The following is a 57,671-nucleotide window of genomic DNA, read 5'->3' on the forward strand; positions in this document are numbered from 1 at the left end:
GGGTATCCATGATGGTTGACCTCAAGGTGATGGCCTACTTCAAGATTAGCCTTTCAACACGTAATTGGGACAGAGCCATTAAAAAGGCGTGCTCGGTCTTCCAATAGAGCTCGGGGCATCGGGATGATCGTTGTAGGGGTTAGTCGCTTGCGTCGATCTTGGGGTTCTTCAAATCCTCGGTCATAGATCAATCCACCTTTAGCTGTAAATAGCCCTCTTTGATGCAGCAACCCCGAACCTCGATCACCAATCCAATACCAAAACAGTCGGATTGTCTGAGGCAATCCTTGGCAAAATTGATTCAGCAAACGCGCTCTCTCTTGCCGAGGGGGTTTGCCATAATCTTTTGAATAAACATGGAGTTCAACTTCTGCTTTTCCGCAGACTGCCATGATTTCTCGTAACGTACTCAAATCACCTGGTCGTGTTGGACAGATGTAGTTGTCATAGATCGTAACTTTTTCGGCATTCAGTAATAAGGCCTTGGCCGCTCCAGCAAGTGATGTCGCGTCACGATTAAACTGAGTATTGAAATCAAAATCGTCATCATCAAGGTCTTGCCAGTTAGCGATGTAGTGCGGGCGATTATCTGTCGTTCCGTCAACAACACGGTGGAAAGGTTGGGCTTGTGCGTATTCCGGTGAAGTTGAACAGTGATTCCGGAATCTGTGAACACCATTTCCGGAAAGTATGCGGACAGAGATTCTTCGAGCAGAAGCTGAGCTTTGAGGGGAGACATCTTTTCGACTCACCGAACAAGCCAGCAGCCAAGCGCAGCGCGGCAGTTGTGGATCCAAGACGTTGGAACAGGACGGTTCATCTGACATCAGAGTACGTGCTCTGAGGTGTCCGGAATCGGTGTACACGCAAGCCGGAATCAGCGTTCATTTTAAACCGGAATAGGTGTTCATTTTCGACCGGAATATGCAGCTTGATGGCTGTCCACTGCAGCTTCACGCCATGGGGCTCCCGCGAATTCACGGTTAAAGCTAACCAAGCGTGACTCTTTGATCCTGAGGAGTTTCTCTGTTGCTTTATCTATCTGCTGGGCATTTAACGCAGTGGCAAGGTGGTCTGATACCTCTTTAAGCCAGTTTTCAGGGAAGCGCGAGAGAACCGCTCCTTTATCAAATCCCAAACGGGCCTCTAACAGGTTGAGGTCGGCCATATTTCGGATTTGGTTCGGGGAGATAGCAAATTCGAGATGCAGCATTAGAATAGCTCCTCCCGGCGTTCAGCAAAGAAACCATTCGGCCAAGGGGCATCAAATTCCCCTTCATCTGTGGTCTTGATGGGGAGCAGCCGCGTTTTTCCTTTTTCCTGCTCGCAGAAGATAATCTGGATATCCTCTTTCCGGCAGTAACAGCTGTGATTATCCGTGATGTCACCCTCTGCGGATTGGCGGCGTCGCTTAAGCAACCTTAACATCAGATGTTCGCTATGGGTTTCTATCAGAAACATCCGCTCTGGATCCTTGTGGCAGGCAGTCAGCATCATATCGGCTAGGCTGAGCTGCCATCTGGGGTGGATATGCAGTTCGGGCTGTTCGCAAGAGATCATCACACCTGATTGCTCCAGACAGGTGGCGGCAATAAAGGGGAAGACTTGCGAGACACCCACACCAACATCACAGGGGCGCAGCGGTGTATTGGCATTAGCTTCGGTTAATTGCACCTGACGCTGTTGTAGCGGAACCTCTCCTTGAAAGCTGGCTTTGAAGTTATAACTGGAATTGAGCAAATCCACATGGTTGAAGCACTGATTAACCTGCTCGCGGTACCCATCAGAACCAAAAGCAAAGTGATCCCAGCCTGCTGTGCCATCATACCAGCGAGTACGATTAGGTCTGTTTTCAAGCACAGTTCCTTTTCCTGGCACAATTCTCAATGGGCCGATATGGAGCAAGTTGAGCAGCTTCTGGCCCAGGAGTCGAAGTGGTGCCAGTGCGGCTTGCGATAGTGCTGCTTCGACAAACAGACGAGCTGCCAACGGGTGATCAGGATAAATTTCCTCCCATGTGACTTGGGCTCCAGACAAGTCAATTCGTCTGGTAACGGGAGGGAGGGCATCTTGGCCTCGGATATATACGGTTTCCCACTGGCCGGAAGCAAAAACATTTCCTAACTCAAAGGCCTCATCGATGTACCAATGGGGAAGTGGAGCATAGTGAGTAATGGCCACATCGGGTTTGCCCGCTTGCACCTCAAACCGTAGGTAAGTTTGCCCTTGGCTTGAGCACTCGAAGCGGCTGACGAATGCTCTGTGTTTGAAGTCATCCCAGCTGATATCCAGCTCAAATGAGATGATGTCTGCGGTTGCATCCGGCCCGTAGTGTAAGTTGGTTTCAAGCAGCCAATCTTCTGGGGTGGTCAGGAAATCGTGCCAGATATCTGCGGTAGCATCCCGAAAGTCCAGCGTAGCGCCCAAGGTAATGGTGTTGTTGAGATCTTTGCCATGCACCAGGTTGTGAAATCCGCCAAGCCAGAGTTGCTCACCGGTGATAGAGCTGTATTGCGGATCAAAATTGCGCTCAACAATGATTTCATAGAGATAGAGCAGCGCCTGCAGCACGGTGCTTTTGCCGGTACTGTTAGGGAAGGTGCGAATAAGTCACCAAACATAAAAATGCGCCCTTGTAAGCATTTGAATTTAATAAACTAAATTTTTCAGTTTCGTTGTGGAGGGTGCTTATTCGCACCCTCCCTTACTCAAATAACCTGAAATAAGTCTTAGAGATCCCCTCATTTTTCGAGACTCAAATAATTCCAAGAGTGCGGGTATATAAACGATGTTGCTTCAGGTAGTAGACAAACTTTTCCATCAGCAGGGCCGCATTGGCCTCTTTCATCTTTGGCAGCAGCTGGTAATAGATGACACCCTGCCGGAAGAACGAATAAGTCCTTGTCTTGCTGGTGTTGACCTTGATGGTTCTCTCCAGCCCGGCGCTGTCTCCGGCCTTACCCAGCAGGGTCAGCAAGACGATGGCCAGCGCACTGAACAGAAATAGCCGGTCTCGGCGGGCCGGGTTGCTGATATGCACTTCCCCCATGCCCATGCCGAATTTGTAGTCCTTGATGTCGCGAAAACTGGTCTCGATGCCCCAGCGTTGACCATATAGTTGCAGCGCCTTGGCTGCGTTCAAGTCGACCCGGTTACTGGCCAGAAACCAGGGCTCCTTCATGCCGCTCTTGTGGCAGCAATAGACCCGCTCGACGCGCTGGCGCTGCCCGGTGAGCTCCACCTCTTTGAGCGTGCGGGTGCGCCCGGTCGGGGTCAGCCAGTTACTGGCGGGAACCTGCTCTATGCCAGGGTAACCGACCAGGATATTGCCTTTAAAACGAATGACATAGGCAAAGCCTAACTCTTGCTCAAGTCGTTCAAACAGCTCCATATAACCAAAGCCTCGGTCGGCGACCACGGTCACGAAAACACCGTCCGGCAGCGTCTGCTTGAGCTTGGTCAGCAGCTCCCGTTCGTGGGCATTTCGCTGCCCCTTGAGCAGGGATTTGCGGTGCGTCTTCCACAGCAACGGGGTGTTGCGTCCGTGGCTGGTTTGCAGGCTGATAACCAGGGTGCTGTGGTCATCGGCATCGAACTCGGTCCAGTCCATGGAGACCACGATCTCGGTGCGCTCACCGACCACATACGGGGTTCTAGGGATTTTCCGTCCAAAAACGACAAAGTGCTCTGGAGGCCCCGCCGTCTGTGGCCTCCAGAGGGGTATTACTTTTTTCGAGATCCCTATTTGGGCTCTGTTTGAGTAAGATTTAGTCTTTTTGGGCTAAATCCATGGCATTCGAAGAACGTGTCCAAATCTTGTCCGAGGCAGAACAAGATGAGTTATATGGACCCCCCGCTTTCACCTCCGCCGACCAACGCTTCTTTTTCTCGCTGAACGATAAGGAACTGGCGATCGCTAAAAGCCTCCGTCATCGGGGCCAGCGTTACATGCTGGTGGTACTGCTGGGCTATTTCAAAGCCAAGCCGGTGGTGCTGAATCCCGGCTTTCATCAGATCAAGCAGGACCTCAAATACGTTTATCAAACCGTTCTACCAGGCCCAGGCTGTAGACCCTTTAATCTCACGCCAAAAGAGAACGAACGGATTTACCAACGTGTTTTCCAGCTCTGCAACTACCAGCGCTGGAATGTCAAAGACCATGGAGCGGCGTTGAGAGATTACTTATCCCAGCAAGCCAGAGCCTGGACAGCGCCTAGGCACCTCTTCGATGCGGCCATTGAATATTGTTCGGGGCAGAAGATCGCAATCCCTGCCTACAGCACGCTGCAAAAGATCATCAGTCAGGTGGTGGGAGACGAACAGGAACACATGGCCGCGCACCTTGAGCGTGCAATGTCACGCGGTCTTAAGCAAGCACTGGCGGAGCTCGTGAACGGCACAGGTCCACTGCCGTTCCGACAGTTGCGACAATCGGCTCGTAACTTCACCGGAACCGAGTTGGAGAAAGAACTGATTGTCTATCGCCATATCCAGCATTGGATGCCGGAAGTGGATCTGCTGTTGAGCACGCTATCACTGTCGCAGAAAAATCTGCAACACCTGGCAGAGAAAGTCGACTACTACGGTGCCAAACTGAAACGTCAAACCGTAGGCAGCCAATGGCTGTATTTATTGTGCTATCTTCAAACGCGATGGCAGCAAGCGCTGGAACGTATTGCCGATGGCTTTGTGCATCATGTCAGACAGACCAAACAGAAGGCAAAGGATTATGCGCAGGAAGCGGTGTTTAAGGATTGGCAAAAAGCAGCTAAAAATGTCAGCAAGGCAGCTGAAGTACTGCACCTGTTCATTGATGACAGCATTGATCTGCAACTACCGTTTGCAACAGTAAGACAGCAAGCACTGAGCCTGCTGACCAAAAGGGATCTGGAATCTGTATGTCTCTTCCTGAACGAGCAGCGACGATCGGTCGATGAAGCCATGTGGCAGTACTGCGACGAGAAAGAAAGTCTGCGGAAAGGTTTGCTGCGAGAGTTGTTCCTATGTCTGCGCTTCGAAGGCTGCGACGGCACCCAGCACTTAGCGGCCGCCTTGGCGAAAACACAAAACGAACTCAACGGCCAGGACGCTCAGTTGCAAACTGCCGACACCAGACTCCTTTCCAAAAAATCACGTGAATTCCTGCTGGATGGTGAAGGGAATATCCTGATCGATCGTTATGAGTGGTTCCTCTATCAACAGATTCCTGATCGCCTGAATGGCCAGCTGACGCTGCCTGATATCACTAAATACCGGGCACTCGACGCCGACCTGATCGACGGGGAACATTGGCGAAAAAACAAATATACGCTGCTTCAACAGAGCCATTTTACAAAATTAGCGGAGGAGCCTGAAAAGCTGATCAAACAGATGGCCATGGAATTGGATACCCGTTTGTACGAAGTCGGCGAATATCTTGAACAGGAAGACAACCGGAATATCATCTTGCGTAATCCGCAGGGTAAACGCTTCTGGCGCCTGCCTTCGGCCAGCAAACATCATCTGGTCAACAATCCCTTCTTCCAGCAAATTCCCACAACGGGGATTGCGGATGTACTGCGCATGGTTGATCGTGACACCGGTTTCATTGACTGCTTCGCTCATGTGCTGGGTTCCCAATCCAGAAGCCGTTCCCATGAATATGACCTGTTGGCAATTCTGGTCGGCAATGCAACCAATCAAGGCATTTACGGCATGGCACAGATCTCTGATCGTACCTATGATCAGCTCAGCACTATCCAGGCGAACTATCTTCGCCTGGAAACATTGAATGCTGCTAACGACAACATCAATAACGCGACAGCCAAGCTACCCATCTTCCGGTACTACAACATCCAGGAAGATGTGATCCACGCCAGTGCCGATGGTCAAAAGTTCGAAGCCCGGCGCGAGACCTTCAAAACCCGTTATTCGTCGAAGTACTTTGGCACTCAAAAAGGTGTTTCTGCCATGACCTTGATCGCCAATCACGCTGCGATCAACGCCAGAGTGATCGGCGCCAACGAACATGAATCGCACTACATCTTTGATTTGTTGATGAGCAATACGTCAGACATCATTCCGGATGTGCTCTCAACCGATACCCATGGGGTGAACCATGTGAACTTCGCGTTACTGGATCTGTTCGGATACCAGTTTGCCCCACGCTATGCCCAGGTTGGCAAAGTGATCAATGACATGTTTGATGTCAAGGAAGACAAAGAACACCGAATTCAGCTGTGCTTAAAAAAGCCAATCAATACCCATCGTATTGCGCAGCACTGGGATACCATCCAACGGATTGCAGTATCACTTAAGCAGCGGAAAACAACGCAAGCCACCTTGGTGAGAAAGCTCTCGGAGTACAAGCGCAATCACCCGCTGCTGGAAGCCCTGACGGAATACAATCGCCTGGTGAAAGCGAATTATCTACTGTGCTACATCGATGATGCCAGTTTAAGAAACTATGTTCAGCGCGCGCTGAACCGGGGAGAGGCCTATCACCAACTGCGTCGGGCCGTGAGCAGCGTCAATGGGGATCAGTTCCGGGGCAGTTCAGACGAAGAAATCCAGCTATGGAATGAGTGCGCTCGCCTGGTCACCAATGCCATCGTTTACTTCAACTCCAGGATACTCAGCCAGCTGTTGACCAGCTTCGAATACCAAGGAGATACCAAGAGAATAGATATCGTCAAACAGGCATCCCCTGTGGCCTGGCACAACATTAACCTCAAGGGGACTTACCACTTCGAATTGAGCGAAAAATTGCCAGATCTGGAGGAGCTTATGCGCTCAATCGAGGGATATTTACCCGTCAGCGAAAAGTAATACCCCTCTGGAGGCCACGGACGGCGCGGCCTCCAGAGCACTTTGTCGTTTTTGGACGGAAAATCCCTAGAACCCCACATACGGGACCCAATCGTCAAATAGATTCCAGACGTTGAGCTTGGTGTTGGTAAGCAGGCGATCCACCTGTTTCACGGCGTACTTGCGTTCGAGGCCGTTGGCCAGGGAGAGGCCATTGCCGATGGCGTGGATAGCCAATGAGCCCGACTCGATAACCCCGAGGGTGGCATTGGCGAGGGAAAGCACCCGCTTGGCGTGCATGTCCTGGCCAAATATGTCATCGATATGGTTGAGGATCATTTCGTGGTTAAGCATGGGGGGCTGTCGTTCGGTATTGGCTGGTCAAGACTGGCGATCATACCCCATAAGCCGCGCCACGCCTCGCTCTTATGAGGGGATGGCTAAGGAAATAAGTATAACTCTTGCCACCAATACGGCTCTGGAACAGCGCCAGATAGAGGGGGTGTTTGTTCGGTGGCTTATTTCATCTTTCGAACTACAGTCCGCATCTTTCTTAGTGAGATGCTCCATTAAATTTACATATTAGCATATTTTATAATGACCGTTTCGATAGCCCTTAATTGTCCCAGCAATTTGGATCTACGTTCAGTGGATTGGAGATAGTCAGTCTCAAATTTGGAACGCATCCCCGGAAACTCCTCACTCAACCGCTGATACTCTTCACTTTCTCCAATTATAGTCAAAAGTTCAGCTTGATACTGACCAGCTTGGCACTGCAGTTGTTCAACAAAATGTTGCTGCGTTGCAGCAATGGATGCCATGTTTTTTTTAATAACGGCTGGCGGCATTACATCTCGGTGAAATACCTCAACAAATATTGTATCGTAAAATAGTGGCGTTTTGTAATATTTAGCCGGTTCACCGGCAATTTTAAATTGAGCGAGCAGACCACGTTTTTGCAATCGAAGAACCTGCCTGTAAACTTTACGGTATGCACCGAGTTCTGCTGGGGTTGACCGCAGCGCTAAGTAGTCTACATAAGCATCTCGAAGTTCCTTTAGGGTGAATCCGTCCAAACGATCTACAACCAATGTTTTATAGATTTCGGCTTGAATGGACACTTTTCTCTGTGATGACATGTTCAGGTTCCCACGACAGACACTTGTGAATTTGGCTGCTGCCGAAAGCTGCGGATTATAGTCCGTAGTCATGGGTTAGACAACTCTGGATAGTTCTTGTCTCAAAGAGAGACAAGAAATGAAAGACTTAGCGCGAATATTTGGCGAAAAGCTCCGCCAAAAAAGGACCCGTATGGGTGTATCACAAGACAGGCTGGCTTTGTTGGCCGAGATTGACCGAAGTTACGTCGGTCGGATTGAGAGGGGTGAGGTCAACATTACCCTTGAGAAGGCATATCAATTGGCAGAAGTGCTTCAGTGTGACATAAGGGACTTGTTACCCGCAGCGGCGCCTTCATCAACGAAAACTGCGAGTCGAGTAGGCCCAGAGTCACCCGAAGGGAAAAGCTAAAAATCTCTAGATGTTTAACATTTGAGCTAGCCTTCTCGGCAGCCCAACTTTACGCCTATCAGCGGCTTTCCGGTGCCCAACGGCCTCTGCAAGGTGGGCATGGTGACCCAACACAATTATTTCGCTTTGCGCCCTGGTGAGCGCCGTGTAGACAAGGCTGCGCTCAATGAGCGGCGAGCGTGATCCAGCCTTCGTAGGCAGGCAGATCACTATGCGCCGCCATTGCGAACCCTGAGATTTGTGCACCGTCAACGCATATCCCAATTCCAGGCTATCCAACAAGTTTTCGTGGAGAGGACGTTTCTCGCCATCGTCCCACAGAACCCAACCCAGTGTCGGCGACTCATCGGCGACCTCGCTATAGGGCGATAGAGTGTCTTCAATTTCTATCAACTGGCCAATCGAGCCGTTCTGAATCCCAATATCCCAATGGTTCTGGGTGCAGATCAGCAAGTCGCTCTCATAGATCCCTGTGTGTTCCCACATGTCCTGTTCAACATTCCATAGGCACAGTGGCTTGCGTCCCGGCGACAGGGCTCCCTGTACCATCTGATTAATCATACCAGCCACTTTTCGCGTGGCGCAGAGAACCACCGTGTCCTCTGGTTGTTCGAGATACAGTTTTGTCCCAAGGTCCCCCATGTCTGTCTCATCCGCCTCGATGAAGCGAACCTGCTGAGTGAATCGTTCAGGCACAGGGAACGCGCCATTCTTCACGCTGTTGGCGATGTCGGCAATTTCGTTGCCGAAGCGCTTGGCGATCTTCAGTTCGACATGCGGGATCTTCGGTATTTCAGCCAGGCAATGCAGGATTAAGCCGGGACCCACCGGAGGAAGTTGGTGCGGATCCCCGATCAGAACAATCTTCGAGTCCACATTGGCAAAACGGATGGCTCCACTGAAACTGATGAGATCGACCATTGATGCCTCATCGATCACCAACGCCATACGGCCGGTTGCATTAGCCTCATTACGACCTTCGTCTTCCTTCATTCTCTTGATGAAGCTGGCGAGCGTGATGGCCGGACGGTTGGTAGCCTCCATCATCCGCTTCACTGCCTTGCCAGCCAGTGCGAGTTGGGTGATGTGGTAACCCTGTGCCTCAAGTACCTCATTGATGCACTTGAGAACGGTGGTTTTGCCGCATCCTGCACCGCCCGTCACCACTGCAAAGTCGTTGTTGGCAATCAAATGCACGGCCTCACGCTGCTCCTGGTTCAGCCGAAAGCCATTGCCCTCACGTTCCTCGTAAACGTGAATAACATCGTCAACGTCGCACGGGAGACCCTCGCGGCCGATCCGTTCCCTGATACAATCCACGACCTTGCTCTCAAGGATGGATGCGCCAAGGCTGTAGGCATTGCCATCTCGGTCGTAGAGCAACCGTCCTGTTGCCTCGCTCTGCGCGATCGCCTTCTCGATCAGGTCCCGGCTATGCTGCTCGCCCGTCAGGATTGAGCCAAGGCCAGCGACCAGATTAGCGCGCGAAACATAAGTATCACCCAAGCTGAATCGGCGATAGACGGTCTCCTCAATGGCAGCGGCGAGGCGGCGTTCGTCATCTCGATCAACACCAAACTGCTCTATGGCGAGTTTGTCAACCTCCGACCACCCCGCTGAAAAGCTCAACAGGCGGTAGGGGTTCTCGGAAATCTTCTCGCTGGCTTCACTGCCGAAGTAGCCAAGGATGCGTCGGCCAATCGTGAGCCCCATACCGTGACCCTGAAGCCATTGCAGGCTGTTGCTCAGCCCTTCTTCCTGCCATCCTTGGACAAGCCTTGTGGCCCTCTGTGGTTTAATAACATTGGCCAAGGCTGTCGTGTCACCATTATCAAGAATGCCGAACAGGGCGTCACCAAAGGTCTCCCAAAGTCGTTCGGCAGTAATCTTGCCGATCCCTTCGAACCGGGGATTGCGGGCGAGGTATTCAACGATGTGGATCCCCGAGGGCTTGCGTAAGGCCGCATCGCCCGGCTCAACCTCCATCTGCTCCTCGGTTATTTTAAAGCCGCCGCTGTTGATGAAGGTTCGGGACTCGATTTTCCCAGCCACGCTCCACCATTGGCCAGGCAAGACCGTCACCCCAATTCCATGGCTTTGTATTCTGACGATCAGGGCATGGGAAGTATCCAGGATCTCCCCATCGCTCGTGATCCTCTGACCACGGAAGATCACGCCGTTCTTATTCTGGACTCGAACCTGAATTACCCGTACAAACGCCGTCCGACGGGCGCTGGACTGTCTCACCACGGAAGCCTCCCGGTGGTGTGCAGGATCTCATCCATTCCCTTCAGCTTGTCGAGTTGCTTGCGCAACTCACGGTTCTCCGCCTTGACGGCTTCGTTCTCTTCTTGGATCTGCTTGATGCGAGCATCGCTTATTGCGCGTTGTTGATGCTGTCTTGGCACGATCTCTGCGGGCTTGGCGACACGAAGCTTGAGTACGCCTTCGTCCTCAAGCCGTTTGTTCAACGCAGGCCAATGGCGGTCTCGGATCTCGGGATTTGTGTAGAACACGTCACGGTTGAGGCCGCACTCACGGGCGATCCTCGAGATGCTGAGTACGCCCTGGTGAATGTACGGCTTGAAGTCATCAACATGGGTTACCCAGTCAATGAAGGCTTGCTCATTAAGCTGGCCGTCCTTGATGCCGTTGGACCCTTTCGCTGCACTCATTCCCAAACTCCGTCGAAGCACTTGCTGGTTGTGTGGTGTCCATGTGCAATCCTTTTACAGAAGGGGTCTTTTGTAAAAACTCGAATCAACACTTCGGCGAGCAGCCCCCCTGCACTCGCCGTGAGTGCCGCCTGGATTGTTGGGTCGCTATGGTCAGTCACGGATTTTCGCGGCAAATATGGTTTCTCTCCCTCGGCATAAAACCGCCGGGGCCCCTACCATTGATTCCATGTACCCTTGACAGCCCTTCGCTTATTTATTCGCCTCGTAAAACGCATCAAGCAGCTTGCGTAGGTCGATTTCCCTGCTTGTGGTATTCAGGAAGGCATCCAATTTATCGACCTGCTGCGCTCTGACCGTTTCCAGTTCTTCCCGAAGCGCCAGGTTTTTTGCTTCCAATTCACCGATCTTCTTCTGAAGGACGGAACGTGCCGCCGTCTTGTATTTTGGCGCGGTGTCGTTGTGCATCCGGCGTTGAATGTTCTTGGCTTCACTGAACGCCTCAGCAATGAGCTTGCGTCCACACCATTCCTTCTGGCTGAGCATCTGCCGGTTAAACGCATGACCAAATTTTTTCTTCGAGTGGGTCATGACGTTTTCCCAGGTAACCGGTATCTGGGAATCCGGGAACAGTGAGACCATTCTGGCAATCTTCCGCGCCAGTTCCTCTGTCAGGACCTCCTTACGCCCCAGCTTGCCAGCAGGCTCACTCATCAGTGGCTCCTTCGCTATCATCAAGTTCGTCGTTATCGTCATCGGGCGCGAGCAGAGATCGTTCATCCTTCAGGCCCTGTGCCGTCGTGGCAAACTGCGGGTACTTCTCGACCATGGCAAGCCGTTCCTGCTCAATCCGTTCATGACCCCCGTGGGCATCCACCGCCAGTTCTGTACCGGGAGCGGCATGACGTGTCGGGTTGTGGTACTTCATCAAGGCACCATTGGTGACTGTCGGATCGTCCAGCCGCTCTACAAAGCCCGTTGCCACAAAGGCTTCGTGGATCGTGTTCTTGAGCACCGTGTCCTTGATCTCGTGCTTGATCTCGTGGAAGCGCGCGATCAGTTCATCCGTCATTTGCGCTGGGATCAGTCCGCGTTCGACCAAGTGACAAAGGTGCTGGGTCAGGTTTTCCTGATCATCCGCAATCTCGCGGCCATGGATGGTCACCATCTGCTCCACGATGTTCAGAATGGCTGCATGCAACTCATTTGCGCGTGTCCTCGTCCGGTCATTGGTCGGAATATGACCTTTGACCAGATAATTGTTGTTGCAGGGCAGGCAAGAGGTATAGGCACGGCAGGGCTTCTCGTGGTGCTGATGCGAGCAAATGCCATACCACGAAGGGTAAACAATGATGATCTGTTCGCCTGTCCTGGCGATGGGCCGGTCTGTGGTGGCAGCCGATATGGCGTCCATGGTCGTCCCGCCAATCCCGGCGTCGTGGACGGTCACAATATCGATCTTGGGTCCATATTCGTCTTCCAGTTTGCGGCAGGACGTCATCCCTTTCGAGAGTTCGGTCAGCTCCACGGGGTCGGGCATGGCGCTCGCCGCCGCCTTGGTTTCCGCTGAGCGGAAGTCATAGTGCCAGAGCTGTGCAACGCTGAGCCGGTTGGCCCACTTGTTGATTAGCACGTCGGAGAGCTTTTCGCCGTAGGTCAGGGCCATGGTCGTCAGCCAGCGGCGCGGGTCATGGGTGTTAATTTCCGCGATCTGCGTGACCCCGTTGACGGGCATCGTGATTTTTAGTTTTTCGAAGAGGGTGGGCAGCAACCCCAACTGCTGTCGCTCTTCCGTGGGTCGCTTCAATCGATGCCTAATGAAAGAGTATTTGACCGCGCCGGGTAGGTAGGGGGATGCATCATGATCGAAGAGGAACAGCATCTTTGCAAGATCGCCCTTGTAGTTGTTTTCATTTGATACGAAGCGACAATTCGCCAACGCAGTGCCGACGTTGGCCAGCAGGAGCGGCTCAATGTCGTCCCAGCGGGAGGCGTAAACTTCTTTGTTTGTGGTTGATCTGCCATTTTTATTGAAGGGATTCGGATTCGGTATTCTGAAGCGCTTGGCGCTGGGCACTCTCATCAAATTCTTTGCTGTCCGGGATGATGAATTGCCAGCCTGATCCGACAAGTTGATGATGTTTGCAAGCGTGCGAACTGTGAGGTTGGTGCCGCGTAGATGCTCCAGTTCAGGAGGCAGGTAGAGTCGATCTGGGTGCTGCTGGTACCACTGGACGAGCATTCGGGAGCGCTCGCCATGCGCTAGGATGATATTCAGGCAATAGTTGAAAATGTCGATCATGAAGTTGAGCACGGGCTTGGCGCTCCACTGTGCCCCTTTACTACCCTTCATGGTGATGAGCAGCATCTGGTGTGCCGCGTGCACTGCGTCGGTGTCCTTGCTCGGCACACGTCGCACGTAGTCGCTGACGCTCACATGGTCGTCAACGCTCAGACATAGTAGTTCATTGATGCGGGAAGGTGCACACAGTGCCAGCCCCATCGTCGCGAGTGCGACCCGATCCCCAGCGGACAGGCGTGCATCGTTGGCGAGCAGGGCATTGAATGCCTCATTGAGCGCTTCGATCTTTCGATCAAGCACTGCGGTTTTGGCCTGTCGTGATTGCTCTTGGTGAGAAACTCGAAGCTTATTCAGTTCAGAGCGGGTTTCCTGCGCCATGCGGTATCGCAGGTGAGGTACGATGCCTTTGGCCGCGAGCGTGTCCAAGATTCGGCCGATTTGGTCAAGCATTGACAATGTAGCATTGGCAGAACACGGATTGCTGCGGCTGCGCTGGAGTGCGGTTGTTTCGATGGCTTTCAGGTCGACATGACCGAGGTCAAACGGGCTGTCTGCAGGGGCAAATCGAAGCAGGCGCATAGAACTAAGGTATTGTTTAATGTGCTTGACCTTCTCCCCGAGAACGATCTCCGCGACAATGCAACGCAACGCATCGGCAAAGCTTGGGTGTTTGTCGGCAAAGTCGACCAGAGCAGTAGTGAAGTTAACATCGGGTGAGTCCGTGAGGGTGACGCCTTTCAGGGGCCAGCGGTCGGCATCAAATACAATGGTGGGATAACGCTGTTCCATGCGCTGTTGGCAATCGGCCAGCCATTTCTTGAGCGCCAGTTCGCGCTTCGAACGGTCGAGGTCAGCTGGTCGGTTCATGGTCAGGCTCCTGTTGGGCGAGGGCATTTTGATACTGGTTAGCCGCCGCCACGACCAGCATGACGTAGTGTTTGGCCGTCTTGAACTGGTTGGCAAGCTCCCGAAATGGCAGGCCACCGCCTTCGTATTTGATGATCTCGGACTCTGCGAAACGCAGGTTGATGCTGTGATCGGCATCGAAGCAGGGCGTGAAGCAGTGGCAGGGGTAACAGGCAAGTGGGGCGTACTGGCAGGCGTTCGTCTTGCCGCATTCACCGGTGAGCTCACGGCGTCCAGTCGCCAGTTCGATGCTATTGATGGCCTTTTCCGGGGCCATCGGATCGTTCTTAGACCGAAATGCTGGGAAGTGCGCGTCAAAGGCTGGTTCCATCGCCTCGCTCAACGTGTCAATCAGACCCTGAAAGGCAATATCGACGTAAGTCTGGCAGGTGGTGTGGGAGGCGTGCTTGAGTATTGCCGCGATGGTCGGCGCCGAGCAGCCGGCCACGGCGAGTTGTGTGCCAACCGTATGTCGCAGACCGTGGAAGTCGAAGCGAATCGGATCAAGTAGTTTCAGGATTGGGTCAAGGTAACCGCCTCTGAAACTTAAATGATTTGGTTCGCCGAAATGCGCTCGGGCGTGTTTTGATACCCAGCGACCATCTGAGCCAACCCTGCGTGCAGGAAACAGGGCCAGCTTGCCGATATCATCGTAGGCCACCAAGTGTCCCCAAGTCTTGATGACCTTGGTGCGTTGAGCTTCGAGCAGTTCCCCTACGATGCTATCGAGCACGTAAGTGATCTTTTTGAGTGAATTGGCGCTGACGCGGGTTTTTTGAGGAATGACCCACAGGAAGTAGGTTTTTTCCTGCGTTTCTGGGTCAACGTCGATTTGCAGATCGGCCAGCGTAAGACGCTTATAGCTGGACGGCCTGCAATACACATGAAAGGCCAAATGCAGGAAGGCGAAATGCCCGATGTCGATGGCGCCGTTCTCGTAGGCATCTTCGCTTCGCCGCAGGATTTCCACTTGTGCGGCGCGCGAGAGCGCCTTGGCGAGGATGGTGTCGATTCGTTTTCCATGATAGCCCTTGACGGGCTTTTTCATCGGGAAGTCCTCGAGGACGAGGTTATGGGCAAACAGCGGTGATTCGCGGTGTTCGGCGAACAGTTGCCGGAATGTTGTGAGGTAACTTATGGGGACATCCGAAAGTATCGTTCGAAGGGTGAGCAGAAAGTCGTGGTCGATATGTGTGATTCGGGTATCGTCCGTCTGTTGTGACTGGACTGTATACAGCAGGCGTCTGATAGCTTTGAAATCGTTACTTATCGTCAAGAGCTTGATGCGTTTTCGGCGAGCGATCAGTGTGTCCTTTAATGTGAGGAGGAAACCATCTTCGTAGCCCGCGCGCAGTTTGCTCAGGTCGAATGACACAGTCTGTGTTCGCTGATCGTTTTTCGGACCTGAGGTCTCACTCATTTGCCATCTGAGTGGGACCGCATCATCCCATTCCGCAACCGTGTTGCCGATAACGTGGTGCACTACGCCCATGGCTTAGCCCTCTCTTTTTGTTTGCGCATCGGCGATCAATTGACCGTAAAACGCTTTCAGTTCCATGTTGGCTTGCTCACTCAAGGCGCGAGCGGCATAGCGTTGAGGCTGAGTGCTATGCAGCGTCCAGCCAAACCGACTCTTCATCTTGTCCAGCACGTCACCATCGATACCTTTCAGTTCAATAAATAGACTGGCAGCTGAGTGGCGCAAGACGTAAGCGTAAAAGTCGTACTGCTTCTCGTCCTTGAAATAGGGGTCGTTACCGACATCCAGCATTCCTAGCTGGGCGAGCCGCTTTCCGACCCGATTGAACATGGCTGTCAGCGTGGCGCGGTGCTTGATGGGTTCCCCCTTTTCATTCAGAAAGAGAAAAGTGAGGCTCCGGTTCTTCAAATGCTTGGCAAGGACTGGGTCGCGTTCTTTAACGAGGTAGTCTTTGATGACGGTGACGGTAAATGGCCATAGCGTGATCATCGTCTCGGAAGCGTAAGACACCCTCTTGCTGCCAGCCCCTTTCAGAGCCGGTGTGCCTGTTGTCGGCCGGCCAGGTCGTCGCTTTGTGTTGTCCTTGAGGACAAGGTGGCCACTGTCAGGGCGGAAGTCTTCACGCGTGAGGTTGCCAAGGGCGCCGGGGCGCAAGCCCTCGCACGCAAGCAGAAACATGGCCCTGTCCCGGTAGAGGGTGGCCGAGGGTTTGCCCCCCTCCGTCAGAAACAGTGCCTCCGGCTCCAATACGACGGCACGGATAATTTGCAGGAAGCGATGAGACGGAAGACTCTGGATTGTTAGGTAATGGTTCTGCTTGGTACCAGCCACCTCACGCTTTAATTTTTCCTGCGTCTGGTCATAGGCGGTGATCAACTCACCACGTAAGGTGTCGGACTGGATGTGCGGGTCCAAAAACACTTCCCGATAAAATTTCAGGTAGCTGGCGATGTGATTGAGGCGTTTTGCGGCCGTGTTTGCCTCAAGTGCGCCGCGTATGTCTTCAGGTGGTGTGGCTGTTTTGGCGCTGGTGATCAACACGACCTTGGCATCGGATAGCCGCTCTATTTCACTAAGCGGTCGGTAGCAAAGCCCGGCGAGACGCTTGATCTCGTCGTAGGTCAGGCAGCGCTTCTCCAGCATTCTGACTGTCAACTCAATCCCGTGGGCCACAAAAAACCGTTGCAGAATGCGCAGCGATTGGCTCACCAGTTCCCGAGTGTTTGAGTTGTCGTACTCATCGGTGAGAAACTTGCTGAACGGGTAATGAATTGTTCCATCATCGTGCAGCAGAAGGTAGTTCCTCTTGGCACTAAATTGGCGCATATAAATAACGTTTTATATCCAACATGAAATCAAATTTTAGTACAAACAAAAAAAGACAAGCGATTTTACGCTTGTCTTTTTGGAATGTTCTGCGACTAGGATTTCAGCATTTTGTTACACTAGCCATATAATTTATCCATCCAGAAACATTCGAGCCATGGTGTCCTCGCTGTTATTCTGTTGACCCTTGATCAATCAACAGGATGGATTGTGCAATGACGCAACTACAGATTACCGCATTCGGTGACCCCTCGGTACTCAAGCTCAACCCTTCCCTCGATAAGGTGCCAGCCGATGGCGAAGTGCGGGTGCGCATCTGCTTTGCGGGGGTCAATCCCATCGATGCCAAAACTCGCGCCGGTCTTGGCTGGGCGGCGGCCCAGAACAAGGACAAGCTGCCCTGGACACCGGGTTATGACGTCTCCGGCGTGGTGGAGAAGCTGGGCCCCGGCGTGACCTCGCTGGTCGAGGGGGAGCGGGTGTGCGGTATGGTTGGGTTTCCCCTCACCGCCGGTGGCTACGGGGAGTCTGTGGTGGCAAGCGAGAGCGAGCTGGTCAAGCTCGACGGGGTGAGCCTGCAGCAGGGGGCGGCGCTGCCGCTGGCCGGTCTCACCGCCTGGCAGGGGCTGTTTGAGCACGGTGGCCTCCAGAGCGGTCAGCGGGTGTTGATCCTCGCCGGTGCCGGTGGCGTCGGCCATCTGGCGGTGCAGTTTGCCAGCGCCTATGGCGCCGAGGTGGTGGCTACCGCCAGCCCCGACAACCATGGCTTCCTGCACGCTCTGGGGGGGCGCTGGATGGTGGATTACCATGATGCGAACTGGCCGGCACGGGTGGTGGCAGAGGCCGGTCAGGTCGATCTGGTGCTGGATCTGGTGGGCGGCGAGAGCGGCAAGGCGGCGCTCGCCTGCGTCAAGCCGGGTGGCCGTCTGGTGACGGTACCCACCATCACTGCCCAGTTGATCAAGGATGCTGGGGCTGCGGTGGGTATCGAGGTGGTCGGCATGCTGGTTCACCCCGACCAGAAGCAGCTGGGTCAGATGTTGATGCTGCTGCGTCAGGGGGAGGTGAAGGTCACCCTAGCCGGTGAATTCCCCCTGGCCGAGGGGGCACTGGCCCATCAGGCCATCGAAGGGGGCCATGTGCGCGGCAAGCTGCTGCTGCGCATGCCTGCGGCCGATGGCCTGCCCGGATGAATGGCATTACCGAGATGGGGCTGGGGTGGCTCTTTTTAAGCGCATTCACCTCCGCCACCCTGCTGCCCGGCAGCTCGGAAGTGCTGCTGGGGGCCATGGCGGCCAAGGCGGAGTGGAGCATGGCGAGCCTGCTGCTGTGGGCGACGCTGGGCAATACCCTCGGATCCATGACAACCTGGTGGCTCGGCTGGCTCGCCACCTTCAAGAAAAAACCGGAAGATTTTCAAGGCCGTGGGGAACAAAAAGCCTTAGGCTGGCTCAAACAACATGGTCACTGGTGTCTGCTGCTTGCCTGGACGCCGGTGGTCGGTGATGGTCTCTGTCTGTTGGCCGGTTGGCTGCGCCTCTCCTTCTGGCGCTCTCTCATTCTGATCGGGCTCGGCAAATTGTTCCGTTATGCCCTGGTTTTTCTGCTGGCCAGTCATATTTTCTAGCCTGTTTTTGTCACTCACGAGGTTACCGTGAACAAAGTCATACCTTTAACGATTCTGCTGGGCTTCACCCTGCCGGTGCTGGCGGCACCGACCCTGATCGCCGAACAGGGCAAGGAGGAGGGCAAGCTCGCCATCCCCTACCAGATGTACAAGCTGGACAACGGCCTGACCGTGATCCTGGCCCCTGACCGCTCAGATCCGCTGGTGCACCTCGATGTGACCTATCACGTCGGTTCATCCCGCGAGCAGGTGGGCAAGTCCGGTTTCGCCCACTTCTTCGAGCACATGATGTTCCAGGGCTCGAAACACGTCGGTGATCAGGAGCATATGCGGATCATCAACGAGGCCGGTGGCGACATGAACGGCACCACCAACAAGGATCGCACCAACTACTACGAGACTGTGCCTGCCAACCAGCTGGAAAAAGTGCTCTGGCTGGAGGCGGATCGGATGGGTTTCCTGCTCGATGCGGTGAGCCAGAAGAAGTTCGAGATCCAGCGCGCCACCGTCAAGAACGAGCGGGCCCAGCGGGTCGACAACCAGCCGTACGGGCTGGTGAGCGAGAAGGTGGGGGAGGCGCTCTATCCACGTACTCACCCCTACTCCTGGCAGCCTATCGGTTACGTGGAAGATCTCGACCGGGTCGATGTGAACGACCTCAAGCAGTTCTTCCTGCGCTGGTATGGCCCCAACAACGCCACCCTGACTCTGGGCGGCGACTTTGACAGCAAGCAGGCCCTCGCGTGGATCGAGAAGTACTTCGGCTCCATCCCGCGCGGCCCGGACGTGGCCGAGCCGACGCCAAAGCCGGTGACCCTGCCCGAGACCCGCTACGTGACGCTGCAGGACAAGGTACACCTGCCGCTGCTCTATATCAGCTATCCCACCGTCTCTCTTGGCGATCCGCAGGAGCCGGCGCTCGACATGTTTGCCGACGTGCTGGGCGGCTCCGCCAGCTCCATGCTCTACCAGTCGCTGGTGAAAACCGGCAAGGCGATCGATGTGGGGGCGTCCCACTACTGCGAAGAGCTGGCCTGTACCCTGACCGTCTACGCCTATCCCAATCCGTCGCAGGATGGCAGCCTCAAGACCCTCAAGGGGGAGGTGGACAAGGTGATCGGCGAGTTCGCCCAGCGCGGCCTCAAGCCGGAAGATCTGGAGAAGGCGATCGCCAAGTATCGCGCCTCCGCCATCTGGGGTCTGGATAGCGTCTCCGGCAAGGTGAGCCAGCTCGCCATGGGTCAGGTGTTTGCCCAGGATCCCAACTATGTGTTCAAGACGCTGGATGCCATCGGCAAGGTGACACCTGAGCAGGTGAAGGCCGCCTACGACAAGTTCATCGCGGGCAAGCCTGCGGTGGTGCTGAGCGTGGTGCCCAAGGGCAAGACCGAGTGGCAGGTTGCCACCCCGAACTTTACCCCCGCCAAGCGCGAGCTGCCGGATTACAGCAAGCATGACGAGGCGCTGGCCGAACGACCGGTAAAAGACAATTTCGATCGCAGCGTGCAACCCAAGGCGAGCGAGGCGGTGAGCGTCAAGGTGCCCGCCATCTGGCACGGCAAGCTCGACAAGAACATCGAGATCATCGGCACCAAGAGTGACGAGATCCCGGCCGTCTCCATCATGATTGCCCTGCCGGGCGGCATTCGTGCCGAAGATAAGGGGCAACTGGGGCTAGCCAATCTGACCGCCGCCATGATGGGGCAGGGCACGGTGCGCCTGACTGAGGCTCAGCTGAGCGACGAGCTGCAAAAGCTGGGCTCAAGCATTGATGTTTCCAGCGCCCAGTACAACAACCTCATCACCGTCAGCTCGCTGGCGGACAAGCTGCCCCAGACCCTGGCGCTGGTGCGCGAGGTGCTGGAGCGCCCGGGTATGCGGGAGGCTGACTTCGAGCGGGTCAAGGCGCAGCTGCTGCAAGGGATGCAACAGGCCCAGCAGCAGCCCGAGTGGCTGGCCGGGCAGGCGTTCCGCGAGCTGGTCTACGGCAAGCAGAACCGCCTCGGTCAACCTACCGATGGGGTGGCGGCCGATGTGGCCAAGCTGACCCTGGCGGACGTGAAGCACTTCTATCAGGCCTACTACAACCCCACCAACGCCAAAGTGGTTGTGGTCGGTGATGTGGACCAGAAGCAGATCGAGGAGCAACTCGGCTTCCTGACCGAGTGGAAGGGGGCCACGCCGACTCTGGGAGATCTCAAGCTCAAGGGTGAGCAGGCCAAGCCGGGCATCTATCTGGTCGACAAGCCGGGGGCGCCCCAGTCGGTGATCCGCATCGGTCGTCGCGCCATGCCGTTCGATACCACGGGTGACTACTTCACCGCCGGGCTGATGAACTTCAACCTGGGTGGCAACTTCAACAGCCGCATCAACCTCAACCTGCGGGAAGACAAGGGCTACACCTACGGCGCCAGCTCCGGTTTCTCCGCCAACCGCGAGGTGGGCACCTTCGCTACCGGCGCCAATGTGCGGGCCGATGCGACTGTGGATGCCATCCGCCAGTTCCTCAAGGAGATGGACAACTACCGCAAGAGCGGCCCGACACCGGTGGAGCTGGCCTATATGCGCAGCGCTGTCTCCCAGCAGGATGCCCTCTCTTACGAGACCTTGGGCCAGAAGGCGGGCTTCCTGCTGCAGATGGTGATGTATGACCTGAAACCGGACTATGTGCAGGCCCAGAACAACCTGATCAAAACGGTGTCGCCCGAGGCGCTGAAGGCCAGTGCCGCCCGTTGGCTCAATCCGGCCGACATGGTGATCGTGGTGGTGGGAGACAAGCAAAAGCTTGAAAAACCCCTGAAGGAGCTTCATCTTCCCATCTATCCGCTGCAGTTGCCGTAACTGACGCTTTATAAAAATCAAGAGCCGCCCCGGATGGGGCGGCCTCACATGAGCCGTGAATATGACTACAACAAGCTTGTCGCTCACCGAGTTGCTGAATGCGTTGGGATCACCGGAGCGCCTCACCGCGCTCAAGGGGATCCGGCGCGGGATCGAACGTGAATGCCTGCGCATCACGCCGGATGGCCGACTCGCCCAGAGTGACCATCCCCGGGCACTGGGCTCGGCCCTGACCCATCCCAATATCACCACCGACTACTCGGAGAGCCTGCTGGAGTTCATCACCCCGGCCACCGACTCCATCGACAGCCTGATGGAGCAGCTCGGCGACATCCATCACCATGTGATTCAGCATCTGGGTGACGAGCGGATTTGGCCGCTCTCCATGCCCTGCTTCGTCGGCGGGGAAGAGAGCATCCGGCTGGCCCAGTACGGCAGCTCCAACATCGGCAAGATGAAGACTCTCTACCGTCAGGGCTTGAAGAACCGCTACGGCAGCCTGATGCAGGTGATCGCCGGGGTGCACTTCAACTTCTCCATGCCAGACAGCTTCTGGAGCGAGTGGCAGGATCTGGTGTGCGAAGGATGCTGCAGCCAGCGCTTTATCTCCGACAAGTACATGGGGCTTATTCGCAACGTCTACCGCTTCGGCTGGCTGGTGCCCTATCTGTTCGGCGCCTCCCCGGCCATCTGCGAATCCTTCCTCAAAGGGCGCAAGAGCAGCCTGCCGTTCGAGAAGACCGGCAAGGGCACCCTCTATCTGCCTTACGCCACCGCGCTGCGTCTCTCCGATCTCGGTTACACCAACAGCGCCCAGGCTGGGCTCAAGATCAGCCACGACAATCTGCCGGCCTATGTCAGCAGCCTGCGCCGCGCCATCAATACCCACAATCCCGACTTTGCCAAGATCGGGGTCAAGGTGGATGGGGAGTATCGTCAGCTCAACGACAATGTGTTGCAGCTGGAGAACGAGCTATACGCCCCGATCCGCCCCAAGCGCACCCCGCGCAGCGGCGAGAAGCCCTCGGATGCGCTGGATCAGCGCGGCATCGAATACATCGAGCTGCGCACCGTGGACGTCAACCCCTTCACCCCGCTCGGCATCGATGCGGATCAGATCCGCTTCTTCGACCTGTTCCTGGTCTGGTGCCTGCTGCGTCCCTCTCCGGTGCTGAGTGACGAGGAGATTGCCCGCAACCGCCGCAACCAGAACAAGGTAGTGCTGGAAGGGCGTCGTCCCGGCCTGACGCTGGAAGATGAGCAGGGCAATGCCATTGGCCTCAAAGAGTACGGCCTCAAACTGTTTGACGAGCTGGCTCAGGTGGCCGACCTGCTGGATCGCTGCTGTGGCCGCAACCGCTATCGCGAGACGCTGGCGATGCATCGCGAGAAGCTGCTCAACCCCGAGCTCACCTACTCCGCTCGCATGCTCAAGGAGTTGCTGGAGAGTGGCAAGGACAACGGCTGCTACGGCGACAAGCTGGCGACCCGCTATCGCGAGGAGCTGCTGACAGGGGAGCTGCAGTACTGGGATGAGGCCTACTTTGCCGGTGAGGCGAAGGATTCCTTGGCCAAGCAGCGGGAGCGCGAGCGCAGTGATAGCCTGTCGTTCGATGACTTCCTGGCCGACTACTTCGGGACCAGTAAGACCCCGGCCTGAAGGCGGGTTCGTACCAACCAAAGTGCCAACAAAAAGCCGCTCGAGTGAGCGGCTTTTTGATTTCTCTGAACCTGAGCGATATCAGACGTGGTTATACATGGCCTCGATTTCGCTCTGGTACTTGGCCTCGATGATCTTGCGGCGCAGCTTCATGGTGGGGGTCAGCTCACCCAGCTCCATGGAGAAGGCGCTCGGCAGCAGGGTGAACTTCTTCACCTGCTCGAACTTGGCCAGCTCTTTTTGCAAGTCGGCGATGCGGGCTTCGAAGAACTCCATCACCCGGGAGTGGCGCAGCAGCTCGGTCTTGCACTGGTACTGCAGGTTGATGGAGCGGGCGTACTCCTCAAGCGACTCGAAGCAGGGCACGATCAGCGCCGAGACGAAGTGGCGGGCATCGGCGACGATGGCGATCTGCTCGATAAAGCGATCCTTGCCGATGGTCCCTTCCACCAGCTGCGGTGCTACGTATTTGCCGTTGGAGGTCTTCATCAGCTCCTTGAGACGCTCGGTGAAGTAGATATTGCCCTGGCTGTCGAGCTCACCGGCATCGCCAGTACGCAGGAAACCATCCTCGGTCATCACTTCGGCGGTGGCGTCCGGCTTGTTGTAGTAGCCGCGCATCACGGTGGGGGAGCGCACCAGCAGTTCGTTGTTCTCACCCAGCTTCACCTCGATGCCGTTCAGTGCCGTGCCAATGGAGCCGAGCTTGAACTGGCTGTCTTCGTAGCAGCAGACGGTGGCGGTGGTTTCGGTCATGCCGTAGCCGTACTTGAGGTTGAGCCCCATCGCCTGGAAGAAGAGGTTCACATCGTCGGCCAGGCGGGCGCCCGCCACCGGCAGAAAGCGGGTGCGGCCGCCAAAGCGGGCGCGCAGCTTGCGAAACACCAGTCGCTCGGCGAGCCAGAGCTGGCCGTAGAGCAGCGGGGAGGCGGACTTGCCAGCCTGACGGGTGGCAACCATCTGCTTGCCGACCCGGGTTGCCCAGCCAAACAGGGCGCGGCGCAGAGCCGGAGCCTGAGCGACTTTGGCCTGGATCATGGCGTAGGCCTTCTCGTAGAGGCGCGGCACGGCGCACATCACGGTCGGCTGCACCTCGCCAATCACATCCATCACTTTCTGCGGGTCGCGGATATAGACGTTCTCGGCGCCGCAGTAGAGCACGTAATAGCTCCAGGCCCGCTCGAACACGTGGCTGAGCGGCAGCATGCAGAGCGACACATCCTGCTGATTGAGGTCGAGGCGGCTGTTGTGCATCTCGAAACAGGCGGCGATGTTGCTGAAGTCGAGCATGACCCCCTTGGGCTCCCCTGTGGTGCCGGAGGTGTAGATCAGGGTCAGCAGATCATCCATCCGGTACTGGGTTTCCCGTACTCGCAGTTCCTGTTCACTGGGCTGATGGTTGCCGGAGACCAGAAATGTCTGGAAGTGGCTCGCCTGCTCGCAGCCGCGCAGGTTGACGTTGCCATCGAGGGCGATGAGTTGGCGGATCTCGCCGCTTTCAATCAGTTGCAGCGCCTGATCGAACTGGGGTTGCTCGCCAACGAACAGTACCTTGATGCCGGCATCTTTGACGATGTAGCGCAGCTGATCGAGCGTGCTGGTGGGGTAGATAGGGACGCTGACACCGCGGGCGGCAAGGATGCCGAGATCTGCCTGGGTCCACTCCGGCATGTTGCGGGCATAGATGCCGACCATTTCGGTTGGCTGGTGGCCGGCACGGATCAGCGCCTGTGCGCAGTAGTCCATGGCCTGGCCCAGAGTACGCCAGCCGATGGCGCGCCACTGGCCATCTTGCTGAACCCGCAGGGCAGCCTTGTTGCCAAGCTGGGCAATACGTTCACGCATCAGTCGAACCAGATGAAGCTTCGGCATCAGTTAAACATCCTTTAATTACAGTTGTACGCCCGCGAGGGCACTAAAAATCGGGCTAGAGTTTAAACTCCAACATTACGGCTTACAAGTGTTCGCCGTTTGTCTTGGATCACAAAGAGCGCAAATAGCTCTCCCTTTGCGCAGACTGGCCGATACTGCTAGGAGGCAGAGAGAGGGTTAACGATATGAATCTGTGGGTGAAAGGGGCGTTGGCCGCGGTCGGGCTGATGGTGGTGGGGGGCGCTGCGTTTTGGTTCTTTACCGGAACGTCATCACAGGGGCCCGCCAATCCCTGGTATCAGGGGGCCGAGGGGTATCAGCAGGCGCAGCAACAGGCGCTGGCGTTGGGCTATCCGCTGCTCTATGTGCTGGAGACCCCCAAGTGCCGCCGCTGCGGCGATCTGGAGAAGAAATTCTGGCAGAGCAAGGAGATGGCTGGCCCGCTTGCCCGGCTGGTGAAGGTGCGGCTCAACCCGGGCAAGGGGGATGGCAGCGAGCAGATCCTGCGCCGCTTTCCCAAGGTTGCCACGCCGCCCGGCATCTATATCCAGCAGCCGGGCCAGCCTCTCAGGCCCATCAAAATAGTGGTGGATATCGACCAGATCTGGATGCCTGGAAAAACCTGGCAGCGTGGCTTCTATATGCCGCTCTCCGGTGCCGGATTCGAGGCGGTGGTGCATACCACCCTGGCCTTGCAGGATCCGGCGCTGGACAATGCCCCCCTCGATTGAGGGGGACAAAAGGTATGGGCGCGACGAACAGGCTGGATCAGCCGAAATCGAACAGTCGCGACATCAGCACCGCATCTTCCCTGTCGTTACCGGTGCCGTAGTAGTCGGCGCGGCGGCAATACTCGGCAAAACCGGCGCTCTCGTAGAGGTTGATGGCGGTCTGGTTACCGGCCCGCACCTCGAGAAACCAGGCCTCTGCCCCGGCTTGCTTGCTGCGCGCCAGATAGGCTTGCAACAGCGCCCGCCCCAACCCCTTGCCCTGAAACGCCGGATGCACGCAGATGTTCATCAGCGAGCTGTCACCGGCCACCAGATCCGAGATATAGAAGCCCGCCGGGCGACCATCGACCAGCATCAAACCGTTGAGATAGCGAGGACCGAAGCAGGAGAGCAGGTTGGCCTGGCTCCACGGCTCCTTGTGAGCGGCTTGCTCGATGGGGTAGACAAGGTCGAAATCGCTCTCGAGCAGGGGACGAAACTCAGGCATGGGGGCTCCGGATGGCAAGATGTTGGGCACTGGGGTTAGCAGAGGTTGCAGAGGCGGCATTTGTAAAATCAGGTAAAAAGAGCGGCATCACAGTGGGACTTGGCAGCATGATGCAGGATCACGCCGCGCTGGTCGCAAGGTGCTGGCGCAGTTGTTGCCACAGGGCGCGCTTTTGCGCGGCGCTGGGGGCGAGCGGGCAGATCAGCGCATTTGGCCGCTCGGGGTTGGCCTCCGTCAGCCAGAGCAGGGGGGAGGTATCCGCCGTTTGCAGATCGGCAGGCGGCAGCTCGCTGAGCAGTGAGACCTCGTCGGGGGTCATGCCGAGCAACTGGCAGATATCCGCCAGCAGCGTGGTGGCAGGCAGCTGAGGCGCCAGCAGCCAGAGTTTGCCGCTGGGCAGCGGAGCGCTGGTGGCCGGTGCCGTCTGGCCCGGCTGTGTGGCGTTTTGCTCAAGCTCGGGAGCGGGTGCTGCGCCCAGCAATGCCGGACGACGCAGTTGCCAGCTTTGAATGCCCATGCGGGCCAACATGCTCTGACGAACGGGATCTTGCATCTGGGGCGACTCACTCTTGATCTGCATTGGGGAAAATTGTGTTGCGCAGGGTACACTCGAACCGCTTTTGCTGCACCCTTTGCAACGCATCATCTGGCGCATGCGGGCATGGTGCCATCACGACACTGGCTATGCATGAGCGCAGCACGCTGCCGATACGGTATCGCACTGCCGTTGCGTTTTTTCCTGCCAGAGGCGGGTATTGTGCGGCAAGAGATACCAGAATAAACATCATAACAAGACAAAACCCAAGGTCGAGCAAATGGATATCGCGCCTTGGGGCTAACATCATCCCAGCTTCGGAACACTCTCTATGTCGTCTTTAGCTCAAGCCCAGAATCCTGCGCGTCTTATTCCCATCCAGGAGCGCTTGCCCCGGCTGCTGGCCGCCCTCGGTGAGGGACTCTACGAACGGCAGGATGCCTTGCGCCTCGGTCTGCTGGCGGCCCTCAGCGGTGAGAGTGTCTTCTTGCTGGGGCCACCCGGTATTGCCAAGAGCCTGATCGCCCGCCGCCTCAAGCTGGCCTTTCACGACGCCCGCCACTTTGAATACCTGATGACCCGTTTCAGTACGCCGGAGGAGGTGTTTGGCCCCCTCTCCATTCAGGCGCTGAAAGAGGATGGCAAATATCTGCGTCTCACCACAGGTTATCTGCCTGAGGCCGAGGTGGTGTTCCTCGACGAGATCTGGAAGGCAGGTCCCGCCATCCTCAACACCCTGCTCACCGCCATCAACGAGCGGCAGTTTCGCAACGGCGACAGCCAGCACCCCATCCCGATGCGCTTGCTGGTGACTGCCTCCAACGAGCTGCCGGCGCCGGACAGCGGGCTGGAAGCGCTCTACGACCGGATGTTGGTGCGGATCTGGATGGACCGGGTGCAGGAGAAAGCCAACTTTCAATCCATGCTGGCCAGCGATGGTCACGCCCACCAGAATCTGCCGGAATCCCTGCAGATCCGGGGGGATGAGTACGAGCAGTGGCAGAGCCAGATTGAACAGGTGCGCCTGCCGGATGCCTGTTTCGAGCTCATCTATCAGCTGCGCCAGCAGCTCGACAGCCAGCTGGCCCATCGCTGCTATGTGTCGGATCGCCGCTGGAAGAAGGCAGTACGGCTTATCAAGGCGAGCGCCTTCTTCAATGGCCGCGATGAGGTCGCACCGGTAGATCTGCTGCTGTTCAAGGATTGTCTCTGGCATGACGAGGAGTCCCGCACCGCCCTGCTGGAGATGATGACCGAATTCTCCCGTCTCTACGGCTATCAGCAACTGGCGATGACCCGTCAGCTGCTGGCGTTGCGGGATCAGTTCAAACAGCTCAAACAGAGCGTGGCCCAACGCCTTTGCACAAAGGCCCGCCAACGCAAGCAGTGGTTTGGCCGGCGGGCCCGGGGTATCGAGATCCCGCTCGCCAATGCCAGACCCTTTGGCAAGCAGGTGCACTTCCATCTGCTCACCCCGGCGCCGCTGGATGGCGGCGATCCTGAACGGCTCACCCGCACCCTGGTGTTCGATCGCACCTTGCTCTCCCATTGGCATCCCACCGGTGAGGCGCTGGTGGGTTATGAGTTCGGCAACCCGAAAGAGGGGCATTACGAGCTGGTGCTGGACGATGAGCTGCGGCTGCAGGTGCTCGATATCCAGCGCCAGCAGATCCCGTTGGTGCTAATGGAGCGCAACGCCATCCCCGAGGTGGTGCTGGCGCCCTGGTTGCAGTCACTCGACGAGCAGCTGGTTCAGGTCGGCAAGGTGATGCAGATACTCAAGCAGCAGCGCAGCCTGTTCGAGCGTCACCAGCAACACCTCTTTATCGCCCAGCGCTGGCTGCAGCAGGTGGAAGACAGCTTCTTCGTGCTGAACCGGGATCTCGAACTGCTGCGTAGCGAGCTGACCCAGTGGCGCGAGCGGTTGCCAAGGCTGGACGAGTAAGGAGCGCTCATGCTTGAGATCGGCATGCTGGATCTGGGCCTTCTCATGGGAGAGGGTGAGCTGGCGGGAGAGGTGGTGGCGCTGCTGGCGGCCTCACCCAAGATTTCCGAATTTATCAAACGCTCCCCGCTACAGGGCAAGCTGCTGAAAAAGCGCCTGCAGAGTTGGGGCGAGCAGCTTGGTGAGGAGATCCGTCACAAGCCGGTGCCGGTGGCGTTGGAGCAGGAGTACTTGCTCTATCAGGCGCACCGGCAACTGCCGATGACCGAGCTGATTGGTCGCCTGCCCGGCCTACTGGAGTCGCTGGAGCAGTACAGCCCCTTCGCCGGTGAGGCCCGATCCTTGGTGCGTCAGCTGACGGCCCACCCCACCGAGGGGCTGCGCCAGCTCTTTATCGACAAGTGGCGCGCCAGTCTGGTGGGAAGCTTGCTGCAACTGCAGCAGCAGATCGCCGAAGCGGAGCGGGAGAAGCAGCGCCAGGAGATTGAAGATCAGCTGCTGGCGAGCCGCACTCTGGCCGATGCCCTCGATCCCAACAAAATCTCGGCTGGTGGCCTGTGGGATCTGGCACAGGGGCACTGGCACAAGCGCAGTCTGGTGCTGGTCAAGCAGTATGCCCGCATGTTGCAGCGCGAACCCTTGCTGGCGGAGATTGCCGGCCTGCTCGGGCGCAGCGAGCGGGATCGGCGGGCGCAGGAGCAACCTGTGCCGCCGGTGCAGGTGCTGGAGCTGGAGCCAGCACCCAGCGACGATGTGCCGGACGATCTGGTGGGCATCCATCAGGCGAACGATCTGATGCGGCTGCTGCCAAGTGAAGCTGTGATGCTGGGGCTGCCGGAGCTGGAGCTGGAGTTCTATCGCCGCTATCTGGAGCGGCGCCTGCTCAGCTATCAGTCACGTGGCACCTTGCCGCGCCAGCGCATCATGCTGCGCACCCCGGAGCAGGGTGGCCAGCAGTTGCAGCAGCGAGGCCCCTTTATCGTCTGCGTCGATACCTCCGGTTCCATGGGGGGCTATCCCGAGGAGTGTGCCAAGGCACTCTTTCTGGCGTTGCTCAAGGTGGCGATGGATGAGAAGCGCGGCTGCTACCTGATGCTCTTCTCTACCGAGGTGGCGACCCTCGAGATCACCGCAGATACCGGTCTGGACAAGGCGGAGCGCTTCCTCTCCATGAGTTTTCACGGCGGTACCGATCTGGTGCCCTGCCTGGAAAAAGCGCTGGTCAAGCTCGATGATCCCGCCTTTGCCAAGGCGGATGTGCTGGTCATCTCCGACTTTATCGCCCAGAGCCTGCCTCATCCCCTGCTCGATCAGATGAACCGCTATCGCCAGCGCCAGACCCGTTTTCACGCCGTCGCCATGTCCCGCCACGCCAAGCAGGCGCTGCTGCGGGTATTTGACAACAGCTGGCTGCTCGATTGCGGCCTGCGCGGCCGGCTGCTGCGGCGCTGGCAGCATCACTAGTGACCGGGAGGGGGCAACCCCTCTTGGTTGTTATCCCGCCTCCTCTTTTTCGCTGTGCATCCCCGCTTTTATTCCAACGCGATGATATCGCAGTAAAATGTGACTAGCCTGCCATTCGGGCTCTCTGTCCGGGTGATAGCCTTTACAACCATTGTTACAGGGGAAAGATGGTGATTTTCCGGCATCGGCTTGCCCGATGATCTTTCCCATTGATCCGGAGTATGTATGAGCCGACTTGCCTTGCTGCTGTTGCTGGCGGCGTTCGGGCTGGCAGCCAAACCCTTGTCCCCCGAGCAGTTGGAAAATGAACTGGGAGGGATGGAGCGGGTCTACCAGCCGATCGAGTTGTTGCGGGAGCGCCTTGCCCGTTTGCAGCGGGACGGCAACGCCTATCCGCCGTCGCAGCAGATGCGGATCAGTCGTCTGGCTTGCTGGGCCCAATCGGCCGATGACATGCAGGAGTCCCGTACCGCCATCGCCAATGCGGAGCGGATGCTGGCCATTGCGCGCGAGCAGGGTGATGACGCCGCCGTGGCGGAACTGACGATTTGCCGCGGCTGGTTCAATCAGCTGCTCGGCGAGGTAGCGAAGGCTCGTCACGATTACGATGAGGGGCTGCGGCTGGCAAGAGAGGCCGCCTTGCCAAAGCTGGAGGCGCTGGCGCTGGCCCGCCGGGGGGCCATGCTGTCTTTTCAGGGGGTCTCAGGCCAGGGGCTGATGGATCTCACCAAGGCGCACAATATCTATGAGCAGCTGGGGTTGCCCACCTGGTATCACCAGGCGCAGCTCGAGATTGCAGCCACATTTCGTCGTATGGGCCTCTATGCCGAAGCGCTCGCCACCCTCAACCGGTTGAGCGAGCATTTTGCCAGGAGCCACGATGGATTTGGCTCGGCAAGGCTCAGTGATCAACTGGCGATGGTCTATCTGCAGACCGGGCGTTATCAGGATGCGCTGGGCGAGCTTGAACGCAGTGCGGCCTTTTATAAATCAGCCTCAATATCTGATTGAGCATGCCGAACGCATGGTGATGCAGGCCGAGGCTCTGCTCGGGCTGGATCGCCCCGCTGATGCCGGACGCTTGCTGGCACAAGCTGCGAAGGTGCTCTCTCCCGATGTTGACCCCATCCTCCATGCGCATCTCGAGCTGGTGCGGGCGAGGTTGAGAGTCGAACAGCAGGAACCGGCGCCAGCCTTGCGTGCGCTTGAGAAGATTGAGCCGATTTTGAAGGTGGAAGGGCACGTGCGCTTTTTGCTCGAACTCTACTGGGTACGCAGTCGGGCGCTCGAGTTGCAAGGCGACTATCCGGCGGCGCTGGCTGCATTGCGGGAGCATCTGGTGCAGGAGCAGCGGCTCGATCAGCTGTTACGGGAACAGAGCACGGCCTGGGTTCGCGGCGAGTTCGAACTGGCCCGTCAGGAGGGTGAGAACGAGCGACTGCGAGTCGAACAGCAGTTGCAGCAGCAGGAGCTGGAGCAGGTCAAGGAGCGTCGTTTCTGGCTGCTGGTGGTGATGGTGCTCTGCGGGGGACTGGCGCTGCTGACGATGGGGTGGCTGCTTGATCGCAACCGTCGGATGCGTCGTCTGGCCTTTACCGATGAGCTGACCGGCATCAACAACCGCCGTCGGGTGCTGCGGCAGGGCAGCGATATGTTGGCGCTGGCTCGCAGGCAGGGCACGCCATTTTGTCTGCTGGTGTTCGATATCGATCACTTCAAGCGGATCAACGATACCCTGGGACATCATCAAGGAGACAGGGTGCTGCAATGGGTCTCTCGGGCGGCAGATCGTCAGCTGCGGCACCAGGATCAGTTGGGGCGTACCGGCGGAGAGGAGTTCTTGATCCTGCTGCCGGATACCAGCCTTGAAGAAGCGTGCCGGGTGGCTGAGCGGATCCGTCACTCGGTCGCCAACCGGGCGCTGCCCGGCATGTCGTACCCGGTAACCATCAGTATCGGATGTGCCTCTCTGCGAGACGATGATCAGGATCTGGCGGCCCTGATCCAGCGTGCTGACAATGCGCTGTATCGTGCGAAAGAGGCGGGGCGCAACCGGGTGGAAACAGACGAGTGACGGGCTGGGTATTGTCACTCACCAGGGTGTCATCGATATTGGGGAGCACTCTGATACGGCGATGGGACTCGTCCCCTGCGCTCGTTCTTGCCTGCGATGACAGATTGGCAAGCGCGAGCGCAGAAGACCGTCAAAAGGGCGTTATGCCCAGGCGCTGCCGCCATTGAGGTGAAGCACCTCACCATTCATGTTGTTATTGCTCATCAGGAACAGCGCGGCCTGCGCATAATCCTCTCCCTCTCCCAAGCGTTTCAACGGCAGGCTTTGCGCCACGGCAGCCACTTTTTGTGGGTCATTGCCCAGCGCTTTAAGCAGCATGGGAGTGCGCATGGGGCCCGGGTTGATGACGTTGATCCGACGGGGGGTCAGCTCGGTAACCAGACTGTGAGCCAGCGTTTCAACCGCGCCAGCTGCAACGGCAGGGAGTGCCTTACCTAGTTGTGGGCGACGCGTCACCATCCCGGACGTGAGCACGATGGAGCCGCGTTCGGACAGTTTGGGTGCTGCGGCGCGGATCGCATGAACACTTCCCCAGAAGCGGCTGTCCATGTTGATTTTCAAATCCTCGATGGCAGCGGTGAGAAAGCTGCCTGGTCGCATGACTGCGGCGGTAATGACGAGATGATCCAGCGAATCCAGCTGGTTGAAAAAGTGATTGACGGAGTCGACGTCGAGAATATCCAGTTGATGGCCACTGGCACTTGGGCCCAATTCAGCCAGTGCAGTGGCAAGCTGCTCACGGCTGGAACCGCCGATAATGACCTTGGCGCCTTGCTCGATCGCTTGTTGGGCGGTGGCCAGGCCAAGACCCGAGGTACCACCGATAATGACGATCTGTTGATTGTGCAGGGTGGAATGTTTCATGTAATGACCTCTCCATTATGTAGATACGATTTACATATTTGTAGCTGGATAGGGAAAGTCCAAGTATGAAAATTTATCAAGAGTGGTTGTTGCTGGCATGGGGAGGAGGCCAACTCCACGTAGTCCGGATGCTGCCATCCGATTTGGAGTGTTTGATTTTCTGTTCAGTTGGAACCTGTGGAACGGATGAGCGGCCAAATTATCATCTCTTGTCAGGCTGGGTATTTTTCACTCGCGCGGGTATAATGTCGCGCAATTTTGCTTTGACTCAGGCGAGAAGACCCATGTAACGCAACCCTCCTCCCTCTCTCCACCAGGTTGGCAAAACGCCAGCTGGCGTGGCTTTCGTTGCGTATACATGTGCCGTGAGCGGCATTCCGGATTTATTCCCACGGTGGCTGATGCCACCGCTCAATAGAAGAACGTTGAATTATGTCAGCTGAATTTCTGAGTGAAGTCTCCAAGAGACGCACTTTTGCGATCATTTCGCACCCGGATGCGGGTAAAACCACCATCACCGAGAAAGTCCTGCTGTTCGGACAGGCCATTCAGCGCGCCGGTACCGTCAAGGGCCGTGGCTCGGGCCAGCACGCCAAATCCGACTGGATGGAGATGGAGAAGCAGCGTGGTATCTCCATCACTACCTCGGTTATGCAGTTCCCCTATGCCGATTGTCTGGTCAACCTGCTCGACACCCCGGGTCACGAGGACTTCTCTGAAGATACCTACCGTACCCTGACGGCGGTCGACTGCTGCCTGATGGTCATCGATGCCGCCAAGGGTGTTGAAGACCGGACCCGCAAGCTGATGGAAGTGACCCGTCTGCGTGATACCCCCATCCTCACCTTCATGAACAAGCTGGACCGCGAAGTGCGCGATCCGATGGAAGTGATGGACGAGGTGGAGCGCGAGCTGAAGATCATGTGCGCCCCCATCACCTGGCCTATCGGCTGCGGCAAATCCTTCAAGGGTGTCTACCACCTCTACAAGGACGAGACCTATCTCTATCAGAGCGGTCAGGGCCACACCATCCAGGAGAAGCGGGTGGTCAAGGGGCTGAACAACCCGGATCTGGATGCCGCCGTCGGTGAAGATCTGGCCCGGCAGCTGCGTGACGAGCTGGAGCTGGTGCAGGGTGCCTCTCCCGAGTTCGATCACGATGCCTTTATCGCTGGCGAGATGACCCCGGTCTTCTTCGGTACCGCACTGGGTAACTTCGGTGTTGACCACATGCTGGATGGCCTGACCGACTGGGCGCCGTCTCCCATGCCACGCAAGGCCGAGAGCCGCGAAGTGGTGGCGACCGAGGAGAAGTTCTCCGGCTTCGTGTTCAAGATCCAGGCAAACATGGATCCGAAACACCGCGACCGTATCGCTTTTATGCGTATCGTGTCAGGCACTTACAGCAAGGGCATGAAGATGCGCCATGTGCGTATCGGCAAGGATGTGAACATCTCCGACGCCGTGACCTTTATGGCCGGTGACCGTGAGCAGGCGGAAGACGCCTTCGCCGGTGACATTATCGGTCTGCACAACCACGGCACCATCCAGATCGGCGATACCTTCACCCAGGGTGAAGATCTCAAGTTCACCGGTATCCCGAACTTTGCGCCGGAACTGTTCCGCCGCATCCGCCTGCGCGATCCGCTCAAGCAGAAGCAGCTGCTCAAGGGGCTGGTCCAGCTCTCCGAAGAGGGCGCTGTGCAGGTGTTCCGCCCGCTGATCAGCAACGATCTCATCGTTGGTGCGGTCGGTGTGCTGCAGTTTGACGTGGTGGTTTCTCGTCTGAAGAGCGAGTACAACGTCGAGGCCATCTACGAGGCGGTCAACGTCTCCACCGCCCGCTGGGTCGAAGGGACTGACGTCAAGAAGTTCGAAGAGTTCAAACGCAAGAACGAGGTCAACCTGGCTCTCGATGGCGGTGACAACCTCACCTATATCGCGCCGACCATGGTCAACCTGCGCCTAGCCCAGGAGCGTCACCCCGACGTGGAGTTCCGCCAGACTCGCGAGCACTGATACTGCTTACCAAATCCCGCCAGATGGCGGGATTTTTTTATGCATCAAGGAGAGGTGATGGTTGAATCGATGAATCCTGCCTGCTCGGCTCTGGCTGAGAGTTATCTGTTATCCCTGCCGGTGGCAGCACGGGCTCGTCATGTCTCGGCGGACTACTTCTGTGCTGATGCACACAATGCCAACCTCTGTGCTTCGCTGGTGGTGGCAGGACGCAAGCGAGCGACCTGTAGCCTCGCTTACTGGTATCTGGAGAAGGGCGAGCGGATGCCGGAACAGGGGGACCTACTGGTGGTAACCGACTGGAGTGGTCTGCCCAAGGCGCTGGTTGAAATAGTCTCGGTCACCTTGTGCCCATTTGATGAGGTTGATGCTGCGTTTGCCGCCGAGGAGGGGGAGGGCGATGGCTCTCAGGCTTGGTGGCGCGAGGCGCACAAGGCCTTTTTCGAACGCGAGATGAAGGCGGAAGGGAGAGAATTTGATGAGCACGCCACGCTGGTGCTGGAGCGATTCCGGGTAGTGGCGCTGCCGCAGTAAACGAAGCGGCAAGCAGGGGAGACTCCTGCTTGCCGCTATCACTTTAGAGCGCTAGGTCTAACACCATGCAGATCTCGCAATCCCCGTGGCCGGTGCAGCCAAGGGGGCCGGGCAGGTGTTCAAAGCCCAATGATTCATAGAGGCTGGTGGCTTCGCGCAAGACCTCGGTCGTTTCCAGATAGCAGCGCTGATAACCAAGCGCGCGCGCCTCGTCCAGTGCCTGCAACACCAGCCGCTTGCCAAGGCCCAGTCCGCGCAGGGCGGGCATAAAGTACATCTTCTGCAGCTCGCAGACTCCCTCTTCTCCCGCCAATGGCGCGATACCGCCACCGCCGAGGATGGAACCGTCCGGCCCTTCGATGACCCAGTAGCGGCTCTTTTCCCCCTGATAGCTCTGGGAGAGGGTGTCTAGATTGGGATCCGAGACCCCATACCCCTTATCGACGGTGAGGCCATATTCGGCCGAGACGGCGCGAATTACCAAGGCGATCTGGGCATTGTCCGCCGCCGTGATGGGGCGGATCTGGTAACCCCGCTGGCGACGCGCGCGGGAGAGGGCGCTGCGATAGAGCCGCAGCCCTTGCCACAGCTGCTCCCGCTCGGGCAGGCTCAACTGCGCCAGCATCTCTTCCATCGCCCCGTCCATCTCCCGGTGCAACTCCAGCAGCATCCCCTGACCGTTGACGGTGAGGCGGGCCTCCTTGCTGCGGCCGTCGGAGGGGTGCGGGTGCCAGCTGATGAGCTCCCGCTCGGCGAGGCGCGCAAGCGGACGACTGGCGTTGGATTTGTCGATGTGCAGCTTTTCTGCCAGCTGCTGGTTGGTGGCCGGGGCGTTTTCCAGCTCGATCAGCAGGTGAGCCTCGATGGGGGTGAGGGCCAGATTGCCGCATTGCTGGGAGAGCATGCCGAGTTCGCGAACCAGATCGCGCGACAGGGCGCGCAGGGGACGGGGATCCATATCGTGGTTTCCTTTTTAGTTGTGCATGACAACTAAAATAGCGTAAAAGTTGTAATTCGCAACCTTTTGCTGTGATGACTTGCAGAATATGGGGTGAGCGGCAGCCCCGTTGATTGGGCTGCCGCAGGTGGGGCGGTCGTCAGGCGGCGGCTCTGATGGCCAGCTCCGGGCGGCGGGAGAAGCAGCGGGCCAGCAGCAACATGGTGGCGACGCCTATGGTACCGAGCACCAGCCAGGGGAGGGCCGGTTGTCCCTGTTGCAGCGAGAAGTCATAGAGGGAGCCTCCGCCCACATAGCCGGTCATGCCTCCAAGCGCCAGTCCGAGGCGGCTGAAGCCCATGTAGCTGCCGCGGGCTGTGGGGTTGGCCAGCCGGGTCATCAGGGTCTCCCGGGCCGGTTCACAGATGATGATCCCCAGATAGAAGCAGGCCAGCAGTACGAAGATGCCGGAGAGGGTGCTGACGAAAGCGACCAGCCCGATCCCCACCGTCATCAGCAGGATACCTGCCATCAGTCGGCTCTCCAGCCGATAGCGCCGCTCGCTGAAACGGGCGATAGGATAGAGCAGCGCCAGTGACAGCGCCGTCTCCAGGCTGTACATCCAGCCCACTGCAGTGGTGGTGCCGGAGAGCTGCTTGACCAGAATGGGGAAAATCAGCATCACCTGTACCCACAGCATGTAGTAGCCACTCAGGATCAGTACCAGTCGGCAGAAGGCGCGATCCGCCAGCACCTGCCCCAACCCTTCCCGCATCGGAGTCGGTTTGACCGAGAGGCGGTAGGCGGGCAGCAGGGTCCAGTTGCAGAGAGCCGCCAGCGTGAAGAGTCCGGCGCCCAGCAGGCAGACGTAGGTGAAGTCAAAGCGCAGCAGCCAGCTGCCGAGCAGGGCACCGGTGACGGCGCCTGCGCTCTCCAGCATCATCAGCAGGGAGATAAAGCGGCCCCGCTCATGGGGACGGGTAAATTTGATCACCAGTGCGGCCCGTGGCGGGTCGAACAGGCAACCGCCCAGTCCGGAGAGGAAGCAGGAGAAGATCAGCATGGCGCCGCTGTCGGCCCAGGCCAGGGTGGCGAAGCCCACCGCCCGCAGCAGCATGCCGGTGACGATGAGCGGGCGGGCGCCGAAGCGGTCGGCCAGCGAACCGCCGAAGATCCCCAGCCCCTGCTGGGTCAGCTGGCGCAGGCCGAGCGCCAGCCCCACCAGACCGGCCGCCCAGCCGAGTTGATCGACGAAGCGCAGGCTGATCATCGGCATCACCACAAAGAAACCCAGGATCACCAGTGTGGTATCCAGCGCCAGAAACCAGCGTCCCCAAAACCTCGCCCTATCGACCATAACGCCCTCTCATTTACAGATAACTTCATTCTGGAGAGGGTTTAGATATAGTGGTAGACGACAACTACCTATATTTCATATCAGGATTATTTATGTCTATGGATCTGGACGATCTGCAACTGTTGCTGGATGTGGCCGAGCTGGGCAGTTTTAGTCAGGCTGCGGCCATTCGTGGCTGGTCACAGCCGCTGGTGAGCCAGCGGATTGCCCAGCTGGAGGAGAGTCTCGGGGCGCCGCTGTTTCAGCGTCATCGACGCGGGGTGACGCCGACCCGTGCCTGCGAGGAGTTTCTGCCATCGGCCCGCTCTGCGCTGGCGATCCTGAGCGAAGGGCGGCTGGCACTGCAGGGGGCGCCTGCGCTGCCTTGTATCCGTCTCTCCAGCCTGCCCTCCCTCACTTCGGTGGTGTTTGGCTCGCTATTGATGGAGCTGGTGGACGAGCCGTTCGAGATCCGCTGCACCACGGATCACTCCGGCGAGATCATGCAGTCGCTACTGACCGGCGAGGCCGATATCGGATTTGTACTCAAGCGTCCGCCGGTTGCGGGCCTGCAGATGGAGCTGCTCTGTTGCTCCCCCATTATCGCTATCGCCTCGCCATTGCATCCGCTGGCCGGTTGTCACGGCCTCACCCTGGAGGATATTGCCGACCAGCGGCTGGCGCCTCAGGTATGGGGGCCGGGGTGTGACGTCTTTATCCAGCAGTTGCGGCGGCTGCGGCGGGCCGCCAGCCCCCTGCATGCGGTGCAGCCCGCCAGTGCGGCGCGGGATCTGGCGCTGGAACACGGGTTTATCACCCTGATGCCGGAGCTGGCCATCAAGCGGGATCTGGAGGTGGGGCGGCTGGTCAGGCTCGATGTGCGCAATCTGCCGCAAGAGCATTGGGATGTGATGATGGCTTGGCGAGGTGGCAAGCGGCCCAACCCGGCTCGGGAAACCGTGTTGGCCACCGCCCGCACGCTGGCGAAACGGTGGCGTAATGAGTAGAGCGATGCGGGACAAGGCCCGCATCGGGTGGATCAGTAGCTGGCCTTGAGGGTTACGCCACTGAACGCGGAAAACCCTGACAGCTGCACATGCCAGGTGCCCGCCTTGGGATTGGTGAACGAGCAGCTTTCGTTATTGCCCCCCTTGTAGGGGCGGCAGTCATAACTGCTGCTGGTGGGGGCGCTGCCAAAGCGGACGTAGAGGTCAGCATCACCGGTGCCGCCGTTGCTGCTGATCTGCAGCGACCTGGTGCCCGCCGGTACGTTCAGGGTGTAGTTGAGCTTGCCACCCTTGCTGGCGGCGAGGTTGCTCACCGGCACGCCGTTTTGCAGTACGTTGTCGCTCGGTGGCGGCGTGGTGCCGCAACTGGCATCAACCCCGACGGTCTGGAAGGCCCGTGCCACATCCGCCTGACTGTAACCCAGGTCGGCGGTCGCCCGGCTGACGCCGCAGGCCCCTTGCTGGTAGTTGGTGTTGGCTCCCCAGTAGAGGCGGTTGGCCAGCAAGAACACTTCAAATGCCTTGCGGGTGTTCCAGCCGCTGCTGGTGGCGAGCAGGTAGAAGGCGCGGTTATAGACCCCGGAGCTGTGGTGTACATCCATCCCCTCCTGATAATCCGCGGCATGGCCGATGGATCTGCCATCCCGGGTCGGATCCTCGAAGTAACGCAGGGAGCCGTTACCCTTGAAGATCTGGGCACCGACCAGCCAGTCGTTGCTCCCCTTCATGTAGAACTCGGCCGCTTCACCCGCCATATCGGAGAAGGCCTCGTTGATACCGCCGGATTGTCCTGAATAGATCAGCCCGGAGTTCTGCTCGGTAAAACCGTGGCTCACCTCGTGGGCCGCCACATCAAGGCTCACCAGCGGGTGGAAGGTGGTAGCGCCGTCACCGAAGGTCATCTGGCTGCCATCCCAGAAGGCGTTCTCGTAATTCTTGCTGTAGTGAACCCGCATCTTCAGTTTGAAGGTGAGGGGCGCCGTGTTGTACCAGTTGCGGTACATGTCGAACACCACGTTGCCGAAGTAGTGGGCGTCGTTGAGGGGCGAGTAGGCGCCGTTGATCTCCTTGACCTGGTTCTCCGGGCAGGTGAACTGGTGGATGGCGCCGCCAGAGGTGGCGTGGTTGAGGTTGATGGTATCGACGTTGGGGCTGGTCATCCGGCAGTTGTCATCGACGATGAGCGGGCCAAAATCGGTGCCGTAGACGTATTTGCCGGTCTTGATGTTGCCCCCCGGGCCGGTGGCATCCTTGTGGTTGATCCCCTCCCAGCGTTTGAGCTCCTCACCGCTCTGGGCATCAAGTATGACGAAGGGGCGGCTTGGCTTGTCACCTTCGGCGATGAAGGAGACCTGATAAACCAGCCGAGCCAGCCCGTTCTCATCCTGCATCACGTAGAGTTTGACCTGCTCGTTGCTCCCCTTGCTGCCCGCCTTGGCCTTGCTTGTTGCATCCTGTGGCGAGAGGGTGGCGGCCGGGCTTGCCACATTCTGATCGATCTGGCGCAGCATGCGCCCGCTGGCTTGTTGCAGCTGGCCGTTCAGGCTCTTGTCAGCTACCACCACCTGACCCATTACCGGGATGCCGTTCCAGACCTGCTCGTAGCGGATCCGCTGCTGGCCGTTGGGCAGCTTGACCACCCGCACCTGACGAAACTCGCCATCTTCCAGCTGCAAGGTACCACTCGCGGCACTGAGGCCGGTCATGGCCTGGATGCCGTTTGCCGTTACGTTGATCTCTACCTCTTGCGCCGCCAGTGCGGCGCTTCCCCAGCAGGCCAGCGCAACGGCCAGATAAATTTTATTCATCTCTTCTTTCCTTAAATCGATGAGGTTGATAAACCGACCGAAGGTCGGGCGTTTTGAAGCTAGTGCCGGTGAGGGAAAGTGCCCCCTGTCAAAAGTGACAGCACAGCACAAAGGGGTAGCAGGATCTGCCAAAGTGCCGTTTTGGGGCATTTATCGGTGTCATGTGGAGAGCATTATCCGGTTTCAGACACCGACCCTCCTCTTTTGAGGGAGGAGAGATCGTGCGCTGTTACTCTCTGCGAAGCCTGCCGGAGGAGGGCCGTAAAAGTGGCTGGCGCGGCCAGTGGCGATTGGCTACATTGGGTGCTGGTTCGCGATTTGATCACTGATTTGAAAGGAGAATCCCATGTTTTCATGGCAGTTGGACGACGAGCTTGCGCTGCTCTTCTTGCAGCCCGATATGGCGAGCGAACTGTTTGCCCTCTGCAATGACAACCGGGAGTACCTCTCCCAGTGGCTACCCTGGCCGCCACTGATCCAGCGCCCTGTCGACAGCGCCCTCTTCATTCGCAGTGCCATCGAGAAGTTCGCCCGGGGCGAGGGGCTCACCACCACCATCGAGTATCAGGGGGAGGTGGTGGGGGTCATCGGTTACAACAGCATCGATCACGACCTTGGCAAGGTGGTCATCGGTTACTGGCTGGCGGAGCGCTGGCAGGGTAACGGCATCATCACCCGTGCCTGTCAGGCCCTGATCCACCACGCCTTCGAAGAGATGGGGATGGAGAAGGTGGAGATCAGCGCCGCTACCGATAACGAGCCCAGCAGAGCGGTCTGTGAACGGCTCGGGATGCAGCTGGAGGGGGTGACCCGGCGCGCAGAGCGACTGGGCAACCGGATTGTGGACCATGCCCACTACAGCTTGCTGCGCGATGAGTGGCTAAGACAGAGGGAGTCCTGATGTCGCTGCCACATATCAAGACGGCCCGCACCCACCTGACTATACTGTCGCCGGATCGGGCCCCCATGATGCTCGACTTCTACCGGCGCAACCGTGACCATCTCACCCCCTGGGAGCCGCTTCGGGACGAGCACTTTTACACCCTCTCTTACTGGCATGCCCGGCTGCAGGACAGCTACAGCCAGTTCTTCAACGGCACCGGCGTCAATCTGGTGGCCCTCGATCCGGCTGGCGAGCGGGTGATCGCCACCTGCAACTTCAGCAATATCCTGATGGGGGTCTTCAAGGCGTGTCATCTGGGCTATGCCATCGACCAGCAGCATCAGGGGCAGGGGGTGATGGGAGAGGTGCTGTCAGCCGCCATCGACTACCTGTTTCAGGAGCACGATCTGCATCGCATCATGGCTTGCTATATGCCTGCCAATCAGCGCAGTGGCGCCCTGCTGGAGCGGCTTGGCTTCGAGCGGGAGGGATTCGCGCGGGCGTATCTGATGATCAATGGTCGCTGGGAGGATCACATCCTCACCTCGCTGATTAATCCGGCCCCCTGAGCGACAGATAAAAAAACGGGTCCGAAGTTGCCTTCGGACCCGTCTTCGAATGAGGTGCAGGCTTAGTTGGCCTTGGCATCGCTCACTGCAGCTTCAACCTTGGTAGCGGCTTCGGTAGCAGCTTTTTCTACGGTTGCAGTCGCTTCGGAGGTGGCCTTCTCTACGGTAGAGGTGGCTTCGCTAGCGGCTTTTTCTACAGTGGCAGCAACTTCGGCGGCCGGAGCAGCAGCAGGAGCGGCAGCTTTTTCTTCTTTCTGACCGCAAGCAGTCAACATCAGACCCAGGATACCGACTACCAGTACTTTGTTCATGTGCATTCCCTCAAAAAAAGATGGAGAGATGGTCTGTGCAACCATCACAGCGCCCACCGTTGCCCGGTATTGAAACAAGAAGCCGGGAGGCAGCAGGCGGGCGCAATATAGCCCCATTAGTTACCGATGAAAACGGATATCACAATGACATTTTTTCGTGCCGTGGATAAAAAGCTCCACTGCAACGACTGATATCAATACAAGATGCCGTTAAATGGTGCTTATTGCACAACAAAACACCGCTTTGCTGCCATCTTGTGGCGGTTTGACAAGGTCCAGGTTGGTCAAGCGCGGCCGATGACCCGCACCTTAGTCAGACAGCTTCTGACAGAGCAGCCGTTTTCCCTCAAGGTGGCTCTGACGGGCCAGATCCAGCAGCGCCATCACCGCCAGCGCTTCACTTGCTGGCACCGGGTTGCTTCCCTCGCCCTTGATGGCGGCGCAGACACCGCGATAGTAGGCGCCATAATCCCCCGCCTCACCCACTACGCTCTGCTGCTGTAACTGACCATCGACCATGCGGCTGAGCTGACCGGGTTCGCTATCCATGCCCCAATCCGCCGCCGGTGGCCGCTTGCCCAGCTTGAGCTGATCTTCCTGCACATCCATACCGAATTTCACGAACGAGCCCTGGCTGCCGTGAATGACAAAGCGCGGCATGGTGGCTGAAACCAGACAGCTGCCGTGCAGGATCACTCGCATCTCGCCAGACCGTTCACCATAGCCCAGCACCACATGGAAGTAGTCGTCCGCCAGTGCGCCGGGGCGTTGCTCGGCCAGATCGGCCTGCAGCCAGTCCGGCTGGCCGAACAGCTGCAGCGCCTGATCCAGTACATGGGGGCCGAGATCGAACCAGAGGCCGGAACCCGGGCCACCCGCTTCGCGCCAGCGCTGGCGCACTTCGGGGCGATAGCGATCGAAGTGCGATTCGAACTGGGCGATCTGCCCCAGCGTCCCCTCGGCAATCAAACGGCGCACGGTAAGAAAGTCTCCGTCCCAGCGCCGGTTGTGGAAGATGGTGAGCAGCCGCTGCTGCTTTTCGGCCAGCTCGACCAGTGCTTTCGCCTCTGCCAGATCCAAAGCAAAGGGCTTGTCGATCACCACATGTTTGCCTGCCAGCAGCGCCTGGCGGGCCAGAGGAGCGTGGGTGTCGTTGGGGGTGGCGATCACCACCAGATCGACGGTCTCATCGCTTAGCACCTCCTCCAGTGAGCCGACCCGGCAGTCGGGCAGATCGGCCTGCACCTTGGCGGCATCGCGGCTCACCACCCAACTCAGGGACAAGCCCGGCGTGGTGGAGAGGAAGGGGGCGTGAAAGGTCTTGCCTGCAAAGCCATAGCCCACCAGGGCTGCGTTGAGAGTGTGGCTCATCGAGGGTTCTCCGCTGACATCGAGTGAGTGGGGTCGCCATCACAGGCTCTCTGCCGGATGGCCATTCGTTGTAAAGGCGATACAAACGAGAAGGGGGCCGATGGCCCCCCGAATGTGCCCATCAGAGCACAGGATTTATTGCAAACACAAGCGGCGGCCGCGTCGGGTCATCAGCATCACCAGAGGCGGCAGCAGCAGCCACATATGCAGCGCCAGCTGGCTGAGCGGGTCGTGCATCAGGGCACCGGTCAAGCCAACGAGGGCGCCGGAGCCGCTCATCTGGAACAGGCCGAGCAGAGCGGCGGCGGTACCGGCGCAGTGGCCGAACGGTGCCAGCGCCATCCCGGCGGCAGAGCCCAGAATCATGGCAAAGCCGATGCTGGAGAGGAATACCGGCCCCATCATCGCCAGCGGATGTTCGATGTGCATGGCCAAAGTCAGGGTGATGGCCGAGAGCATCAACACCAGCAGGCCGATGCGCAGGGTGCGTCTTGGCCCCACCTTGGCGATAAAGCGCGGCGCCATAAAGCAGGCCAGAATGTTGAGCGCGGCGTTGGCGGTAAACCAGTAGCTAAAGCCGCTCATATCGAGCCCCAGTTTCACCATCAGCTGCACCGGTGCGGCGGTTACATAGGCGAGGATCACCGCCATCGCCAGCATGCACAGGGACGCATTGAACAGGAAGCTGGGGGAGCGCAGCACCGGGCTATAGCGGGACCAGCTGATGAGGGCTCCTTCGCTGCGGGTCTCCTCCGGGCGGGTCTCCGGCATCCGCCACATCAGCCAGCTGCCGACGATGAGCGCATAACCGGCCATAAACCAGAAGTTGGCAGACCAACCCGCCTTGGCGGTGAGCCAGCCACCGAGCAGGGGGGCCAGCGCAGGAATAAAGCAGATGGCGCCATTGAGATAGGAGATCATCTGACCGCTCTTTTTCGGGCCATAGCTGTCACGCACCACCGAGAAGGCGGCGACCGAAGTAGCGCAGGCGCCGAAGCCCTGCAGCACCCGGGCCAGCATCAATTCACCGAGGCTGGCGGAAAAACCGGCCCCCAGCGCGCTCAGGCCATAGAGCAGCACGCCGCCCAGCGCGATGGGCTTGCGACCGTAGCGATCGGCCAGCGGGCCAACAAGCAGTTGCCCCAGCCCCATGCTGAACAGGAACCAGGTGATGGTGCCCTGCATCAGGGTTACTTCGGCGCCCAGCTGCTCGGCCATCTGCGGAATGGCGGGCAGGTAGATGTCGATAGCCAGCGGACTGAACAGCACCAGTAGTACGAGTAAAAGTATCAATGGCATCTGTCACCTCTTTAGTCAGCCAGGTTATTGAATTGGGGCGCGAGTCTACTGACTCACAGTAATGAATAGAAATGGTATTTAATCACTTTGGTTATTCCATTATGGAAACATGTATTAAAAAGCTGGTTATTCGATGACGGCAAATCCCCCGTAACCCCATCACAGCGGGTGTAATTGACGCTTTTACTAAACGCTTGCGCCGCATAGAATGCGCAGATTATTTTTGCGGAGGTGCTCGATGAACAAGCTTGTCCTGGCAACAGGTAACCAGAAAAAGGTGAAGGAATTGGCCGCCATGCTGGCCGATATGAAGATCCAGGTGATCCCACAGAGCGAGTTTGCGGTCTCCGATGCCGATGAGACCGGCACCACCTTCGTCGAGAATGCCATCATCAAGGCCCGCCACGCCGCCCGCATTACCGGTCTGCCCGCCGTGGCCGATGATTCCGGTCTGGAAGTCGATCTGCTGCAAGGGCGCCCCGGCGTCTACTCCGCCCGCTTTGCCGGTGTGGGTGCCGGCGACAAGGCCAACATCGAGAAGCTGCTCGGCGAGCTGCAAGGTGCCCCCGAGTACCTGAAGAGCGCCCGCTTCTGGTGTGTGTTGGTCTATATGCGCCACGCCGATGATCCCACCCCCATCATCTGTCAGGCGAGCTGGGAAGGGATGATCATCGACGAGCCGCGCGGTCAGCATGGTTTCGGCTATGACCCGGTCTTCTTCGTGCCGGATCACGACTGCACCGCCGCCCAGATGCCCGCCGAGCTGAAAAACCAGCTGAGCCATCGCGGTCAGGCGCTGGCCAAGCTCAAAGCGGCGCTGGCTGCGGCGCACTGAGCCAATTCGCCACCTTGTCGGTTACACACGGTCAATTACACATAGTCATCTACAATGGGGGCCTTGAGCCCCCGTTTTATTGGAAGCCCCATGCTGCAACTGCCGCCGCTCTCTCTCTATATTCATGTGCCCTGGTGCGTCCAGAAGTGCCCTTACTGTGACTTCAACTCCCATGCCCAGAAGGGGGAGTTGCCTCACCTCGAATATGTCGCCGCCCTGCTGGAGGATCTGGATCAGGATCTGAAGTGGGCACAGGGGCGGCCGCTCTCCTCGATCTTTATCGGTGGCGGCACCCCCAGCCTGTTGACGGTGGAGGCGATGCAAGCCTTGCTGGACGGGGTGCGGGCCCGTATTCCGCTCGCCGCAGATTGCGAGATCACCATGGAGGCAAACCCGGGCACGGTGGAAGCGGACAAGTTTGCCGGTTTCCAGCGCGCCGGCATCAACCGCATCTCTATCGGCGTGCAGAGCTTCCAGCAGGAGAAGCTGACCCGCCTCGGCCGCATTCACGGCCCGGAAGAGGCGCGCAAGGCCGCCGCACTGGCCCATGCCATCAAGTTGCCTACCTTCAATCTGGATCTGATGCACGGTCTGCCGGATCAGAGTCTGGATGATGCCCTTTATGACCTGCAGCAGGCTATCGACTGCGCCCCGCCGCACCTCTCCTGGTATCAGCTCACCATAGAGCCGAACACAGCATTTGCTTCCAAACCGCCCAAACTGCCGGAAGATGACACCCTGTGGGACATCTACGAGCAGGGCCACGCCATGCTCACCGCCAGCGGTTATCGCCAGTACGAGATCTCGGCTTATGCCAAAGAGGGCTACCAGTGCCATCACAACCTCAACTACTGGCGTTTCGGCGACTATCTGGGGATTGGCTGTGGCGCCCACGGCAAGGTGACCGATCTCGCGAACCAACAGATCCTGCGCACCGCCAAGGTGAAGCATCCAAAAGGGTATCTGGACAAGAGTCGCCCCTATCTGGACGAGCAGTGGCAGGTGACGGCAGACGATCTGCCGCTCGAATACTTCATGAACCGCTTCCGCCTGTTTGAACCTGCTCCCAAGGCGGAGTTCGAGGCCTATACTGGCTTGCCGCTGGAGCGGGTAGAGACGGTGCTCGCCATCGCCCAAAGCAAGGAGCTTATCGAGGATCTGGGGGATAGCTGGCAGCTCACTTCTCTCGGCCATCGCTATCTGAACGTATTGCTCGAACTCTTTATGGATGAGTGAGCGGCCTGTTGAGGCTGTGAGTTAGCGTTGCCAAATCGCTTCTTCTGTCAAAACAATCAGGGCGCCATTGGCGCCCTGATTGTTTATGGTCGGTAGAAACCCGCTCAGCAGCAGACGCGGATCATCTGCTGTTGGCCGGGCTCCCACCGCTTGCCGAATTTGGCCTTGCGCTGGTAACTCCCCTTGCCCTTCTTGTTGCGCTCGACCCGGCTGCGAAACAGGGGATCGGAGAGCAGGGCATGCAGATGGTTATCCTTTATCTCGCCGCGCTGATGGGCATAGTTGCCCCCTTGCGCATTTTCCTCACGGGGGAGGGCGGGTTGGTCGACCCGAATTTTGGCCATGATGGCTCCTCTTCTTTTCTCTTGGTGTGTTGATTCTTGTGTCTGGATGGCGGTTTTCGCTGCGGGCGCCTGTTCAGCTGAGCGCCCGGCAACCGGATGCACTTGCACCGGTTAAAAACGCGGCGATTTTGTCACCAAATCGCCGCCGGAGCAATGCATCGGGCGCGCCGAGTCAGTCACACTGAGCCAGGCACGCTCAGTCAGGCATACCATGTCAGCCGTGAACCGGGTCATGCTGGTCGTGGCTGTGGTGCTCGTGATGGGCTGGGGCACCAGATTCCAGCGTCTCGAGGATGGCGCAGTGCTCCGCCGAGCGGGGGCCGCCGCAGCAGATATTGGAGAGCTCGCGCAGATTGTCGCGAAAGCGGGTCAGTTCGATGATCTTCTGCTCCACCTGGGCCAGCTTGGTGTCGGCCACTGCTTTCACCTCCTGACAGGTGACTTTGGCCTTGTTGGTATCTAGGTCGAGCAGCTCGCCGATATCGGCCAGCGAGAATCCCACCGACTTGGCGCGGATAATAAACTCCAGCCGCCGCTTGTCCTGTTCACTGTAGAGGCGGTAGCCGGATTCGTTGCGGATCCCCGGTGAGATAAGCCCGTTCTTCTCGTAAAAACGCAGGGTATCTGCCTTGACCCCGCACGCCTTGGCCAGTTCACCGATCCGATACATGCTCTCTCTCCCCTTGAATGTATGCCGCAACAAAAACCGGAATCCACTATCACCCCTTTGCCCATGGATTGCCAGCCAAGGGCATAAAAGGGGCAGATAAACATCTCCTGGCGACCCTTTTTCCCATAAAACACTGAAAGTGAAAACGTTTCGAGGAAATCAAGTGGAAAACGTTTAACGCCGCGCCAAATAAGGCTTTGCTGTTTCAAAAAATCCACCACAGGTCACATTTTTTGTGTAGAATACGCGCCCATAACAGAGCGCCGCACCAAGCGGGCATTTCTTAAAACGCTTTTGCCGGATGTTGGGGCGAGAGTGGTTTGCGAAATCCCCCACTTCCATTTATTTGGGGACTCTCTGTGTTGAGCCTCGCCTCCCATGGAACGGTCCCCGTTATGTTGAGGACGATAGTGTGATGGAACAAGCTCGACCCATTCGCCGTGCACTGCTGAGTGTGTCTGACAAAACTGGCATTCTGGAATTTGCCAAGGCACTCAACGAGCGTGGTGTTGCCCTGCTCTCCACGGGCGGTACCGCCAAGCTGCTTGGCGAGGCGGGTCTGCCGGTGACCGAGGTCTCCGACTACACGGGTTTCCCTGAAATGATGGATGGCCGGGTCAAGACCCTGCATCCCAAGGTTCATGGCGGCATCCTCGGCCGTCGGGATCAGGATGACGCCATCATGGCCCAGCACGCTATCTCCCCCATCGACATGGTTGTCGTCAACCTCTACCCCTTTGCTGCAACCGTGGCCAAAGCGGGCTGCACTCTGGCCGATGCGGTCGAGAACATCGACATCGGCGGTCCGACCATGGTGCGTTCTGCCGCCAAAAACCATAAAGATGTCGCTATCGTCGTCAAGGCTGCCGACTATGATCGGGTTATTCACGAGATGGATGCCAACGGCAACAGCCTGAAACTGGCGACCCGTTTCGATCTTGCCATCGCAGCCTTCGAGCACACCGCCGCCTACGATGGCATGATCGCCAACTACTTCGGCACCATGGTTCCTTCCTACGGTGACAACAAGGAGGGTGACGAGGAGTCCCGTTTCCCGCGCACCTTCAACAGCCAGTTCATCAAGAAGCAGGACATGCGTTACGGCGAAAACAGCCATCAGGCTGCCGCCTTCTACGCCGAAGAGCATGCCGCTCCGGGTTCTGTCTCCAGCGCTATCCAGCTGCAGGGCAAGGCGCTCTCCTACAACAACATCGCCGATACCGATGCGGCGCTGGAGTGTGTGAAGGAGTTCGACGAGCCGGCCTGCGTCATCGTCAAGCATGCCAACCCCTGCGGTGTGGCCATCGGTAGCGACCTGCTGAGTGCCTACGATCGTGCCTACCAGACCGACCCCACCTCTGCCTTCGGCGGCATCATCGCCTTTAACCGTGAGCTGGATGGCGCCACTGCCGCTGCCATCGTTGCCCGCCAGTTTGTCGAAGTGATCATCGCCCCGACCGTCAGCCAGGAGGCCCGAGATGCGGTCGCCGCCAAGCAGAACGTGCGTCTGCTCGAATGCGGTCAGTGGACGGCTCCGGCGCAAGGGTTTGACCTCAAGCGCGTCAACGGCGGCCTGCTGGTGCAGGAGCGGGATCTCGGCATGGTGACGCTGGGTGACCTGACCGTGGTCAGCAAGCGCCAGCCGACCGAGGCCGAACTGCAAGATTTGCTGTTCTGCTGGAAAGTGGCCAAGTTCGTCAAATCCAACGCCATTGTCTACGCCAAAGATGGCCAGACCATCGGCGTCGGTGCAGGCCAGATGAGCCGTGTTTATTCGGCCAAAATCGCCGGTATCAAGGCGGCGGACGAAGGGCTGACCGTGGCGGGCTCCGTGATGGCCTCCGATGCCTTCTTCCCGTTCCGCGACGGTATTGATGCTGCCGCGCAGGCCGGTATCTCCTGCGTGATCCAGCCGGGTGGCTCGATGCGCGATCAGGAGGTGATCGATGCCGCCGACGAACACGGTATGTGCATGGTGTTCACCAACATGCGCCATTTCCGTCATTGATGGGTCAGGGGCTGCCGATGGCGGCCCTTTTGTTGTCTCTTTTCAACTGACTATTTCCACTGACTGACGGCCCGAGTGGCCGTCCGGTGACCACAAATAGAAGCGAGCGATACGATGAAAGTACTGATCATTGGCAACGGTGGCCGCGAACACGCTCTGGCCTGGAAGGCCAAACACTCCCCACTGGTACGTCACGTTTTTGTGGCGCCGGGCAATGCAGGCACCCAGCTTGAGCCGGGTGTCGAGAACGTCGCCATCGAGGCGACCGATATCGAAGGGTTGCTGGCTTTTGCCAAAGAGAAGCAGGTCGGCCTCACCATCGTCGGGCCGGAAGCGCCGCTGGTGAAAGGGGTGGTGGATGCCTTCCGCGCCGCCGGTCAGCCGATCTTTGGCCCGACTGCTGCCGCTGCCCAGCTGGAAGGCTCCAAGGCTTTCACCAAGGATTTCCTGGCCCGTCACGCCATTCCGACCGCCGAGTACCAGAACTTCACCGAAGTGGAGCCTGCGCTCGCCTATCTGCGCGAGAAGGGCGCCCCCATCGTCATCAAGGCCGATGGTCTGGCGGCGGGCAAGGGGGTGATTGTCGCCATGACCTTGCAGGAAGCGGAAGACGCGGTGCGCGACATGCTCTCCGGCAATGCCTTTGGCGAAGCGGGTTCCCGGGTGGTGATTGAGGAGTTTCTGGAGGGGGAAGAGGCGAGCTTCATCGTCATGGTCGATGGCGAGCACGTGCTGCCGATGGCCACCAGTCAGGATCACAAGCGGGTTGGCGACGGTGATACCGGCCTCAACACCGGCGGTATGGGGGCTTACTCCCCGGCGCCTGTAGTGACCGCCGAGGTACATCGACGCGTGATGGAGCAGGTGATCATGCCGACTGTGCGCGGCATGGCGGCTGAGGGCAACGTCTACACCGGTTTCCTCTACGCCGGTCTGATGATCGACGGTGCAGGCAATCCCAAGGTGATCGAGTTCAACTGCCGTTTCGGCGATCCCGAGACCCAGCCCATCATGCTGCGGATGCAATCCGATCTGGTGGAGCTCTGCCTGGCCGCTTGCGCAGGCAAGCTGGATCAGAAAGAGGCCATCTATGATCCCCGCGCCGCCATCGGCGTGGTGTTGGCGGCGGGAGGCTATCCCGGCGATTACAGCACCAACCACCCCATCAGCGGCTTGCCGGTGGATGAAGTGGCGGGTGAGAAGGTGTTCCATGCCGGTACCCGTCTGGAGGGCGATACCAGCCTGACCGCTGGCGGCCGCGTGTTGTGCGCAACCGCCCTCGGCCACACTGTGGCAGAAGCCCAGCAGCGTGCCTATCAGCTCGCTGGCCGCATCAAGTGGGATGGCGTCTTCTACCGCAAGGATATCGGCTGGCGTGCCATTGCTCGCGAACAGGAGTAACTGACGCAAGCCATTGGCCAGCTGATTCAGACCCCGCTACGGCGGGGTTTTTTGTCCCTGCTTACCGCTTTCAACCATCCTCATGGTGCGCGTTAACTGCGTTCAATCAGTTACCAAGCGCAAACAAGCGCGGCATATCCGTCACTATTTGCCACAAAAAACAGCATTTTTCACAAACGTTTCACCATGAGTCATGGCATCATGCTGGTGATGAATTCTTGTTTGGATTCATAAGTACCCCTAACAATTCGAGCATGTCGTTATATAAGGAAATCCCATGTTGAAAACCGTCCGCCCCCTGCTGCTGCCCCTGATGTTTGGCCTGATGACCCTGCCTGCCGTGGCGGGTGATCTGGAACAGCCGATGAAGAAGATTGGCTTCAACTACAAGCAGGCCGTCAAGGCTGATGATGCAGCCACCATGGAGAAGCACATCAACGAGATGAAGGCCCAGCTGGATGTGGCCAAGCAGAAGAACATGCCGGCTGCCAAGAAAGAGAAATTCCTTGAAGGGATGAACGAGGTACAGATCGAGCTGGACGCCAGCCTGGCCGCACTCAAGGCGGGTGATGAGGCCAAGGCGCGCGAACATCTGGCCAAGGTCAACGACCTGAAGAAGGAGTACCACAAATATGCCAAGCAAAAAGGGTGAGCCCTTTCGCTGGGATCCGCTGGTTCGCCTGACCCACTGGGGCTTGGCTGCGGTCTGCATCGCCAACCTCTGGGTTAACGAAGCGGGGGAGGAGTGGCACGAGTGGCTGGGTTACGGCGCCATTGGGCTGGTCTCCTTGCGTCTGCTCTGGGGGCTCACTTTCGCCCGTGGCTACGCTCGCCTTGGTGCCCTCATCCCCAGCGGTGAGGATTTTCGCCAGCAAGCGCGCGAGATGCGTGAGCGGCAACCTCCGGCACCGGGCCATCACGGCAGCGGCAAGCTGGCCGTGTGGGCGCTCTGGCTGGTTGTGCTGGCGACAGCAGGCAGCGGCTGGTTTCAAAATACCGAGACTGGATTTGAACTGGGGGCTGACGAGTGGCATGAATGGTGCGTGGTGGCACTGCAGGGGCTGATTGGTCTGCACCTGCTGGCCATCGTCTTCACCTCCTGGCGTCAGCGCAGCAATCTGGTCACCCGGATGCTGCCTGCCATCAGGCGTCGCTCATCCATCCAGAGCGGCAGCAACGAGCAAACCTGAGGCTCAGCATTAGGCTCCTTGTCTCTGAGTGAGGCGCCTGATCCGGACCCTGCCCAGACCCGCCCATGGCGGGTCTTTTCTATGACCTCCTCGAGCTTATCACGGGACATTGCTCGATCCGCAGATGCAAAAAGGCCGCTCATCATGAGCGGCCTTTTTCAATTTGGTGGCCCCTGGGGGACTTGAACCCACGACCAATCGATTATGAGTCGACTGCTCTGACCAACTGAGCTAAGGGGCCAAATTGTGCGTTTAGCGGCGTGGATTATAGGGGAAGAGGAAAGGGCAGTCTATAGGCATATCAACCACTTGGCGACTAATTGTCCAGGTCGATAGAGGGTGCAAAGCGGGTCGCAAGGGTAAATGCCAGACAAAACAAAGCCCCGCATGGCGGGGCTTTGGCAGAGCAGTTTGACACAGGGTCAGGACTATTCGTCCAGGAAGCTGCGCAGCACTTCCGAGCGGCTCGGGTGGCGCAGTTTACGCAGTGCCTTGGCTTCGATCTGACGAATACGCTCACGGGTAACGTCGAACTGTTTGCCCACTTCCTCTAGGGTGTGGTCAGTGTTCATGTCGATACCGAAACGCATCCGCAGTACCTTGGCTTCGCGGGCGGTCAGGCCAGCCAGCACTTCGCGGGTGGCGTTGCGCAGGCTTTCGCTGGTCGCGGCATCCGCTGGCAGAGCCAGGGTGGTATCTTCGATAAAGTCGCCCAAGTGGGAATCTTCATCATCACCGATGGGCGTCTCCATGGAGATAGGCTCTTTGGCGATTTTCAGTACCTTGCGGATCTTGTCTTCCGGCATGCCCATACGCATGGCCAGCTCTTCCGGGTTCGGTTCACGACCCATCTCCTGCAGCATCTGACGGGAGATACGGTTGAGCTTGTTGATGGTCTCGATCATGTGCACCGGGATACGGATAGTACGGGCCTGATCCGCGATGGAGCGGGTAATGGCCTGACGGATCCACCAGGTAGCATAGGTCGAGAACTTGTAGCCACGACGGTATTCAAACTTGTCTACCGCCTTCATCAGACCGATGTTGCCCTCCTGGATCAGATCCAGGAACTGCAGACCACGGTTGGTGTATTTCTTGGCGATAGAGATAACCAGACGCAAGTTGGCCTCAACCATCTCTTTCTTCGCACGGCGGGCCTTGGCCTCACCGATGCTCATGCGACGGTTTATATCCTTGATCTGGGCAATCGACAGACCGGTCTCTTCTTCAATCTGCTGCAGCTTGCCGATGGCGCGCTGAATATCCTCGTCCATTTCAACCAGACGGGGAGACCAGGCTTTGCCAGCCTGCTTCTGGTATTCAAACCAGGCAGTTTCACACTCGTTGTTGGTGAAGGCTGCGACGAAGGTTTTCTTCGGCATCTTGGCCTGCTCAACGCAGAGCTTCATGATGATGCGTTCCTGCACGCGGACGCGCTCCATCATTTCACGCATGTTGTTGACTAGGCGATCGAACTGCTTGGGCATCAGGCGGAATTGACGGAATACATCGGCCAGCTGGGCAATGGCGGCCTGGGTATCTTCGTGCGCGCGACCATTCTTCTGAATGGAGAGGCGGGTCACTTCATACTGGGCACGCAGTTCGCCAAACTTCTCGCGAGCGACTTCCGGATCTGGACCACCGTCACCGTCGTCGTCAGAGCTGTCGCCATCTTCGTCTTCGTCTTCTTCGTCTTCTTCATCTTCGTCGGCCAGATCGTCTTCGCCGAGCTCGGAACCGATATGCGTGGCGGTAGGTGCCATGTCTTCAGTTTCGTTCGGGTCAATAAAGCCAGAGATGATGTCAGAGAGACGGAGCTGCTCGGCTTCATACTTGTCGTACTGTTCGAGCAGGTAAGTAATTGCTTCAGGGTACTCGGCTACGGAGCTTTGTACCTGGTTGATACCGTCTTCGATCCGCTTGGCGATGTCGATTTCGCCTTCACGGGTCAGCAGTTCGACGGTACCCATTTCCCGCATGTACATGCGGACGGGATCGGTCGTGCGACCAATCTCAGATTCAACAGATGCCAGAGCCTGGGCCGCTGCTTCGGCAGCGTCCTCATCGGCGGTACCACCTTCAGCCATGATAAGGTCATCGGCATCCGGAGCGTTTTCAACCACTTGAATGCCCATATCGTTGATCATCTGAATGATGTCTTCGATCTGGTCTGAATCGACAATGTCTTGCGGGAGGTGATCGTTCACCTCGGCATAGGTCAGGTAGCCCTGTTCTTTACCTTTGGCAACGAGGAGTTTAAGCTGAGACTGCGGGGTTTGCTCCATAGAACTCATCCGGTTGGTGTTGCTAGGTTGCGCGTACAGTGCGCTGCTGCGCAAATAGCCAATTCTAATAGAAAACCGCCAGACATGCTATGTCTGGTTGCGGCGTCGGTCATGAGAAACCCCTGCCCGCAGTATTGTCGGGGCCAGGCGGTTATAAAAATTTTGCTTTTCATCCCGTCGATTCGGGCAACGCTATCCATATTGGGACTAATCACTCAAATATCAAGCCCCACTCTCATTTCTTTTCTCAATTTGCACCTCTCTTATCAGCATCATCAGCTCTTGGGTTTCTTCGGAGCTTAGTCCTTCCTGAGCCACTTTGGCCTGCAATTCTTCGATCCGCTGTTTCAGAAACTGGTTGATGAAGCCGACGAAGGTGTCCTGCAATTCTCCCAGAATATCCGGCTCTTGATCGAGTTTGATCTCCTCGAACAGGTCGTGCATGGCCAGTTGAGCAAGGATCTCTCCCTCCTTGGTACCACGCCAGTGTTCCAGCAGGATACCGGTTGTGATACCGGGCTGTGCCAGGATCTGCTGGTGCAGTTGCAGCAGGAACTTGATGCCCTGTACGCGTAGTCCGGCCAATTCCGGCATGGGGGGAAGCTCAGCCGTTACTGCCGGATATTGCACCATCAGTGCCAGAGCACGCCGCAGTGGCGTCAGCTTGGCTGCCTTGGGTTTGTTTACCTCGGCCTTGGGTTGACTGTTGCGGGCAAAGAGCTCGGCGATGCGTTGTTTGTTCTCGCCCCAACGCATCATGCTGGATAGGCGGGTGATCAGCCCTTCGCGGGTAAACCCTTCCGGTACGCGGCGAATAAGTTCGGCGGCCTTGTTGGCCACTTCAAACTTGCCTGCCTCACCGGAGAGGGCAGCATCTCGCCCGAGACGCTCGAACATGAAGTCGGCGAATGGCTGGGCTTCATCGAGCAGGGCTTCGAAGCCCTCCTTGCCGATCTGACGAACCAGCGAGTCGGGATCCTCGCCATCGGGCAGGAACACGAACTTCAGCTCGCGGCCATCCTGCAGATGAGGGAGGGCATTATCCAGCGCGCGCCAGGCGGCTTCACGACCGGCGTTGTCACCGTCGTAGCAGCAGACTACCTCGGCGGTGGTGCGAAACAGGGTGTGGATATGGTCGCTGGTCGTTGCAGTACCCAGCGCCGCCACCGCATAGTCGATGTCGTACTGACCGAGTGCCACCACATCCATGTAGCCTTCCACCACCAGGATCCGGCGTGGATCCTTGTGTGCCTGCTTCACCTCGTAGAGACCGAACAGCTCCCGCCCTTTATGGAAGATGGGGGTCTCCGGCGAGTTCAGGTATTTGGGGGTGCCATCACCCAGCACCCGACCACCGAAACCGATGACCCGGCCACGCTTGTCACGGATCGGGAACATGATGCGATCGCGGAAACGATCATAACTGCCCGGGCCATTGTCACGGGTGATCAGCATGCCGCCCGAGATAAGCAACTGCTCGTGATCCCGGCTGGCACCAAAGCGGCGGCGCACCTGATCCCAGTCGCTGGGTGCATAACCGATGTTGAAGCGCTTGACTACTTCGCCGGTCAGGCCACGTCCCTTGAGGTACTCCACCGCGTGGGGGGCACTCTTGAGATTGCTCTCGTAGAAGCGGGCAATCTGGTTCATCAACTCGAACAGATCCTTGCTGACGGCGGGCTGGGAGCTTGCCGAGCCACCGATGCTCTGCTCGCGAGGAACCTGCATGCCCTGCATGCTGGCGAGCTCTTCGATGGCATCGGGAAATTCGAGGCCGTCGTATTCCATGATAAAGCCGATGGCGTTACCGTGGGCGCCACAACCGAAACAGTGGTAGAACTGCTTCTCCTGGCTGACGGTAAAAGAGGGGCTTTTTTCGTTATGAAAAGGGCAGCAAGCCTGGTAATTCTTACCGGCTTTTTTCAGCCGCACTCGCGAGTCGATCAGCTCGACTATGTCTGTGCGTACGAGCAGATCGTCGATAAAGGATTGGGGGATCCTGCCTGCCATAACCGTCCTGTTTCATTGCGGAGAAAATAAAAAAGCCGCGCATTCCAAGGGAAGCACGGCTTCTTCGACCAAACAAGAGAGTTGCCTGTTACGCCAAGCGGGTTTTCACCTGAGCACTGACGGCGCCGACATCGGCACGCCCCTGAATTTTCGGCTTCAAAACAGCCATGACCTTGCCCATATCAGCCATGACGGCAGCACCACTTTCAGTGATGGCTTGCTCGATCAGGGCAGCAATTTCATCTGCGGTCAGCTGTTGTGGCAGGAATTCCTGCAACACAACGATCTCGGCGGACTCTTTGTCGGCGAGATCCTGGCGACCGGCAGCTTCAAATTGGCTGATGGAATCGCGGCGCTGTTTGACCATTTTGGTCACGACAGCGAGGATATCCTCATCATTCAGCTCGATACGGGTATCAACTTCACGTTGCTTGATTTCTGCCATCAACAAGCGGATCGCTCCCAGACGTGCCTTATCTTTGGCAAGCATGGCGAGTTTTTGCTGATCCTTGA

The 57,671-nt window shown here is 58.0% G+C and carries 48 protein-coding genes, 1 tRNA gene and 2 pseudogenes (1 of these 51 running past the window's edge); 22 read left to right on the top strand and 29 right to left on the bottom strand.

Features of this window, described 5'->3' with window-relative positions; translation table 11 throughout:
* Positions 1-53: 53 nt before the first annotated feature.
* The 4 genes and pseudogenes from OKC42_RS18895 to OKC42_RS18910 all read right to left on the bottom strand — a co-directional run.
* Positions 54-827, bottom strand: coding sequence for a hypothetical protein (locus tag OKC42_RS18895; protein WP_270820609.1), 774 nt, complete (start codon positions 825-827; stop codon positions 54-56).
* Positions 828-907: 80 nt separating this feature from the next.
* Positions 908-1,213 (bottom strand): hypothetical protein, encoded by a 306-nt coding sequence (locus OKC42_RS18900; RefSeq protein ID WP_270820610.1) that lies wholly within the window; start codon positions 1,211-1,213, stop codon positions 908-910.
* Entirely contained in the window at positions 1,213-2,571 is a 1,359-nt protein-coding gene (locus OKC42_RS18905; RefSeq protein ID WP_270820611.1) for a hypothetical protein, read from the bottom strand. Before OKC42_RS18905 ends, OKC42_RS18900 begins: the two co-directional genes overlap by 1 nt.
* Before the next feature lie 184 nt (positions 2,572-2,755).
* Positions 2,756-3,649: pseudogene (locus OKC42_RS18910) on the bottom strand (IS4 family transposase); the annotation flags it as partial.
* 140 nt (positions 3,650-3,789) lie between these two features.
* On the opposite strand from OKC42_RS18910, the gene OKC42_RS18915 reads away from it, so the two are divergent.
* A complete protein-coding gene (locus OKC42_RS18915; protein WP_021740570.1) occupies positions 3,790-6,807 on the top strand; it encodes a Tn3-like element IS3000 family transposase in 3,018 nt (1,005 codons plus the stop codon).
* Between the two features lie 75 nt (positions 6,808-6,882).
* Here the strand turns inward: OKC42_RS18915 and OKC42_RS18920 are convergent.
* Positions 6,883-7,140 (bottom strand): annotated as a pseudogene (locus OKC42_RS18920) (IS4-like element ISAs18 family transposase); the annotation flags it as partial.
* A 221-nt stretch (positions 7,141-7,361) separates the two neighbouring features.
* Positions 7,362-7,925 (bottom strand): hypothetical protein, encoded by a 564-nt coding sequence (locus OKC42_RS18925; RefSeq protein WP_270820613.1) that lies wholly within the window; start codon positions 7,923-7,925, stop codon positions 7,362-7,364.
* 118 nt (positions 7,926-8,043) lie between these two features.
* Here OKC42_RS18925 and OKC42_RS18930 point away from each other — a divergent pair, with 118 nt between their 5' ends.
* Complete coding sequence (locus OKC42_RS18930; RefSeq protein ID WP_270820614.1) at positions 8,044-8,316, top strand: helix-turn-helix domain-containing protein; 273 nt, start codon at positions 8,044-8,046, stop codon at positions 8,314-8,316.
* Between the two features lie 6 nt (positions 8,317-8,322).
* On the opposite strand, the gene OKC42_RS18935 is transcribed toward OKC42_RS18930, so the two are convergent.
* The 6 genes from OKC42_RS18935 to OKC42_RS18960 form a co-directional block, all read right to left on the bottom strand.
* Positions 8,323-10,566: an ATP-dependent DNA helicase gene (locus OKC42_RS18935; RefSeq protein ID WP_270820616.1), complete on the bottom strand. Its 2,244-nt coding sequence runs from the start codon at positions 10,564-10,566 to the stop codon at positions 8,323-8,325.
* Complete coding sequence (locus tag OKC42_RS18940) at positions 10,560-10,991, bottom strand: DUF6262 family protein (protein ID WP_270820617.1); 432 nt, start codon at positions 10,989-10,991, stop codon at positions 10,560-10,562. Before OKC42_RS18940 ends, OKC42_RS18935 begins: the two co-directional genes overlap by 7 nt.
* Positions 10,992-11,243: 252 nt before the next feature.
* Positions 11,244-11,705: a hypothetical protein gene (locus OKC42_RS18945; protein ID WP_270820619.1), complete on the bottom strand. Its 462-nt coding sequence runs from the start codon at positions 11,703-11,705 to the stop codon at positions 11,244-11,246.
* A complete protein-coding gene (locus OKC42_RS18950) occupies positions 11,698-14,160 on the bottom strand; it encodes a hypothetical protein (RefSeq protein ID WP_270820620.1) in 2,463 nt (820 codons plus the stop codon). The genes OKC42_RS18945 and OKC42_RS18950 overlap by 8 nt, the downstream gene beginning before the upstream one ends.
* Positions 14,144-15,691, bottom strand: a complete 1,548-nt coding sequence (locus OKC42_RS18955) for a tyrosine-type recombinase/integrase (RefSeq protein WP_270820621.1) — start codon at positions 15,689-15,691, stop codon at positions 14,144-14,146. The genes OKC42_RS18950 and OKC42_RS18955 overlap by 17 nt, the downstream gene beginning before the upstream one ends.
* Before the next feature lie 3 nt (positions 15,692-15,694).
* On the bottom strand, positions 15,695-17,005 hold the full coding sequence (locus tag OKC42_RS18960; protein WP_270820623.1) for a hypothetical protein: 1,311 nt from the start codon (positions 17,003-17,005) through the stop codon (positions 15,695-15,697).
* A 215-nt stretch (positions 17,006-17,220) separates the two neighbouring features.
* Here OKC42_RS18960 and OKC42_RS18965 point away from each other — a divergent pair, with 215 nt between their 5' ends.
* The 4 genes from OKC42_RS18965 to gshA all read left to right on the top strand — a co-directional run bounded on the left by OKC42_RS18965 (position 17,221) and on the right by gshA (position 23,133).
* On the top strand, positions 17,221-18,198 hold the full coding sequence (locus tag OKC42_RS18965; protein WP_270820624.1) for an NADP-dependent oxidoreductase: 978 nt from the start codon (positions 17,221-17,223) through the stop codon (positions 18,196-18,198).
* Complete coding sequence (locus OKC42_RS18970) at positions 18,195-18,632, top strand: YqaA family protein (RefSeq protein ID WP_270820625.1); 438 nt, start codon at positions 18,195-18,197, stop codon at positions 18,630-18,632. Before OKC42_RS18965 ends, OKC42_RS18970 begins: the two co-directional genes overlap by 4 nt.
* Positions 18,633-18,659: 27 nt before the next feature.
* Positions 18,660-21,473, top strand: a complete 2,814-nt coding sequence (locus OKC42_RS18975) for a M16 family metallopeptidase (RefSeq protein ID WP_270820626.1) — start codon at positions 18,660-18,662, stop codon at positions 21,471-21,473.
* Between the two features lie 61 nt (positions 21,474-21,534).
* Positions 21,535-23,133: a glutamate--cysteine ligase gene (gene gshA, locus OKC42_RS18980; protein ID WP_270820627.1), complete on the top strand. Its 1,599-nt coding sequence runs from the start codon at positions 21,535-21,537 to the stop codon at positions 23,131-23,133.
* Positions 23,134-23,214: 81 nt separating this feature from the next.
* Here the strand turns inward: gshA and OKC42_RS18985 are convergent, their stop codons facing one another.
* Positions 23,215-25,005 carry an AMP-dependent synthetase/ligase gene (locus OKC42_RS18985; protein ID WP_101531120.1) on the bottom strand — a complete coding sequence of 597 codons (1,791 nt, stop codon included), beginning with the start codon at positions 25,003-25,005 and terminating at the stop codon, positions 23,215-23,217.
* 227 nt (positions 25,006-25,232) lie between these two features.
* Between OKC42_RS18985 and OKC42_RS18990 the strand changes: the two genes are divergently transcribed.
* Positions 25,233-25,736 carry a hypothetical protein gene (locus OKC42_RS18990; RefSeq protein ID WP_443111673.1) on the top strand — a complete coding sequence of 168 codons (504 nt, stop codon included), beginning with the start codon at positions 25,233-25,235 and terminating at the stop codon, positions 25,734-25,736.
* Positions 25,737-25,773: 37 nt separating this feature from the next.
* On the opposite strand, the gene rimI is transcribed toward OKC42_RS18990, so the two are convergent.
* The 3 genes from rimI to OKC42_RS19005 all read right to left on the bottom strand — a co-directional run bounded on the left by rimI (position 25,774) and on the right by OKC42_RS19005 (position 27,068).
* Entirely contained in the window at positions 25,774-26,223 is a 450-nt protein-coding gene (rimI, locus tag OKC42_RS18995) for a ribosomal protein S18-alanine N-acetyltransferase (protein WP_042656300.1), read from the bottom strand.
* Positions 26,224-26,341: 118 nt separating this feature from the next.
* On the bottom strand, positions 26,342-26,776 hold the full coding sequence (locus OKC42_RS19000) for a DNA polymerase III subunit psi (protein ID WP_270820631.1): 435 nt from the start codon (positions 26,774-26,776) through the stop codon (positions 26,342-26,344).
* A gap of 10 nt (positions 26,777-26,786) precedes the next feature.
* Positions 26,787-27,068: a hypothetical protein gene (locus OKC42_RS19005; RefSeq protein ID WP_270820633.1), complete on the bottom strand. Its 282-nt coding sequence runs from the start codon at positions 27,066-27,068 to the stop codon at positions 26,787-26,789.
* A gap of 21 nt (positions 27,069-27,089) precedes the next feature.
* On the opposite strand from OKC42_RS19005, the gene OKC42_RS19010 reads away from it, so the two are divergent.
* The 4 genes from OKC42_RS19010 (at position 27,090) to OKC42_RS19025 (ending at position 32,241) form a co-directional block, all read left to right on the top strand.
* Complete coding sequence (locus tag OKC42_RS19010; protein WP_201944333.1) at positions 27,090-28,703, top strand: ATPase RavA domain-containing protein; 1,614 nt, start codon at positions 27,090-27,092, stop codon at positions 28,701-28,703.
* A gap of 9 nt (positions 28,704-28,712) precedes the next feature.
* Complete coding sequence (gene viaA / locus OKC42_RS19015) at positions 28,713-30,167, top strand: ATPase RavA stimulator ViaA (RefSeq protein WP_120414786.1); 1,455 nt, start codon at positions 28,713-28,715, stop codon at positions 30,165-30,167.
* Between the two features lie 225 nt (positions 30,168-30,392).
* Complete coding sequence (locus OKC42_RS19020; protein WP_270820635.1) at positions 30,393-31,178, top strand: tetratricopeptide repeat protein; 786 nt, start codon at positions 30,393-30,395, stop codon at positions 31,176-31,178.
* Positions 31,179-31,197: 19 nt separating this feature from the next.
* Positions 31,198-32,241: a GGDEF domain-containing protein gene (locus OKC42_RS19025; protein WP_270820636.1), complete on the top strand. Its 1,044-nt coding sequence runs from the start codon at positions 31,198-31,200 to the stop codon at positions 32,239-32,241.
* Positions 32,242-32,382: 141 nt separating this feature from the next.
* On the opposite strand, the gene OKC42_RS19030 is transcribed toward OKC42_RS19025, so the two are convergent.
* Positions 32,383-33,105: an SDR family oxidoreductase gene (locus OKC42_RS19030; protein ID WP_040067517.1), complete on the bottom strand. Its 723-nt coding sequence runs from the start codon at positions 33,103-33,105 to the stop codon at positions 32,383-32,385.
* 429 nt (positions 33,106-33,534) lie between these two features.
* Between OKC42_RS19030 and prfC the strand changes: the two genes are divergently transcribed.
* The gene (gene prfC, locus OKC42_RS19035; protein WP_085942070.1) at positions 33,535-35,124 is read left to right on the top strand and encodes a peptide chain release factor 3; all 1,590 of its coding nucleotides are present in this window, start codon (positions 33,535-33,537) and stop codon (positions 35,122-35,124) included.
* A 57-nt stretch (positions 35,125-35,181) separates the two neighbouring features.
* On the top strand, positions 35,182-35,658 hold the full coding sequence (locus OKC42_RS19040; RefSeq protein WP_204380228.1) for an ASCH domain-containing protein: 477 nt from the start codon (positions 35,182-35,184) through the stop codon (positions 35,656-35,658).
* A 43-nt stretch (positions 35,659-35,701) separates the two neighbouring features.
* Here OKC42_RS19040 and OKC42_RS19045 read toward each other — a convergent pair whose 3' ends face one another.
* Entirely contained in the window at positions 35,702-36,616 is a 915-nt protein-coding gene (locus OKC42_RS19045) for a bifunctional helix-turn-helix transcriptional regulator/GNAT family N-acetyltransferase (protein ID WP_270820639.1), read from the bottom strand.
* A gap of 139 nt (positions 36,617-36,755) precedes the next feature.
* Positions 36,756-37,952: a multidrug efflux MFS transporter MdtH gene (mdtH, locus tag OKC42_RS19050; RefSeq protein ID WP_005340523.1), complete on the bottom strand. Its 1,197-nt coding sequence runs from the start codon at positions 37,950-37,952 to the stop codon at positions 36,756-36,758.
* A gap of 92 nt (positions 37,953-38,044) precedes the next feature.
* Between mdtH and OKC42_RS19055 the strand changes: the two genes are divergently transcribed.
* A complete protein-coding gene (locus OKC42_RS19055) occupies positions 38,045-38,938 on the top strand; it encodes a LysR family transcriptional regulator (RefSeq protein WP_005349020.1) in 894 nt (297 codons plus the stop codon).
* 32 nt (positions 38,939-38,970) lie between these two features.
* Here the strand turns inward: OKC42_RS19055 and OKC42_RS19060 are convergent, their stop codons facing one another.
* Positions 38,971-40,746 (bottom strand): M4 family metallopeptidase, encoded by a 1,776-nt coding sequence (locus OKC42_RS19060; RefSeq protein ID WP_270820641.1) that lies wholly within the window; start codon positions 40,744-40,746, stop codon positions 38,971-38,973.
* 346 nt (positions 40,747-41,092) lie between these two features.
* Between OKC42_RS19060 and OKC42_RS19065 the strand changes: the two genes are divergently transcribed.
* Together OKC42_RS19065 and rimJ are read left to right on the top strand one after the other, a co-directional pair.
* On the top strand, positions 41,093-41,647 hold the full coding sequence (locus OKC42_RS19065; RefSeq protein WP_270820643.1) for a GNAT family N-acetyltransferase: 555 nt from the start codon (positions 41,093-41,095) through the stop codon (positions 41,645-41,647).
* The gene (gene rimJ, locus OKC42_RS19070) at positions 41,647-42,198 is read left to right on the top strand and encodes a ribosomal protein S5-alanine N-acetyltransferase (protein ID WP_139430045.1); all 552 of its coding nucleotides are present in this window, start codon (positions 41,647-41,649) and stop codon (positions 42,196-42,198) included. The genes OKC42_RS19065 and rimJ overlap by 1 nt, the downstream gene beginning before the upstream one ends.
* Positions 42,199-42,260: 62 nt before the next feature.
* Here rimJ and OKC42_RS19075 read toward each other — a convergent pair whose 3' ends face one another.
* From OKC42_RS19075 to OKC42_RS19085, 3 genes are all read right to left on the bottom strand, one after another.
* Positions 42,261-42,509 carry a hypothetical protein gene (locus tag OKC42_RS19075; RefSeq protein WP_270820645.1) on the bottom strand — a complete coding sequence of 83 codons (249 nt, stop codon included), beginning with the start codon at positions 42,507-42,509 and terminating at the stop codon, positions 42,261-42,263.
* Positions 42,510-42,818: 309 nt separating this feature from the next.
* Positions 42,819-43,880, bottom strand: a complete 1,062-nt coding sequence (locus OKC42_RS19080) for an oxidoreductase (protein ID WP_270820647.1) — start codon at positions 43,878-43,880, stop codon at positions 42,819-42,821.
* A 135-nt stretch (positions 43,881-44,015) separates the two neighbouring features.
* Entirely contained in the window at positions 44,016-45,179 is a 1,164-nt protein-coding gene (locus OKC42_RS19085) for a multidrug effflux MFS transporter (protein WP_236323066.1), read from the bottom strand.
* Positions 45,180-45,417: 238 nt separating this feature from the next.
* On the opposite strand from OKC42_RS19085, the gene rdgB reads away from it, so the two are divergent.
* On the top strand, positions 45,418-46,014 hold the full coding sequence (rdgB, locus tag OKC42_RS19090) for an RdgB/HAM1 family non-canonical purine NTP pyrophosphatase (protein ID WP_005340539.1): 597 nt from the start codon (positions 45,418-45,420) through the stop codon (positions 46,012-46,014).
* Between the two features lie 90 nt (positions 46,015-46,104).
* Positions 46,105-47,250: a radical SAM family heme chaperone HemW gene (hemW, locus tag OKC42_RS19095; RefSeq protein ID WP_201990783.1), complete on the top strand. Its 1,146-nt coding sequence runs from the start codon at positions 46,105-46,107 to the stop codon at positions 47,248-47,250.
* Between the two features lie 104 nt (positions 47,251-47,354).
* Here the strand turns inward: hemW and OKC42_RS19100 are convergent, their stop codons facing one another.
* Complete coding sequence (locus tag OKC42_RS19100) at positions 47,355-47,594, bottom strand: alternative ribosome-rescue factor A (protein ID WP_005340543.1); 240 nt, start codon at positions 47,592-47,594, stop codon at positions 47,355-47,357.
* Between the two features lie 214 nt (positions 47,595-47,808).
* Positions 47,809-48,264 carry a Zn(2+)-responsive transcriptional regulator gene (gene zntR, locus OKC42_RS19105; RefSeq protein ID WP_005341244.1) on the bottom strand — a complete coding sequence of 152 codons (456 nt, stop codon included), beginning with the start codon at positions 48,262-48,264 and terminating at the stop codon, positions 47,809-47,811.
* A 415-nt stretch (positions 48,265-48,679) separates the two neighbouring features.
* Here zntR and purH point away from each other — a divergent pair, with 415 nt between their 5' ends.
* From purH to OKC42_RS19125, 4 genes are all read left to right on the top strand, one after another.
* Positions 48,680-50,272, top strand: a complete 1,593-nt coding sequence (gene purH, locus OKC42_RS19110; protein ID WP_069554400.1) for a bifunctional phosphoribosylaminoimidazolecarboxamide formyltransferase/IMP cyclohydrolase — start codon at positions 48,680-48,682, stop codon at positions 50,270-50,272.
* 114 nt (positions 50,273-50,386) lie between these two features.
* Entirely contained in the window at positions 50,387-51,673 is a 1,287-nt protein-coding gene (gene purD / locus OKC42_RS19115; protein ID WP_005341242.1) for a phosphoribosylamine--glycine ligase, read from the top strand.
* A gap of 277 nt (positions 51,674-51,950) precedes the next feature.
* Positions 51,951-52,325, top strand: a complete 375-nt coding sequence (locus OKC42_RS19120; protein WP_127006872.1) for a cytochrome b562 — start codon at positions 51,951-51,953, stop codon at positions 52,323-52,325.
* Positions 52,306-52,863 (top strand): cytochrome b/b6 domain-containing protein, encoded by a 558-nt coding sequence (locus OKC42_RS19125; protein ID WP_127006870.1) that lies wholly within the window; start codon positions 52,306-52,308, stop codon positions 52,861-52,863. The genes OKC42_RS19120 and OKC42_RS19125 overlap by 20 nt, the downstream gene beginning before the upstream one ends.
* A 164-nt stretch (positions 52,864-53,027) precedes the next feature.
* On the opposite strand, the gene OKC42_RS19130 is transcribed toward OKC42_RS19125, so the two are convergent.
* From OKC42_RS19130 to OKC42_RS19145, 4 genes are all read right to left on the bottom strand, one after another.
* Positions 53,028-53,104, bottom strand: a tRNA-Ile gene (locus OKC42_RS19130).
* A 187-nt stretch (positions 53,105-53,291) separates the two neighbouring features.
* The gene (gene rpoD, locus OKC42_RS19135; RefSeq protein ID WP_263718854.1) at positions 53,292-55,187 is read right to left on the bottom strand and encodes an RNA polymerase sigma factor RpoD; all 1,896 of its coding nucleotides are present in this window, start codon (positions 55,185-55,187) and stop codon (positions 53,292-53,294) included.
* Positions 55,188-55,370: 183 nt separating this feature from the next.
* Entirely contained in the window at positions 55,371-57,158 is a 1,788-nt protein-coding gene (gene dnaG, locus OKC42_RS19140) for a DNA primase (RefSeq protein ID WP_127008697.1), read from the bottom strand.
* A gap of 88 nt (positions 57,159-57,246) precedes the next feature.
* Positions 57,247-57,671, bottom strand: partial view of a GatB/YqeY domain-containing protein gene (locus OKC42_RS19145; RefSeq protein ID WP_005349081.1) — the 3' portion only. The gene runs 19 nt beyond the window's last position; the window shows 425 of its 444 coding nt (coding positions 20-444); the start codon falls outside the window, past its right edge — the gene reads right to left on this strand; the stop codon is at positions 57,247-57,249.

It is taken from the genome of Aeromonas sp. Y311-2, from assembly GCF_027706025.1.
Classification (GTDB): domain Bacteria; phylum Pseudomonadota; class Gammaproteobacteria; order Enterobacterales; family Aeromonadaceae; genus Aeromonas; species Aeromonas veronii.

Excerpts from the sequence above, each read along its gene's own strand:
- OKC42_RS18895 (WP_270820609.1), bottom strand. The coding sequence starts at position 827 with ATGTCAGATGAACCGTCCTGTTCCAACGTCTTGGATCCACAACTGCCG.
- OKC42_RS18900 (WP_270820610.1), bottom strand. The coding sequence starts at position 1,213 with ATGCTGCATCTCGAATTTGCTATCTCCCCGAACCAAATCCGAAATATG.
- OKC42_RS18915 (WP_021740570.1), top strand. The coding sequence starts at position 3,790 with ATGGCATTCGAAGAACGTGTCCAAATCTTGTCCGAGGCAGAACAAGAT.
- OKC42_RS18925 (WP_270820613.1), bottom strand. The coding sequence starts at position 7,925 with ATGTCATCACAGAGAAAAGTGTCCATTCAAGCCGAAATCTATAAAACA.
- OKC42_RS18930 (WP_270820614.1), top strand. The coding sequence starts at position 8,044 with ATGAAAGACTTAGCGCGAATATTTGGCGAAAAGCTCCGCCAAAAAAGG.
- OKC42_RS18940 (WP_270820617.1), bottom strand. The coding sequence starts at position 10,991 with ATGAGTGCAGCGAAAGGGTCCAACGGCATCAAGGACGGCCAGCTTAAT.
- OKC42_RS18945 (WP_270820619.1), bottom strand. The coding sequence starts at position 11,705 with ATGAGTGAGCCTGCTGGCAAGCTGGGGCGTAAGGAGGTCCTGACAGAG.
- OKC42_RS18950 (WP_270820620.1), bottom strand. The coding sequence starts at position 14,160 with ATGAACCGACCAGCTGACCTCGACCGTTCGAAGCGCGAACTGGCGCTC.
- OKC42_RS18955 (WP_270820621.1), bottom strand. The coding sequence starts at position 15,691 with ATGGGCGTAGTGCACCACGTTATCGGCAACACGGTTGCGGAATGGGAT.
- OKC42_RS18960 (WP_270820623.1), bottom strand. The coding sequence starts at position 17,005 with ATGCGCCAATTTAGTGCCAAGAGGAACTACCTTCTGCTGCACGATGAT.
- OKC42_RS18965 (WP_270820624.1), top strand. The coding sequence starts at position 17,221 with ATGACGCAACTACAGATTACCGCATTCGGTGACCCCTCGGTACTCAAG.
- OKC42_RS18970 (WP_270820625.1), top strand. The coding sequence starts at position 18,195 with ATGAATGGCATTACCGAGATGGGGCTGGGGTGGCTCTTTTTAAGCGCA.
- gshA (WP_270820627.1), top strand. The coding sequence starts at position 21,535 with ATGACTACAACAAGCTTGTCGCTCACCGAGTTGCTGAATGCGTTGGGA.
- OKC42_RS18985 (WP_101531120.1), bottom strand. The coding sequence starts at position 25,005 with ATGCCGAAGCTTCATCTGGTTCGACTGATGCGTGAACGTATTGCCCAG.
- OKC42_RS18990 (WP_443111673.1), top strand. The coding sequence starts at position 25,233 with ATGGTGGTGGGGGGCGCTGCGTTTTGGTTCTTTACCGGAACGTCATCA.
- rimI (WP_042656300.1), bottom strand. The coding sequence starts at position 26,223 with ATGCCTGAGTTTCGTCCCCTGCTCGAGAGCGATTTCGACCTTGTCTAC.
- OKC42_RS19000 (WP_270820631.1), bottom strand. The coding sequence starts at position 26,776 with ATGCAAGATCCCGTTCGTCAGAGCATGTTGGCCCGCATGGGCATTCAA.
- OKC42_RS19005 (WP_270820633.1), bottom strand. The coding sequence starts at position 27,068 with ATGATGTTAGCCCCAAGGCGCGATATCCATTTGCTCGACCTTGGGTTT.
- OKC42_RS19010 (WP_201944333.1), top strand. The coding sequence starts at position 27,090 with ATGTCGTCTTTAGCTCAAGCCCAGAATCCTGCGCGTCTTATTCCCATC.
- viaA (WP_120414786.1), top strand. The coding sequence starts at position 28,713 with ATGCTTGAGATCGGCATGCTGGATCTGGGCCTTCTCATGGGAGAGGGT.
- OKC42_RS19020 (WP_270820635.1), top strand. The coding sequence starts at position 30,393 with ATGAGCCGACTTGCCTTGCTGCTGTTGCTGGCGGCGTTCGGGCTGGCA.
- OKC42_RS19025 (WP_270820636.1), top strand. The coding sequence starts at position 31,198 with ATGCAGGCCGAGGCTCTGCTCGGGCTGGATCGCCCCGCTGATGCCGGA.
- OKC42_RS19030 (WP_040067517.1), bottom strand. The coding sequence starts at position 33,105 with ATGAAACATTCCACCCTGCACAATCAACAGATCGTCATTATCGGTGGT.
- OKC42_RS19040 (WP_204380228.1), top strand. The coding sequence starts at position 35,182 with ATGGTTGAATCGATGAATCCTGCCTGCTCGGCTCTGGCTGAGAGTTAT.
- OKC42_RS19045 (WP_270820639.1), bottom strand. The coding sequence starts at position 36,616 with ATGGATCCCCGTCCCCTGCGCGCCCTGTCGCGCGATCTGGTTCGCGAA.
- mdtH (WP_005340523.1), bottom strand. The coding sequence starts at position 37,952 with ATGGTCGATAGGGCGAGGTTTTGGGGACGCTGGTTTCTGGCGCTGGAT.
- OKC42_RS19055 (WP_005349020.1), top strand. The coding sequence starts at position 38,045 with ATGTCTATGGATCTGGACGATCTGCAACTGTTGCTGGATGTGGCCGAG.
- OKC42_RS19060 (WP_270820641.1), bottom strand. The coding sequence starts at position 40,746 with ATGAATAAAATTTATCTGGCCGTTGCGCTGGCCTGCTGGGGAAGCGCC.
- OKC42_RS19065 (WP_270820643.1), top strand. The coding sequence starts at position 41,093 with ATGTTTTCATGGCAGTTGGACGACGAGCTTGCGCTGCTCTTCTTGCAG.
- rimJ (WP_139430045.1), top strand. The coding sequence starts at position 41,647 with ATGTCGCTGCCACATATCAAGACGGCCCGCACCCACCTGACTATACTG.
- OKC42_RS19075 (WP_270820645.1), bottom strand. The coding sequence starts at position 42,509 with ATGAACAAAGTACTGGTAGTCGGTATCCTGGGTCTGATGTTGACTGCT.
- OKC42_RS19080 (WP_270820647.1), bottom strand. The coding sequence starts at position 43,880 with ATGAGCCACACTCTCAACGCAGCCCTGGTGGGCTATGGCTTTGCAGGC.
- OKC42_RS19085 (WP_236323066.1), bottom strand. The coding sequence starts at position 45,179 with ATGCCATTGATACTTTTACTCGTACTACTGGTGCTGTTCAGTCCGCTG.
- rdgB (WP_005340539.1), top strand. The coding sequence starts at position 45,418 with ATGAACAAGCTTGTCCTGGCAACAGGTAACCAGAAAAAGGTGAAGGAA.
- hemW (WP_201990783.1), top strand. The coding sequence starts at position 46,105 with ATGCTGCAACTGCCGCCGCTCTCTCTCTATATTCATGTGCCCTGGTGC.
- OKC42_RS19100 (WP_005340543.1), bottom strand. The coding sequence starts at position 47,594 with ATGGCCAAAATTCGGGTCGACCAACCCGCCCTCCCCCGTGAGGAAAAT.
- zntR (WP_005341244.1), bottom strand. The coding sequence starts at position 48,264 with ATGTATCGGATCGGTGAACTGGCCAAGGCGTGCGGGGTCAAGGCAGAT.
- purH (WP_069554400.1), top strand. The coding sequence starts at position 48,680 with ATGGAACAAGCTCGACCCATTCGCCGTGCACTGCTGAGTGTGTCTGAC.
- purD (WP_005341242.1), top strand. The coding sequence starts at position 50,387 with ATGAAAGTACTGATCATTGGCAACGGTGGCCGCGAACACGCTCTGGCC.
- OKC42_RS19120 (WP_127006872.1), top strand. The coding sequence starts at position 51,951 with ATGTTGAAAACCGTCCGCCCCCTGCTGCTGCCCCTGATGTTTGGCCTG.
- OKC42_RS19125 (WP_127006870.1), top strand. The coding sequence starts at position 52,306 with ATGCCAAGCAAAAAGGGTGAGCCCTTTCGCTGGGATCCGCTGGTTCGC.
- dnaG (WP_127008697.1), bottom strand. The coding sequence starts at position 57,158 with ATGGCAGGCAGGATCCCCCAATCCTTTATCGACGATCTGCTCGTACGC.